This is a genomic window from Sporosarcina sp. GW1-11, from assembly GCF_033088395.1.
In the GTDB taxonomy this organism is placed as follows: domain Bacteria; phylum Bacillota; class Bacilli; order Bacillales_A; family Planococcaceae; genus Sporosarcina.
The window spans coordinates 3772-61442 of the sequence record NZ_JAPMIW010000014.1 but is presented as its reverse complement, the minus strand read 5'-3'; the positions used below and the strand labels follow the sequence as shown (position 1 = coordinate 61442).

62 protein-coding genes and 3 pseudogenes (1 of these 65 running past the window's edge) are annotated in these 57671 nt (G+C 41.4%); 55 read left to right on the top strand and 10 right to left on the bottom strand.

Annotated elements, in window-relative coordinates:
• Window positions 1–466, top strand: the 3' portion of a protein-coding gene (locus ORD22_RS10260; protein ID WP_317645867.1) for an ATP-dependent DNA helicase. 1436 nt of this gene lie to the left of the window's left edge; the window shows 466 of its 1902 coding nt (coding positions 1437–1902); its start codon lies off the left edge, out of view; the stop codon is at window positions 464–466.
• 46 nt (window positions 467–512) lie between these two features.
• Here ORD22_RS10260 and ORD22_RS10255 read toward each other — a convergent pair whose 3' ends face one another.
• On the bottom strand, window positions 513–971 hold the full coding sequence (locus ORD22_RS10255) for a chemotaxis protein CheX (RefSeq protein ID WP_317645866.1): 459 nt from the start codon (window positions 969–971) through the stop codon (window positions 513–515).
• 338 nt (window positions 972–1309) lie between these two features.
• Between ORD22_RS10255 and ORD22_RS10250 the strand changes: the two genes are divergently transcribed.
• The 3 genes from ORD22_RS10250 to ORD22_RS10240 are packed head-to-tail and all read left to right on the top strand — an operon-like array spanning window position 1310 to window position 6335.
• Window positions 1310–4903 (top strand): dynamin family protein, encoded by a 3594-nt coding sequence (locus tag ORD22_RS10250; RefSeq protein WP_317645865.1) that lies wholly within the window; start codon window positions 1310–1312, stop codon window positions 4901–4903.
• A complete protein-coding gene (locus ORD22_RS10245; protein ID WP_317645864.1) occupies window positions 4903–5718 on the top strand; it encodes a sulfurtransferase in 816 nt (271 codons plus the stop codon). The genes ORD22_RS10250 and ORD22_RS10245 overlap by 1 nt, the downstream gene beginning before the upstream one ends.
• Entirely contained in the window at window positions 5715–6335 is a 621-nt protein-coding gene (locus ORD22_RS10240; RefSeq protein ID WP_317645863.1) for a metallophosphoesterase family protein, read from the top strand. The genes ORD22_RS10245 and ORD22_RS10240 overlap by 4 nt, the downstream gene beginning before the upstream one ends.
• Here the strand turns inward: ORD22_RS10240 and ORD22_RS10235 are convergent.
• Entirely contained in the window at window positions 6332–6739 is a 408-nt protein-coding gene (locus ORD22_RS10235; RefSeq protein WP_317645881.1) for a ribonuclease HI family protein, read from the bottom strand. The genes ORD22_RS10240 and ORD22_RS10235 overlap by 4 nt on opposite strands.
• A 102-nt stretch (window positions 6740–6841) precedes the next feature.
• On the opposite strand from ORD22_RS10235, the gene ORD22_RS10230 reads away from it, so the two are divergent.
• The gene (locus ORD22_RS10230) at window positions 6842–7039 is read left to right on the top strand and encodes a zinc-finger domain-containing protein (protein WP_317645862.1); all 198 of its coding nucleotides are present in this window, start codon (window positions 6842–6844) and stop codon (window positions 7037–7039) included.
• Window positions 7040–7116: 77 nt separating this feature from the next.
• Here ORD22_RS10230 and ORD22_RS10225 read toward each other — a convergent pair whose 3' ends face one another.
• Window positions 7117–7329: a cold-shock protein gene (locus ORD22_RS10225; protein ID WP_317645861.1), complete on the bottom strand. Its 213-nt coding sequence runs from the start codon at window positions 7327–7329 to the stop codon at window positions 7117–7119.
• A gap of 250 nt (window positions 7330–7579) precedes the next feature.
• Here ORD22_RS10225 and ORD22_RS10220 point away from each other — a divergent pair, with 250 nt between their 5' ends.
• The gene (locus ORD22_RS10220) at window positions 7580–7954 is read left to right on the top strand and encodes a CidA/LrgA family holin-like protein (RefSeq protein ID WP_317645860.1); all 375 of its coding nucleotides are present in this window, start codon (window positions 7580–7582) and stop codon (window positions 7952–7954) included.
• A pseudogene (locus ORD22_RS10215) lies at window positions 7951–8643 on the top strand (LrgB family protein). Before ORD22_RS10220 ends, ORD22_RS10215 begins: the two are co-directional and overlap by 4 nt.
• 151 nt (window positions 8644–8794) lie before the next feature.
• Here ORD22_RS10215 and ORD22_RS10210 read toward each other — a convergent pair.
• Together ORD22_RS10210 and ORD22_RS10205 are read right to left on the bottom strand one after the other, a co-directional pair.
• On the bottom strand, window positions 8795–10231 hold the full coding sequence (locus tag ORD22_RS10210) for a YfcC family protein (RefSeq protein ID WP_317645859.1): 1437 nt from the start codon (window positions 10229–10231) through the stop codon (window positions 8795–8797).
• A complete protein-coding gene (locus ORD22_RS10205; protein ID WP_317645858.1) occupies window positions 10228–11607 on the bottom strand; it encodes a M20/M25/M40 family metallo-hydrolase in 1380 nt (459 codons plus the stop codon). The genes ORD22_RS10210 and ORD22_RS10205 overlap by 4 nt, the downstream gene beginning before the upstream one ends.
• Window positions 11608–11831: 224 nt before the next feature.
• On the opposite strand from ORD22_RS10205, the gene ORD22_RS10200 reads away from it, so the two are divergent.
• The 8 genes from ORD22_RS10200 to ORD22_RS10165 are packed head-to-tail and all read left to right on the top strand — an operon-like array spanning window position 11832 to window position 18555.
• The gene (locus tag ORD22_RS10200; protein ID WP_317645857.1) at window positions 11832–12116 is read left to right on the top strand and encodes a GntR family transcriptional regulator; all 285 of its coding nucleotides are present in this window, start codon (window positions 11832–11834) and stop codon (window positions 12114–12116) included.
• A gap of 53 nt (window positions 12117–12169) precedes the next feature.
• Window positions 12170–12466 (top strand): FCD domain-containing protein, encoded by a 297-nt coding sequence (locus tag ORD22_RS10195; protein WP_411567644.1) that lies wholly within the window; start codon window positions 12170–12172, stop codon window positions 12464–12466.
• A 23-nt stretch (window positions 12467–12489) separates the two neighbouring features.
• The gene (locus tag ORD22_RS10190; RefSeq protein ID WP_317645855.1) at window positions 12490–13422 is read left to right on the top strand and encodes an ACP S-malonyltransferase; all 933 of its coding nucleotides are present in this window, start codon (window positions 12490–12492) and stop codon (window positions 13420–13422) included.
• 17 nt (window positions 13423–13439) lie between these two features.
• Window positions 13440–15095, top strand: a complete 1656-nt coding sequence (gene mdcA / locus ORD22_RS10185) for a malonate decarboxylase subunit alpha (RefSeq protein WP_317645854.1) — start codon at window positions 13440–13442, stop codon at window positions 15093–15095.
• Complete coding sequence (locus ORD22_RS10180) at window positions 15055–15969, top strand: triphosphoribosyl-dephospho-CoA synthase (RefSeq protein ID WP_317645853.1); 915 nt, start codon at window positions 15055–15057, stop codon at window positions 15967–15969. The genes mdcA and ORD22_RS10180 overlap by 41 nt, the downstream gene beginning before the upstream one ends.
• A 12-nt stretch (window positions 15970–15981) precedes the next feature.
• The gene (locus tag ORD22_RS10175; protein WP_317645852.1) at window positions 15982–16278 is read left to right on the top strand and encodes a malonate decarboxylase subunit delta; all 297 of its coding nucleotides are present in this window, start codon (window positions 15982–15984) and stop codon (window positions 16276–16278) included.
• Complete coding sequence (gene mdcD / locus ORD22_RS10170) at window positions 16271–17956, top strand: biotin-independent malonate decarboxylase subunit beta (RefSeq protein ID WP_317645851.1); 1686 nt, start codon at window positions 16271–16273, stop codon at window positions 17954–17956. The genes ORD22_RS10175 and mdcD overlap by 8 nt, the downstream gene beginning before the upstream one ends.
• Window positions 17947–18555: a malonate decarboxylase holo-ACP synthase gene (locus tag ORD22_RS10165; protein ID WP_317645850.1), complete on the top strand. Its 609-nt coding sequence runs from the start codon at window positions 17947–17949 to the stop codon at window positions 18553–18555. Before mdcD ends, ORD22_RS10165 begins: the two co-directional genes overlap by 10 nt.
• A gap of 176 nt (window positions 18556–18731) precedes the next feature.
• Here the strand turns inward: ORD22_RS10165 and ORD22_RS10160 are convergent, their stop codons facing one another.
• Window positions 18732–19304: a TetR/AcrR family transcriptional regulator gene (locus ORD22_RS10160; protein WP_317645849.1), complete on the bottom strand. Its 573-nt coding sequence runs from the start codon at window positions 19302–19304 to the stop codon at window positions 18732–18734.
• A gap of 247 nt (window positions 19305–19551) precedes the next feature.
• Here ORD22_RS10160 and ORD22_RS10155 point away from each other — a divergent pair, with 247 nt between their 5' ends.
• The 9 genes and pseudogenes from ORD22_RS10155 (at window position 19552) to ORD22_RS10115 (ending at window position 25825) form a co-directional block, all read left to right on the top strand.
• Window positions 19552–20463 (top strand): DsbA family protein, encoded by a 912-nt coding sequence (locus tag ORD22_RS10155; RefSeq protein WP_317645879.1) that lies wholly within the window; start codon window positions 19552–19554, stop codon window positions 20461–20463.
• Between the two features lie 14 nt (window positions 20464–20477).
• On the top strand, window positions 20478–20783 hold the full coding sequence (locus tag ORD22_RS10150) for a monooxygenase (protein ID WP_317645848.1): 306 nt from the start codon (window positions 20478–20480) through the stop codon (window positions 20781–20783).
• A 102-nt stretch (window positions 20784–20885) separates the two neighbouring features.
• Complete coding sequence (locus ORD22_RS10145; protein WP_317645847.1) at window positions 20886–21623, top strand: pirin family protein; 738 nt, start codon at window positions 20886–20888, stop codon at window positions 21621–21623.
• A 274-nt stretch (window positions 21624–21897) separates the two neighbouring features.
• Window positions 21898–22881 (top strand): ring-cleaving dioxygenase, encoded by a 984-nt coding sequence (locus tag ORD22_RS10140; protein WP_317645846.1) that lies wholly within the window; start codon window positions 21898–21900, stop codon window positions 22879–22881.
• Between the two features lie 62 nt (window positions 22882–22943).
• Window positions 22944–23051 (top strand): annotated as a pseudogene (locus ORD22_RS10135) (flavin reductase family protein); the annotation flags it as partial.
• 14 nt (window positions 23052–23065) lie between these two features.
• Window positions 23066–23590, top strand: coding sequence for a YceI family protein (locus tag ORD22_RS10130; RefSeq protein ID WP_317645845.1), 525 nt, complete (start codon window positions 23066–23068; stop codon window positions 23588–23590).
• Window positions 23591–23705: 115 nt separating this feature from the next.
• Window positions 23706–24155: a MarR family winged helix-turn-helix transcriptional regulator gene (locus tag ORD22_RS10125; protein WP_317645844.1), complete on the top strand. Its 450-nt coding sequence runs from the start codon at window positions 23706–23708 to the stop codon at window positions 24153–24155.
• A gap of 81 nt (window positions 24156–24236) precedes the next feature.
• Complete coding sequence (locus ORD22_RS10120) at window positions 24237–25181, top strand: ring-cleaving dioxygenase (protein ID WP_317645842.1); 945 nt, start codon at window positions 24237–24239, stop codon at window positions 25179–25181.
• A gap of 38 nt (window positions 25182–25219) precedes the next feature.
• Window positions 25220–25825, top strand: coding sequence for an alpha/beta hydrolase (locus tag ORD22_RS10115; protein ID WP_317645841.1), 606 nt, complete (start codon window positions 25220–25222; stop codon window positions 25823–25825).
• 342 nt (window positions 25826–26167) lie between these two features.
• Here the strand turns inward: ORD22_RS10115 and ORD22_RS10110 are convergent, their stop codons facing one another.
• Window positions 26168–26707, bottom strand: a complete 540-nt coding sequence (locus tag ORD22_RS10110; RefSeq protein ID WP_317645840.1) for a transcription repressor NadR — start codon at window positions 26705–26707, stop codon at window positions 26168–26170.
• A gap of 11 nt (window positions 26708–26718) precedes the next feature.
• The gene (locus tag ORD22_RS10105; RefSeq protein WP_317645839.1) at window positions 26719–27870 is read right to left on the bottom strand and encodes an IscS subfamily cysteine desulfurase; all 1152 of its coding nucleotides are present in this window, start codon (window positions 27868–27870) and stop codon (window positions 26719–26721) included.
• Between the two features lie 109 nt (window positions 27871–27979).
• Between ORD22_RS10105 and nadC the strand changes: the two genes are divergently transcribed.
• From nadC to ORD22_RS10075, 6 genes are all read left to right on the top strand, one after another.
• Window positions 27980–28828, top strand: a complete 849-nt coding sequence (gene nadC / locus ORD22_RS10100; RefSeq protein WP_317645838.1) for a carboxylating nicotinate-nucleotide diphosphorylase — start codon at window positions 27980–27982, stop codon at window positions 28826–28828.
• Window positions 28829–28833: 5 nt separating this feature from the next.
• Window positions 28834–29937: a quinolinate synthase NadA gene (nadA, locus tag ORD22_RS10095; RefSeq protein ID WP_317645878.1), complete on the top strand. Its 1104-nt coding sequence runs from the start codon at window positions 28834–28836 to the stop codon at window positions 29935–29937.
• Between the two features lie 342 nt (window positions 29938–30279).
• The gene (gene proB, locus ORD22_RS10090) at window positions 30280–31374 is read left to right on the top strand and encodes a glutamate 5-kinase (protein ID WP_317645837.1); all 1095 of its coding nucleotides are present in this window, start codon (window positions 30280–30282) and stop codon (window positions 31372–31374) included.
• A gap of 17 nt (window positions 31375–31391) precedes the next feature.
• Complete coding sequence (locus ORD22_RS10085; protein ID WP_317645836.1) at window positions 31392–32636, top strand: glutamate-5-semialdehyde dehydrogenase; 1245 nt, start codon at window positions 31392–31394, stop codon at window positions 32634–32636.
• An 18-nt stretch (window positions 32637–32654) separates the two neighbouring features.
• Window positions 32655–33728, top strand: coding sequence for a branched-chain amino acid aminotransferase (locus ORD22_RS10080; protein WP_317645835.1), 1074 nt, complete (start codon window positions 32655–32657; stop codon window positions 33726–33728).
• Between the two features lie 87 nt (window positions 33729–33815).
• Window positions 33816–34607, top strand: a complete 792-nt coding sequence (locus ORD22_RS10075; RefSeq protein WP_317645834.1) for a DUF6612 family protein — start codon at window positions 33816–33818, stop codon at window positions 34605–34607.
• A gap of 25 nt (window positions 34608–34632) precedes the next feature.
• Here the strand turns inward: ORD22_RS10075 and ORD22_RS10070 are convergent, their stop codons facing one another.
• The gene (locus ORD22_RS10070; RefSeq protein ID WP_317645833.1) at window positions 34633–35928 is read right to left on the bottom strand and encodes a replication-associated recombination protein A; all 1296 of its coding nucleotides are present in this window, start codon (window positions 35926–35928) and stop codon (window positions 34633–34635) included.
• 127 nt (window positions 35929–36055) lie between these two features.
• On the opposite strand from ORD22_RS10070, the gene cymR reads away from it, so the two are divergent.
• The 15 genes from cymR to mtnN all read left to right on the top strand — a co-directional run bounded on the left by cymR (window position 36056) and on the right by mtnN (window position 50681).
• Window positions 36056–36475 (top strand): cysteine metabolism transcriptional regulator CymR, encoded by a 420-nt coding sequence (gene cymR, locus ORD22_RS10065; protein ID WP_317645832.1) that lies wholly within the window; start codon window positions 36056–36058, stop codon window positions 36473–36475.
• A 13-nt stretch (window positions 36476–36488) separates the two neighbouring features.
• Window positions 36489–37637 carry a cysteine desulfurase family protein gene (locus ORD22_RS10060; protein ID WP_317645831.1) on the top strand — a complete coding sequence of 383 codons (1149 nt, stop codon included), beginning with the start codon at window positions 36489–36491 and terminating at the stop codon, window positions 37635–37637.
• Window positions 37638–37659: 22 nt separating this feature from the next.
• The gene (gene mnmA / locus ORD22_RS10055) at window positions 37660–38778 is read left to right on the top strand and encodes a tRNA 2-thiouridine(34) synthase MnmA (protein ID WP_411567643.1); all 1119 of its coding nucleotides are present in this window, start codon (window positions 37660–37662) and stop codon (window positions 38776–38778) included.
• A gap of 12 nt (window positions 38779–38790) precedes the next feature.
• A complete protein-coding gene (locus tag ORD22_RS10050; RefSeq protein WP_317645830.1) occupies window positions 38791–39459 on the top strand; it encodes a tetratricopeptide repeat protein in 669 nt (222 codons plus the stop codon).
• A gap of 19 nt (window positions 39460–39478) precedes the next feature.
• Window positions 39479–41899: an SF1B family DNA helicase RecD2 gene (recD2, locus tag ORD22_RS10045; RefSeq protein WP_317645829.1), complete on the top strand. Its 2421-nt coding sequence runs from the start codon at window positions 39479–39481 to the stop codon at window positions 41897–41899.
• A 287-nt stretch (window positions 41900–42186) separates the two neighbouring features.
• Window positions 42187–44820 carry an alanine--tRNA ligase gene (gene alaS / locus ORD22_RS10040; RefSeq protein WP_317645828.1) on the top strand — a complete coding sequence of 878 codons (2634 nt, stop codon included), beginning with the start codon at window positions 42187–42189 and terminating at the stop codon, window positions 44818–44820.
• A gap of 49 nt (window positions 44821–44869) precedes the next feature.
• Entirely contained in the window at window positions 44870–45142 is a 273-nt protein-coding gene (locus tag ORD22_RS10035) for an IreB family regulatory phosphoprotein (RefSeq protein ID WP_317645827.1), read from the top strand.
• On the top strand, window positions 45139–45558 hold the full coding sequence (gene ruvX / locus ORD22_RS10030) for a Holliday junction resolvase RuvX (protein WP_317645826.1): 420 nt from the start codon (window positions 45139–45141) through the stop codon (window positions 45556–45558). Before ORD22_RS10035 ends, ruvX begins: the two co-directional genes overlap by 4 nt.
• A gap of 12 nt (window positions 45559–45570) precedes the next feature.
• Window positions 45571–45861 carry a DUF1292 domain-containing protein gene (locus ORD22_RS10025; protein WP_317645825.1) on the top strand — a complete coding sequence of 97 codons (291 nt, stop codon included), beginning with the start codon at window positions 45571–45573 and terminating at the stop codon, window positions 45859–45861.
• Between the two features lie 81 nt (window positions 45862–45942).
• Window positions 45943–47079 carry an endolytic transglycosylase MltG gene (gene mltG, locus ORD22_RS10020; RefSeq protein WP_317645823.1) on the top strand — a complete coding sequence of 379 codons (1137 nt, stop codon included), beginning with the start codon at window positions 45943–45945 and terminating at the stop codon, window positions 47077–47079.
• 27 nt (window positions 47080–47106) lie between these two features.
• Entirely contained in the window at window positions 47107–47742 is a 636-nt protein-coding gene (locus tag ORD22_RS10015) for an O-methyltransferase (RefSeq protein ID WP_317645822.1), read from the top strand.
• Window positions 47743–47761: 19 nt separating this feature from the next.
• Complete coding sequence (udk, locus tag ORD22_RS10010; protein ID WP_317645821.1) at window positions 47762–48397, top strand: uridine kinase; 636 nt, start codon at window positions 47762–47764, stop codon at window positions 48395–48397.
• Window positions 48398–48510: 113 nt separating this feature from the next.
• Entirely contained in the window at window positions 48511–48987 is a 477-nt protein-coding gene (gene greA / locus ORD22_RS10005) for a transcription elongation factor GreA (RefSeq protein ID WP_317645820.1), read from the top strand.
• 106 nt (window positions 48988–49093) lie between these two features.
• Window positions 49094–49876, top strand: coding sequence for a DUF1510 family protein (locus ORD22_RS10000; protein ID WP_317645819.1), 783 nt, complete (start codon window positions 49094–49096; stop codon window positions 49874–49876).
• Window positions 49877–49988: 112 nt separating this feature from the next.
• Window positions 49989–50681: a 5'-methylthioadenosine/S-adenosylhomocysteine nucleosidase gene (gene mtnN / locus ORD22_RS09995; RefSeq protein ID WP_317645818.1), complete on the top strand. Its 693-nt coding sequence runs from the start codon at window positions 49989–49991 to the stop codon at window positions 50679–50681.
• 311 nt (window positions 50682–50992) lie between these two features.
• Here mtnN and sigK read toward each other — a convergent pair whose 3' ends face one another.
• A complete protein-coding gene (gene sigK, locus ORD22_RS09990; RefSeq protein WP_317645817.1) occupies window positions 50993–51691 on the bottom strand; it encodes an RNA polymerase sporulation sigma factor SigK in 699 nt (232 codons plus the stop codon).
• Window positions 51692–51847: 156 nt separating this feature from the next.
• Between sigK and ORD22_RS09985 the strand changes: the two genes are divergently transcribed.
• The 10 genes and pseudogenes from ORD22_RS09985 to ORD22_RS09940 all read left to right on the top strand — a co-directional run.
• A complete protein-coding gene (locus ORD22_RS09985) occupies window positions 51848–52363 on the top strand; it encodes a YqeG family HAD IIIA-type phosphatase (RefSeq protein ID WP_317645816.1) in 516 nt (171 codons plus the stop codon).
• Window positions 52364–52365: 2 nt separating this feature from the next.
• Window positions 52366–53466 (top strand): ribosome biogenesis GTPase YqeH, encoded by a 1101-nt coding sequence (gene yqeH, locus ORD22_RS09980; protein ID WP_317645815.1) that lies wholly within the window; start codon window positions 52366–52368, stop codon window positions 53464–53466.
• 23 nt (window positions 53467–53489) lie between these two features.
• A complete protein-coding gene (gene aroE, locus ORD22_RS09975; RefSeq protein WP_317645814.1) occupies window positions 53490–54314 on the top strand; it encodes a shikimate dehydrogenase in 825 nt (274 codons plus the stop codon).
• A gap of 2 nt (window positions 54315–54316) precedes the next feature.
• Complete coding sequence (gene yhbY / locus ORD22_RS09970; protein WP_317645813.1) at window positions 54317–54607, top strand: ribosome assembly RNA-binding protein YhbY; 291 nt, start codon at window positions 54317–54319, stop codon at window positions 54605–54607.
• Between the two features lie 10 nt (window positions 54608–54617).
• Window positions 54618–55202: a nicotinate-nucleotide adenylyltransferase gene (locus ORD22_RS09965; protein WP_317645812.1), complete on the top strand. Its 585-nt coding sequence runs from the start codon at window positions 54618–54620 to the stop codon at window positions 55200–55202.
• Window positions 55177–55749 carry a bis(5'-nucleosyl)-tetraphosphatase (symmetrical) YqeK gene (gene yqeK, locus ORD22_RS09960; protein ID WP_317645811.1) on the top strand — a complete coding sequence of 191 codons (573 nt, stop codon included), beginning with the start codon at window positions 55177–55179 and terminating at the stop codon, window positions 55747–55749. The genes ORD22_RS09965 and yqeK overlap by 26 nt, the downstream gene beginning before the upstream one ends.
• 3 nt (window positions 55750–55752) lie before the next feature.
• Window positions 55753–56097 carry a ribosome silencing factor gene (gene rsfS, locus ORD22_RS09955; RefSeq protein ID WP_317645810.1) on the top strand — a complete coding sequence of 115 codons (345 nt, stop codon included), beginning with the start codon at window positions 55753–55755 and terminating at the stop codon, window positions 56095–56097.
• Complete coding sequence (locus ORD22_RS09950; RefSeq protein WP_317645809.1) at window positions 56094–56834, top strand: class I SAM-dependent DNA methyltransferase; 741 nt, start codon at window positions 56094–56096, stop codon at window positions 56832–56834. The genes rsfS and ORD22_RS09950 overlap by 4 nt, the downstream gene beginning before the upstream one ends.
• A 68-nt stretch (window positions 56835–56902) precedes the next feature.
• Window positions 56903–57553 (top strand): helix-hairpin-helix domain-containing protein, encoded by a 651-nt coding sequence (locus tag ORD22_RS09945; protein WP_317645808.1) that lies wholly within the window; start codon window positions 56903–56905, stop codon window positions 57551–57553.
• A 13-nt stretch (window positions 57554–57566) separates the two neighbouring features.
• A pseudogene (locus tag ORD22_RS09940) lies at window positions 57567–57671 on the top strand (ComE operon protein 2); the annotation flags it as partial.

Here is a 57671-nt window from a genome sequence, read left to right as displayed (position 1 = left end):
TTCAATTTTAGCAACTGAAGAGCAGACGCTTGTGTTGTTTAGTTCCAAGCAATCTATGATGGCTGCTTATGATAGTTTGCCACTAGAGCAACGTGTTCTAGTCACATATGAAGGCGAACGTTCCTTGTCTTCGCTAGTGAAAGATTTTCAACAACAGAAAGTTCCAGTCTTCTTCTCTTATCATTTATGGGAAGGACTTGATTTGCCAAATGAATCGTTAACACGTGTCATCATCTTTGACTTACCATTCCCTCCACATGATCCATTATTTGAAGCGAGAAGAGAGTTTGCAGAAGATGCATTTGATGAAGTGGATTTACCATTCATGTTGCTACGTTTACGCCAAGGAATTGGTCGTTTAATCCGTACGAGCGACGATTTCGGTTCGATTCACCTATTCGTTGAACCAGACCAAAATGAGTTACTACCGGTGATTGAAAGAATTTTACCGGTTCCATTTTCATAAGTAAAACGCACAAACGCTGATTGTTTCAGCATTTGTGCGTTTTTACTTATCCTTCTTCATCAATTGTCAGCAATAAATTTAGTAATTGGCCATCTTCAAATTTAACGGGAATTTTGAATGCTTGTTGAAAACCATAAAATTTTGTATTACCAGTTAAGACAGTAGGCGGTGAAATATCCAATGCAAGACCTTCTTTTTCTAAAATCGTACATAGGTTACCAGCAATCATATTACCTAGTTCGCCAGTAAACGATTCTGCCATTTCACCTTCAATAGTCATACCGAACATTGCCTGGCCTATTTCTCCTATGATGGTATGCGTCGGCTCTACGATCAAGCGACCTTTCATCTTACCAATTAAGCCAATCAACACACTGATTTCACGTTGTTCATATGGTTGTTTAATCATAGAAGGGGAGAGTACTTGGAATTTAATCGGTATTACGGTCGTTAGGGAAGAGATTGTCGCATTCAATACCTTTTGCACGTTAGTTGCTTTATCCATCTAAAGAAACACCCTTTCGAGATATGTTTGATAGTTCAATCATATCACTAACCTAAACTAAAATACTAATTAAATTTAGTAGTGTGCTTGAACGAGTTTAATTTTGTTTGTGAGAATGTTTGAAATACGTGATGTAGAGCTAGTGTTGTGAATGGGCTTTTCGATTCGGAGGGAACACGGGCATGTGGAACGGATTCACTCAGAGAGAAAAAAGCCATTCACTAGCCCCTTGTTAACCTAAGAAATCAAGCTTCAAAACGGTTTCTAAAAAGTAACTATCTATTTTTTCGCGCATTAATGGTATGATAGGGTGAGTTAAAATTGAAAGGACGACGATTATGTCTATAAATCATGATTTTTTACAGCAATCTGCCACGTATGGACAGATTTTTTTGACAAATGAAGACGATGAACGAAAAGGGAAAACTGCATTACTCGCCAATAAAATTATCGAGAAAGAGTTTACGATAGCATTCGCAGGTCACTTCTCTGCAGGGAAATCATCAACAATTAATGCGTTAACAGGTGACGATCTATTGCCATCAAGTCCAATCCCAACAAGTGCAAATATCGTAAAGGTGCACAAAGCGGATGAAGACTATGCCATTATTCACCGTGTGGATGACACGGCTGTGAAATTTAGTGGACATGGTTTTTCTGAAGGTGTCAAAGCGTTTAGTAAAGACGGCGCGGCAGTTTCACTCGTAGAGATCGGTCATACTGAATCCAATCTACCAGAAGGTATCACAGTCATGGATACGCCAGGAGTAGATTCAACGGATGATGCGCACAGACTATCAACGGAATCTTCGTTACACTTAGCGGATTTAGTGTTCTACACGATGGATTATAACCATGTCCAATCTGAAATGAACTTCCGTTTTACGAAAGAATTAATGCGTTATAACGGCAACGTATATTTGATCATTAATCAGATCGATAAGCACCGAGATAGCGAATTGTCATTTGATGCTTTCAAAAAGTCTGTAGAAGATTCGTTTAAACTATGGGGCGTTGAACCGAAAGGCATTTTTTATACATCATTAAAACAGTTGGATCATCCACATAATGACTTCGAAAAAGTGAAAGCGATTGTCGATGGGTCAATTGAACATCGTGAAGAAAACTTCGAGCACAATATTGAGCAATCTTTATTGAAGTTGAAAGATGAGCATATGAAATTCCTTCAGCAGCAAGTAGAAGATGTAAAAGAAAATCATAGCGATATTGTCAACGACAGTGAGTGGGATCAATTTGAAGAGTTAAATCAAGATTTAAAAGAAGCGAAAAAGCGTATGGAGTTAATCTCTGGCGACGAGTTCTATGTGAATTTCGAAAAAGAGCGTAATGAGCTATTATCTAATGCAGGTTTAGCGCCATTTGAAACGAGAGAACTGTTGAAAGATCATTTGGAGGCAAAATCCCCTAAGTTTAAAGTAGGGCTATTATTTGGTGCGAAGAAAACAGCAGAAGAGCGCGAAAGACGTCGCCAAAAGTTGGAAGAAAATATTTCTGGATTGGCCCATACGCAAATTGAAATCTACATGAAAGCCTTGATGAAACAATCATTGAAACAAGCAGGGATTCTAACGGATGAACGTTCTCTCGCGATTGATGCGATGGATTTGTCATTACCGTTTGATCTAGTCGATGAGCAGCTTCACGTCCAAGAAGTCATCACAGGCGAAACGATTCTTAATTATGCAGAGCAGATGAAACGTGCGATTCATTTAGTGTATAAGGCCAAGACAGATAAATGGAAGCAAGAAATGTCTGTTATCGCGAAATCTTCTGGAGGCGAGCAATCAGGACCGCTTGCTGAAACAATCGACGTATTGCAAGGAAAAGTAGACGCGATAAAAGAAATGAAGAAATGGCAAGATCGTATGGAATGGGTTGAAAAAGAAATCGCTAATCCATCCGCGCCTACACGTATTGGCAGAGATAAATTGCAAGCGTTGTGGGAGCAACCTAAAAAGATTGAGACAATCGATTATGTTGTGAAAGCAGAGGAACAGCAAACGGTTACCCAAGAAGAAGTACAAGAAGTGGAAGACGAAGTACAATTCGTCGATTCTGAAAAAGCGATTGCGCATGCCCAATATATTGCAGAATCTGTTGAAACTATTCCTGGCTTTGCGGAGACAGCAAGCTATCTGATGACGAAAGCTTCTCGTTTGAAAGGACAGGAATTCACAGTTGCTTTATTCGGTGCATTTAGTGCAGGAAAATCTTCATTCTCGAACGCATTGATTGGTGAAAGAGTATTACCAGTTTCTCCTAATCCAACGACAGCGGCGATTAACCGAATTCGTCCAGTAAGTGATGTCCATTTGCATAATACAGCAGATATTCATCTGAAGGATGAGGCAACGATGACAGAGGATGTTGGACTGTCGTTTGAAGCGTTAGGTATTCGAATTACATCATTGGAAGAAGCGTTTGCGAAGACAGATGAGGCGTTGAAGCAGCCGCTTGAAGATGAGAATCTGCATATTCACAAGTCGTTCATTCAAGCATTCCAAACAGGTTATCCGACGTACACGCCCGTATTAGGAACAACATTGACAGTAGAGCGTGAAGAGTTTACGAAATTCGTTGCACAGGAAGAACGTAGCTGTTTCGTTGATTCGATTGATTTCTTCTATGACTGTCCGTTGACGCGTCACGGAATTACACTCGTAGATACACCGGGAGCAGATTCGATTAACGCGCGACATACGGATGTAGCGTTCGAATATATTCGTAATGCAGATGCGATTTTATTTGTAACGTATTATAATCACGCATTCGCACGCGCGGATCGTGAGTTCTTGATCCAGCTTGGACGGGTGAAAGATGCGTTTGAGTTAGATAAGATGTTCTTTATCGTCAATGCGATTGACCTTGCATCAAACGATGAAGAAGCTGGAGAAGTAAAAGGGTTTGTTGCGGGTGAATTGCAGAAATTCGGTATTCGTAATCCACGAGTTCACGGTATTTCTAGTTTACTGGCGCTAGAAGGAAAAGTGAAACAACAACCAAATCCATTGATGGTGGACTTTGAAGAAAAGTTCTACTCATTCCTTGAGCATGATTTGCGTGCGCAAGTAGTACAGGCATTGGAAGAAGAAACGACGAAAACAATCGATCGTTTAGCTTCATTGATTGATCGTACGATTCAGAACCGTTCACGTAAGGCAGAAAGATTAGAAGAATTGGCTGCAGCTGAACAGGCTATTAAAGAGCGCTTTGAGAAGAGTGCGAGTGAAATTTTAGTAAAGTCGACACATGATGAATTAAGTGAACTCGTTTACTATATTTTACAGCGTGTATTCTTGCGTTTTGGTGATTTCTTTAAAGAAGGTTATAGCCCATCTACGTTCGCGAAGAACTCTTCTGATCGCGCATTGAAAATTGCGTTAGCTGAAACTGTGAATATGGTTGGTTTTGACTTGACGCAGGAATTAAAAGTTACAAATTTACGTATTCTGAACTATATGAAGAAGCAATTGCTTGAGCGTCAGCGTTTTGAAGTACGTTCATTGGCAGAGATGGACTCGTCGATTGTACCTTCTCCATATGAGCCGAATGATCAGGATATGCTGTCATTTGAATTGCCATATGAGAATCCGGAAGTGTATAGCGCTGTGAATAAGACGTTTAAAAACCAAAAGTCATTCTTCGAGCGTGGCGATCGTGATATTTTGAAAGCGAAACTAGAAGAAGTTTTAAAAGGAGATGCTTCGAACTACTTAGGCGATCAAAAAGAACGCATTGAGAAGTGGGCGGATCTTTGGATTGAAAATGAAGCGGAAGCATTGCGACTACATTTATTGCAAGAAAGTTTAGTGCAGATTGGTTCCGAGCGTACATTGCTTGACGGATCAGAGCAACTAGAACAATGGCAAAGTATTTATGAAAAAATTCGTTCGGAGGAGTTGGTTCAGTAATGCGGGTATTTGTATCGTCTAAAGACGTCCATACAGAACAGGCAAAATGGATCGATGCGCGATTTTCACTTCAGGATGAAAATCGCGGAATACAAGCTTATAACGAAGCGCATATTGAAGGTGCTGTTCATTGGGATTTGGCGAATGATCTATCGGATGCGTCTATAGAAGGCGGGCGACATATGCTCCCTTCTAAAAAGCGTTTAACTGACTTATTTCGCACGAGTGGTTTAGATGTAGAGGATACGATTCTGATCTATGATGATGGAGGGAGTCCATTCGCTACACGTGCTTGGTGGATTTTGCATTATGCAGGATTCAAAAACGTTCATGTCTTGCTTGAAGGCTTCGAGCAATTAAAAGCACTTGGATTTGTTACAACGCAAGAAGTAACGCGGCCTACTGCAACGACTGTTGAACCAACTTGGCGGGACGAACTTTATGTAAATAGAAGTGATGTGGCAGAGGTAGTGGCGGGAGATCGACAAGCTGTACTAGTCGATGCGCGTGCGGCGGTACGTTATCGCGGAGAGCAAGAACCGATTGATAAACGTGCAGGACATATTCCAACAGCCCGTAACTTTGATTGGGAACAGTTGAAAGTGGCTGGGCAGTATAATGTGCAACATGCGGCGGAATTACTGAAACAAGTCGTTCAGCCTGAAGACGATCTCATAGTGTATTGCGGAAGCGGTGTGACTGCGTCTCCAGTAGTTGCGGCATTGACTGAGCTTGGCTATCCAAATGTAAGGTTATATGTCGGTAGCTTCAGTGATTGGATTTCGCAGGACGATGCACCGATTGAAACTGTTTGACACAGGAGTTGACTAAATTGCAGTATGCATTGCTTGGTGATATTCACTCATCGACAGACGATTTAGAAGCAGTTCTAAAACATATTGTAAAAGAAGCCCCACATGCCACGCTCATTGGCACAGGAGATTTATACGAATGTACCGTTAGTAAAAAAAATCTTAACGGACAGATTTATCCAAAGGTTGCAGATGTTATAAAACAACCTGTAGGTTTTGACAAACATATCTCATTCCCATCAGTCTATGGTAATCAAGAGGAGCGAATTTTGCTGCTTACAGAGCAATCTGAACCGCTACGTGATTCATTGCTGCAACTACCTGAAATAATATGTATAGACGAAGCTAGCGTTATCCACGGACATCAGTGGCACCCAGACGAGCGGACAGCTTGGTTAGATGAACATTTTCCAGAGGCAACCATCATCTTTCACGGCCACACCCATCGTTCGAGCTATACACAAGATGGTAAAACTGTAGAACTCCCTAAAGACGGTATAGTAACGCTTTTAGGAAAACGTCACGTGATCAACGTAGGTGCAGTAGTCGAATCAAAAGAATGGGTATTGTTTGATACTGAAAAACAAACTGTACGATTTATGCAAGTAACAAAAGGCTAAGGGAGACCCTTAGCCTTTTTTTGCGCATGAATTGCTTGGCGTGCAAGTGCGTCCGCCGCTTTATTCGTATTATCTGGAATCCACTTAATAAAGAAAAAGTCAAACTGCTCTGCGAGTTGCAATGCAGTTTTTACATACGGCGCATACTGCTCATTTTTAATAAATTGTTTTTCCATCGATTGCACCACAACGTTTGAATCAGACCGAACCGATACCATTCCAGTCGTCAACTTAACTGCTTCTTCAAGCCCTCGTACAAGTGCTTGGAACTCTGCATGATGATTATTCGTTGGCTTAATCGGTTCACTAATCCGAACCTCATGTCCTTCACCTTTAATATATACGCCAATCCCACTTAACCCTGGATTACCCGCACTTGCTCCATCTATGTAGATCTCCAACAACATCATCACCGTCCCTTTTCTCTATGAAATAATCAGATACCACTTGCAACCCTTTGTCTCTCCGCCTAGAATAGAAGGAAGAAAGGTGGGAATTCTTTTCTAATGAATAAGGTACTAATCATGAAAGACATCAATCAATTGCTCGATATATATTGTGAAGGATGCTTCGTCAAAAAACAACTTATTAAAGAACGCGGGAAAACAGGGGCTCACCAATTTTGCATTGCCCAGTGCACGGTGGGCGAACAACTACAGTTTCTAGGGAGAGAAATAAACAAGATGGGTACTACATCCCGGTGAATACAGAAAAAGCATCCAGCAGATTTGCTCGGATGCTTTATTATTTTTCATTCAGCTTCTTGCCTGCCGAGATGAGCTTAAACTTCTTTCTCGAGTGTAGATACATTTGCCGCCTGTGGACCACGATTTCCTTCGATCACTTCAAAAGAAACGGTTTGGCCTTCAGCAAGTGTTTTAAATCCATCAGTTGCAATTCCTGTGAAATGAACAAAGACGTCTTCACCATCGTCTGCTTCGATAAAACCATATCCTTTATCACTGCTGAACCACTTTACTGTACCTTGGTGCATGTAAATTCCTCCTCGGCATTTCAGAAATTTATAGCAGCCATAATCGTGCAGGAAAGTAAAAACAATCCAAGCTGGTCGATTCGGCTTCTTACACTATACACGAACCGAGCATATGTGTCAATGGTAGGAGGAATATTCAGAAAATATAACGCTATTCCTTATATAATGCGAAATAATGCCTTGGTTTTTATATTTTTACTCTCTATAATGGGAGAGGATTCATTTTTTTATAATATTTTGGGGTGATCGAATGAACATAGTTAAAACGCTTATTCAAGTAATTGTGCTTTATGGGTTTTTCATGCTTGGCTCATTTTTGCGGGAAACATTCTCGATTCCGTTACCGGGGAGTATTATTGGTTTACTTTTATTATGGGCATTGTTATCGTTCCGGATCATTCCGCTACGTTTTGTCGAGAAAGGCGCGTATGTATTTTTATCGACATTGCCTCTGTATTTGATCCCAGCAACAGTGGGGGTCATGAATTACGGATATGTCTTTGTAGGTAAAGGCTGGTTGCTGATTGCCATTACGATTGGTAGTACATTCATTACGATGGCCGTCGCAAGCCTTGTCAGTCAATCGATTGCCAAACGTCAGATGAATAATGAGGTGCTTTCATGAACTTGATGTTAGTAGCGGTGTTGATGGTTCTTTTGACAGTTGTGGTGTATTTTGTCATGAATGCAATCTATGTCCGCCTACGTTCCACATTTTTAGTTCCGATTTTGACGACAACAGTAGCGCTAGTTCTTGTCCTTACGTTACTAGATGTTTCATATGATACATATATGGTTGGGGGGCAGTGGCTCGATGCGCTACTTGGTCCCGCGATTGTGTCTCTTTGTATTCCGTTATATAAACAAAGAGAATTGATTAGAAAAAATTTGCTGCCGATTGGTAGTGGAGTCGTTCTGGGTGGAGTCGTAGGTATGCTGACGGGTGGTCTTGCAGCAAGATTTGCAGGCTTTTCAACAGAGTTTCTTGCTAGTATTTTACCGAAATAGATCACGTCACCCATTGCGATGGAAATAGCAGAAGAGCTAGGCGGAATACCGTCTCTCGCTACGGTATTTGTCATTATTGCGGGATTAACTGGCATTCTCATCGGTCCGTTGCTCAACAAATGGTTGAAAATTGATACTGCGGTCGGCCAGGGGATCGGATTAGGAGTGGCGGCACATGCGATTGGCACAGCGAAAGCGCTGGAGTATGGCGAGCAGGAAGCTTCTATGAGCTCGGTTGCGATGACGTTGTCTGCGATTATCGGTGCACTTGTCGGTCCGTTATTTGGATTATGGTTGTTTCCTTGAAGAGCGAACTTCAAGAACATCTAATTATTGTAGAAGTATAATTTTTGCAAATTCTTCCTGACTAGAAGTTACATGCGCAATAGAGTAAACGTGAAGTGCCAGATTCCCAATGAGCATATTAGGAATCTGGCACTTTTTTTAGAAACCATTATTAATAATTAATTACACTAGCGAATACAACAAAAATAGCTCCGATTGAGATGAAAATAATCATTAGCGGCCAAATGAATTTAACCCATTTTTCATAAGAAATCCCTGTTGCAGCAAGATACGCCATTAAAGTGGAGCCGGTCGGGAATATTAAGTTGGTAAATCCATCTCCGAGATGGAAGGATAAAACAGTCGTCTGTCTTGTGATCCCGACTAGGTCGCCGAGTGGAACCATTATCGGCATCGTGACAGCCGCTTGACCAGAACCAGAATTGATGAAGAAGTTAATAACGTTCTGAGATAGATAGATGCTGATGACTTTAATGGAATCAGGCATAAACATAATGATGTTGGATAACCCGTAAACGAGGGAGTCAATAATTTTCCCTTCTTCCAAGACAAGTGGAATTGTTCTCGCAATTCCTACAATCAATGCACCTAATATGACAGCTTTTGCTCCTTCAATAAACTCTTCCGATATACGTGATGAACTGAACCGTGCACAAATTCCTGAGATAATACCCATAGCTAAGAATAAAGCAGCCATTTCTTCAATGTACCAGCCTTTTTCCTTGACGCCCCATATCAGTAGCCCAATTCCCAGAGCAAATGTGAGGATCACTAGAAAGTCTTTCACTTGAAATGTGGAGGATAATTGTAAATCTTGTTGACTAGCACGTGCTTCTTCTTCAAGATCGGCTACTAAACTTTTAGATGGGTCAGCCTTCACCTTTTTTGCGTAACGAATAATATAGATACTTGAAACGATTACGAGTACGACTAGCAAGACCATCCGTAGCCACATGCCTGAATAGATAGGCAGACCGGCAATCTCTTGAGCGACTCCAACGGTAAATGGATTCATGACACCTGCAATGAAACCACAAAAGGCACCTATGAGTACAATAGCCATACCAGTTAGTGCATCATACTTCAATGATCTAGCAAGCGCTACGACTAAAGGAACTAGCCCCAATGCCTCGATACTCATTCCGATAGTTGCCCCACCGATTGCAAAAATAAACATCAATAGTGGAATGATTAATACTTCCCTTTTCCCTAGTTTACTGGCAACTGATCTAATTACTGCATCAAATGCCCCAGTCGACGTAATGATTCGGAATGAACCGCCTACTACGAAGATGAATAGGATAATCCCGCTTGATGCATTTAATCCTGCAATAATCAAACCTGGAATTGCAATAGGACTTACGGGATTGTTAGTAATGGTATGAAACGAACCATCTTCCACTAACATTCTTCCGCTTTCTGGATCTTCCACCCGGTCAAATTCTCCGGCAGGCACTATGTATGTCATTGCTGCCGTAATGAGAATAATGAAGAAAATTAATGCAAAAACATGAGGTATTTTTAGATAGGAGCTTAATGTTTTCGCCTTTGTCTTCTTTTTCTTTTCTGCTATCGTTTCAATATTCATATTGAATCCTCCCTCGCAAGATGCTTGGCGTGTTCACCAAGTGCATGAATTACATGGCAAGTACAGTTTATTCCGTTGAAAAAGTAGTCGATTTCTAAGTTTTCATTTGGAGAATGATTACCTTGATCAAAGTTTGCATATGGCATAATGATAGAAGGTACGCCTAAGACTTTTGTCCAAACATAATCAGGCAGTGAACTTCCTAGACTAGGCTGGACGAGAGGTTCCTGTTTATAGGAATCTTGCACAGCGTTTATCACCACTTTCACAATATCGAGATCTGCGGGAGTTCGGGATGGTTCCATGGCAGAAATAAACTCCACCTCTATATTTGGATCGTGCTTTTGGACGTGTCGATTGATTTTTTCGTAAATATCCATCGGGTCTTGATCCACGACGAGACGTACATCCATCTTCACTGTCGCAGTGGCAGGAATAATGGTTTGAACTCCTTCGCCGGTGTATCCGCTATGTAAACCGTTAATATTAAAGGTCGGTTCCATAGTAAGTTTATGATAATACGTCTCGCCATCCATTTTTAAATGTGGATAACCTATTTTATTTCCAATATCTTCAGCATCAAACGGCAACTTTCGCAGTAATTCTTTTTCGCGTGGAGTTGGCAAAAGAATGTGATCATAAAAACCTTCTATCAGGACTCGACCGTCTTGATCACACATCGTTTGTAACAGATTGATCAGTTTCCAGGCAGGATTCGGTAGGATGTTGCCTGTGTTACCTGAATGGTTTTCACGGTCAGCACCGTTTGCTCTCAATTCTAGATCAAGGCAGCCGCGTGTTCCTAATAATAGGAGAGGTGCACCGCTGTTATGTGAAGAACCATCTGATGTATATACAAGATCCGCCTGTAAAAGATCTTTATGTTCTTTTACAAAAGGGGAAAGGTTGGGACTGCCTATCTCTTCCTCACCTTCAAATAAAAATTTAATATTGATGGGCAACTTTCCAAAAATTTTTAAATACGTTTTGAGACCAAGCAGTTGTGCCATTAACTGTCCTTTATTATCTCCGACTCCCCGGCAGTAGATGCGCCCGTCACGCATTGTAGGTTCGAAAGGTGGAGAGAGCCATTGTTCAACAGGTTCAGCTGGTTGTACATCATAATGTCCGTAAATTAGAAGAGTGAAGCTGTGATCTTTGTTCAGCATTTCGCCATAGACAACTGGATGACCGTTAGTTTGCATAATCTGTGTGTCAATCCCAATATCCTCCATCACCTGCTTTAGCAATTCTGCACATTCTGTTATTCCAGTGTTTTGTGAACTGATGCTTTTTTGTCGTAATAATGCAAATAATTGTTCGAGATATTCTTCTTTTTCGCTGGCAAGTTCTTCTGGAATCCTGTCTAGCTTCATGGAAACACCCTGCTTTCTGTTAGTGAACGATTAAATGTAACCGCTTACCAATGTGGTTTTAAGAAATAGAATACAGTCGACTATATTCTGTTTCACATGATAAAACATAATGGCTCAAAACGCAATGACAATTTTTAATTTTCTAAAATCATTGAAAAATAAAGTTATAGAATATATAATTAGAATCGACAGTCGACCGAATATTGGAATCGGGGGGATATAGAATGGAATCGATGAAATTTATGAATAATGCCTTATCTAATACAATTGCGAAATATATAACAGAGCAAATTATTACTGGGGAGCTTCAGCCTGGTGAAAAGCTAGTAGAGCATATTTATGCTAAAGAATATGGAACGAGCAGAGCACCTGTCAGGGAAGCAATCTATTTACTAGATATTGAGGGGCTAGTAGAAAGAATTCCACGGAAAGGTGCAATTGTAAAAGAATACACAGAAAATGAAATTTACGATTTGCTTGAAATCCGGAACATGCTTGTCGAATTGTAAAACATGGCACGGATCTTGCGCTGTTAGAAGAGATGGAAGAACTCCAAAATAAAATGAGAAATGGAACGGATGTCCGTGCCCATACACAATATAATCATTCGTTTCATATGTGCCTGATCAAGATGAGTAAGAGTGAAACAATCAAAGACATGTATTTGCGTCTTGGAACACCATTGCTTAGAGTGCAGAGTTTATCTTTTGGATGCGAAGGAAATATTAGCAAGTCCGTTAAAGAACATGAAATAATACTCAAACTCCTTAAAGAAGACAATTTGACTGAACTATCCGCTGTTTTGTCACAACATAATAAAGACGTGATTTCGAATATACAGAAGAAACTTCATTCGTGAAAAATTTGAAGGGGAGGAATGACATGAAAAGTGCTTTTCTATTTCCTGGTCAAGGATCCCAGTGGCCAGAGTTTCTTCATGAACTTCCTAATTGTACAGCAGTGAAGAAGACAATTGAAGAGGCAAGTGACCATCTGGGTGAAAGCGTATTCAATTTTCATTCGAAAGAAGCACTAGCTTCAACAAAAGCCGTCCAGATATCCCTTTTAACTGCGGGAGTGGCGGCATACAGGGCATTCGATTCAGAAAGAATTCAGCCAGATTTTGTCGGAGGACATTCGGTTGGAGCTTTTGGCGCAGCAGTGGCGGCAGGGGTTATGGATTTTAGAGATGCATTGAAGATTGTCGAAAAGCGTGGAGAATTAATGGAATCGGCATTTCCTGAGGGTTACGGTATGGGGGTTGTGCTTGGATTAGAAGCATATCAACTTGCGCAGCTTATTGCACAAACTGTAGATAAGCAGTACCCGGTTTTTATGTCCAACCAAAATGCTCCTGATCAATTGACGATTTCAGGTGCCTTGCCGGGTATCGAAAAAGTTCTCGTTGAAGTACAGCAGAACGGAGCGCGCTGTGCATCTTTGTTGAACGTGAGTACACCGTCGCACTGCCCACTATTGTCTGCCGTCTCGGATGCACTGCTCAAAGAACTTCATGCTGTGTCATTTAATTCGCCTACTGTACCGTATGTCGGAAATCGAAACGCAAGGCTGTTGTTTACGCCTGAAGAGATTTGCCTAGATCTCGCGGAAAGTGTTTCTTCAGCTGTTCAATGGCATGATGCCTCTTCCGTGTTATATGAAAATGGCGTACGGTTGTTTATTGAAATGCCTCCTGGAAATGTGCTGACACGGTTAGCAGATCGGGCATTTCCCGATGCTAAGGCATTATCAGTGACGGAAAACGGATTAGATGATTGTTTGTTTGTTGCAGAACGACAAAAACTAAAAGGGTAAAAGGGGACAAATTATTTATGGTAAAACATATGGATCGTACAAAGCGCTCATGGACAACTAGACAGGAAGCCAAGCAAAAGAGAAAGTCGGATGTTAAGAATCTTGTAGACGGGATGGTGATTCCGACTGATCGTATTATAGAGGCGATGGAAATACTCATCCAACCGGGTGACCGAGTAGTGCTTGAAGGTAACAATCAAAAGCAAGCTTCATTTTTATCTGAAGCGCTTGCCCAGGTAAATCCTAATAATTTATTTGATTTGCATATGATTCTTTCCAGTATTTCTAGGCCTGAACATTTGGATCTATTTGAACGCGGTATTGCGAGAAAAGTGGACTTCGCTTATGCCGGCCCGCAAAGTCTTCGAATGGCACAAATGGTGGAAGACGGTAAAGTGACGATGGGAGAAATCCATACATATATCGAATTATACGGGCGCCTCTTCATAGATCTAATACCTTCAGTGGCGTTGGTCGCAGCTGATAAGGCGGATCGTTTTGGGAATTTATATACTGGACCGAATACAGAGGAAACTCCTACGCTAATCGAGGCAGCTGCATTTCGGGATGGTATTGTCATTGTTCAAGTAAACGAACTGACAGATGAATTGCCGCGCGTCGATATTCCAGGTTCTTGGGTCGACTATATTGTCGTAGCGGATAAACCATATGAGTTGGAACCTTTATTCACAAGGGACCCAAGGCATATTACGGATATACAAATTTTGCAGGCTATGATGATTATTCGCGGGATTTACGAAAAACATGAAGTACAGTCACTCAATCATGGAATTGGTTACAATACAGCCGCCATTGAATTATTACTTCCCACATATGGTGAGTCTCTTGGTCTGAAAGGGAAGATATGCAAGCACTGGGCTTTGAATCCACACCCGACGATGATCCCAGCAATCGAAAGCGGTTGGGTTGATAGTATGCACTGTTTCGGCGGTGAAGTTGGTATGGAAAAATACGTGGAAGCAAGACGGGATGTATTCTTTAATGGATCCGACGGCAGTATGCGCTCGAACCGGACATTGTCCCAAATGGCAGGGCAATATGCTGTGGATTTATTTATAGGCTCAACGTTACAGATGGACGGAGAAGGAAACTCTTCTACGGTTACACGGGGAAGACTTGCAGGTTACGGAGGTGCTCCTAATATGGGACATGATCCAGGAGGCCGTCGTCACTCCACTCCTGCCTGGTTGAACATGATGACATCGGATGAGCCGCTCGCACGTGGTAAAAAGTTGGTTGTACAAGTAGTAGAAACTTTCCAAAGCGGTAATAAACCAGTCTTTGTTGAGTCACTGGATGCAATCGACGTGAAAAATGATACCGGGCTTGCGATTGCGCCTGTGATGATTTATGGAGATGATGTAACGCATGTCGTAACGGAAGAAGGCATTGCTTACTTATATAAGATTGACAGTATGGAAAAACGCCGAGAAGCGATTGCGGCAATTGCTGGTGTTACGGAAATCGGTAAAACGATAACAACAGACAAAATAAAAGAATTACGTCGTGATGGATTCGTAGCTTTCCCTGAAGACTTGGATATCCGCAGGTCGGACGCAAAACGTTCGCTGCTAGCTGCAAAGAGTGTGGAGGAATTAGTGGAGTGGTCAGATGGATTGTATGAGCCGCCTGCTAAATTCAGAAGCTGGTGAATGGAGAGGTATTATGATTCAAGAAAAGCAATCTTTTATTCACTTTATTTCAAATACTGCCTGTCGTTCATTAATAGAAGAAGTAGAGCTGACGCCGAAGCCGGGATTGGTGGACAGTGAAAATACAGGTGCGCATGAGGATCTTTCCATCGAATTAATGAAGGCTTCAGCAGAATCACTTGAAGAGACGTTCGCAGAAATTGCAGAAATTAGCTATGGAGAACGGCCATCACAATTCATACGGGAAAAAATTGCAGCAATCGGACGTGCTGGGGAAGAGAGAATGTTCGAAGTAACCAGTGGTGTAAATACACATAAGGGAGCTATTTGGGCCATCGGACTTTTAGTCTCCGCTACCGCGTTTGGCAAAGGAATGGATCCGCTAGAAAAAACCATTTCAAACGCAGGTAAAATCGCTCGATATCCCGATCGAAATTGTCCCGTCACATCGACAAATGGCGGAAAAGTTATTGCGAAGTATAATGTAAATGGTGCAAGGGGCGAAGCGCAGCTCGGTTTTCCTCATATTTCCCTTTATTCACTGCCGATGTTAAAGCAATGTAGGAGTCAAGGCATGACTGAGGACAATGCGCGGCTGGCAGCACTTTTATCTTTAATCGCACACCTGGATGATACGTGCATACTACATCGCGGAGGTCCAGAGGCTTTGTCATTTGCAAAAAAAGAAGCTGCCGCGCTATTGCATAATGGAAATCTGCATAGGATTAAGTCTTTAGATGATAAATTTATCAAGCGGAATATTTCCCCTGGGGGCAGTGCGGATCTACTTGCAGCCACCCTGTTTTTAGATAAAATCAAGTCATATAAAAGAGTTTGCGAAGTTGAAGAACAGCGAAAGTGTAGTTACAAATAGGAGGTGCTTCATTTGGAGAGTTTTTTGTTTACTTATCCTGCTAGAAAAAGTATTGACCGACCTGCTCATGTTGGAGTTGTAGGTTCAGGTGATTTGGAAATTATTCTGGAACCAAATGATCAGTCGACAACAGAAGTATCGATTCGGACGCATGTCACGGGACATAAAGCAACATGGGAAGCTGTTATTCAGCGCTTCTTTGAGCAACATGATATTGCAGCAAATGTAAAGATTAATGATTTTGGAGCAACGCCTGGAATGGTCGCAATGCGTCTAGCCCAAGCAGTGGAGGTGAGTAGCTATGATTAAATCATTGAAAGCCAGTTTCACGGAATGCAGTGGACGTGAACGAGCGGTTGAATTACTAGATTCAGAAGGTTACAGAGAGCTGCTTAGTCCGTTTGACGGGGTAGAATCACCTCACTTGGAGAAGCAAGGAATCGTTCCACAAAGCGATGACGGAGTGATTGTAGCAAAAGGAACAATAAATGGTCATTCGGCAGTCGTAATTTCAATAGAAGGAAAGTTTCAAGGCGGAGGAATTGGCGAAGTATCAGGTGCGAAAATTGCTGGTACATTGGAACAGGTATTGGCGGATTGTGAAGCCGGGAGAAAGACGTTCCCCGTGCTAATTTATGATACGGGTGGGGTAAGACTACAAGAAGCAAATTATGGATTGCTGTCAATCGCTGAAATTAGCGCAGCTATCGTTGCCCTTCGCCGTCATGTTCCTGTAATTGGCGTCATCCCCGGCAAAATAGGAGCGTTCGGTGGTATGTCGATAACTGCAGGACTGTGCAGTGCTGTAATTATGACGAAAGAAGGCCGTCTTGGATTAAACGGACCTGAAGTAATCGAACAGGAAGCAGGGATACGCGAATTTGATTCGGAAGATCGGCAGCTTATTTGGGGAACAATAGGCGGAGAACAGCGAACGGCTACTGGTTTTGCAGATTTACTGATTGAAGATGATACGGAGGCTGTAAAAGAAGCAGTTACTTCCGTGATCAATGGTGATAAAACATTTCCACAGAGAACAGAACAAGTTAAGCGATATAATGACTTTTTAAGACTTGTTGAACCGAGTCAACGTCTTTCATTTAAGGATGTACGGGAATTATGGAAGCAATCTGAAAATAATTCTACGGCAGCAAATCGAACTTCTGATGGAACACTATCAAACGGTAGAGGTCTGATATGGTTTAATATGCTGCGTGGTGTCGCTGAGGAAATAGGAGATTTACCTTCTGTCCGTGTTTCTGACAGCAGTATTGGAGAGAGTAAAGTACGTTATATCGCAGTTGTACCAGATGGTAATAACTATTTTCCTCGCGCGCGAAATGGCGAGCTGGGTCTACTGGAAGGCTGGTCGATTGCGAAACATATCCGTGAAGCGATTGAAGAGGATCGGGAGGGAGAAAAGCGAGCCATCATAGCAATTGTCGATGTTCCGAGTCAGGCTTATGGATATCATGAAGAGTTGCTCGGAATCCATCAAGCGTGCGCGGCTGCAGTAGATGCATATGCTTCAGCACGGCTTGCTGGTCACCCTGTCATTTCGTTCATACCAGGCAATGCGATTTCAGGAGCGTTTTTATCACATGGAATGCAATCAAACCGAATCATAGCGTTGAATGATCCAGGCGTAAATGTGCACGTCATGTCTAAACAATCGGCTGCCAGAATTACACAAAGAAGTTTGGAAGAGTTAGAAATAGCATCGAAAAAAGTTCCGGCTATGGCCTATGATGTGAATTCTTTTGAAAAACTGGGTGCCCTATATTCATTGGTTGATGAGATCGAGGCAGATGCACCTGGAAATAAAGATCGTGAGCTAATCTATCAAGAAATAAGTCGTGCAATTGAAGACGTGCGGGATAGAAGTGTAAATGATCTGAGCAACCGCTTAACTTCTGATCTTGCAACAGAAGGCGGAAGAGCTGCTTCAATTTTGGTTAGAGAGAAGCTTTTCGCACAATGGAAGTAAATCCGCATGATCTATTGGAAATAGCCTGCCAAAGTGATTTGATCAGCTTTTCGCCACAGCCTGACTGGGTAGGACTATCGCTCGATCGCGCACCATTCGTCGTAGTGCGACGAGCGCGTTCGGCGGAAGGTTTGATTTCTGTCGGGGTTCGTGGTGAAAAAAGAAATGAGCGATTTGCTGCGTTTCTTCCTAGCAATCGAATTGTGAAGAGGGTTACGCCGGAACAGCTTGCATTTGAGAAAAAGTGGAGAGAGCGTCCAGAGTCATTGTTTACGTACGTAGAAGAAGTGAGTTATTTGATGGAGAAATTTTCGCTCAACTGGGGTCCGACAGGCAGTGTTGGATTCGAGTTGGCTAGCGATAAAGAAACGGTTACCGAAGCAAGCGATGTAGATGTGATTATCCGCGCCGATAGTAGATTAACGAAAGAACTTTGTCAACAACTTATGGTTGAATTGAGAAAAGTCCCTGTGGCGCTAGATGTACAAGTTGAAATATCAGAAGGCGCGTTTTCACTGAGTGAATATGCATCGACGCGGGACGGGAAAATCATACTTCGGACGATGGATGGACCGATTCTAAAACAGATTGGCGAATAACCATGTACAGGTGATAATCTTAAAAGAAGCAGGGGCATATTTAAAGTGAGAAAGTACTGTAGAATGTAAAATGCCCCTAGACTTTCATTCCTGAAAAGGTATAGAAGAAGCTATCGTTAACAAAAAATGATATGGTTGGAATTGTAAAAACTGAATCCCCAAACACTGTATATATTCTATTCATTAGAAGCCACAAAATCTATCTCAGGAATTAAATGAGGAATCGCCAATGTAATAAATTCTTCTGGCGTGATTTTCTTACTATTTCTTTTCCATTCTACAGAAGCTCCGTAAATTCCCCAGCTTAATATGACCGCAGTAATTTTTAGCCCTTCATCTTCTTCGGAATTATGTTGTTTTAACAGCAGTTTATAAAATATGATTTCGAGCTGTTCTCTAATATTCCGAGCAATGGTCTCTTCGTATCCTCTATGACAACGGTTGGATAATGATTTTTGGAAGTTCGTGATCGCTACAAAAATACTAACTATTACTTCTTCATTTAGTTCGTTATTTTGGTAATTGCTACAATCCAAATTAACTAATAATACTTCCGATAATACCTTCTCCAATAAGTCATATATATCTTCAAAGTGATAATAGAACGTGGCGCGATTAATCATAGCTTCAGCTGCAATATCTTTTATGGTTATATCCTTAAATTCTTTTTTACTCGACAGTTCCATAAAAGAATCCATGATTAATTTACGGGTCCGTTGAATTCGGGGGTCCGTCTTTGGTTGATTCATGTTGAGTTCCCTCCAACTTTTCCAACAATTTCTTCAATGTGTTGTATATGCGACAATACAGACAATCTATTGGTGTTGCTAATTTTCATTATGTTATACAATTTAGTTGTAAGCAAATGATTGACGTTCGAAGAAAAGTTTGCGAAATACCTTTTATACCAACAGTTAAATGAATGCGTTGAAAAAGATTTTTACTATCGCTTATTTTATAGAAAAGAGGAATACTACATTGAAAAATAATAATCAAATGATTTGTGATGTAGAAACTGGCGTTTGTGGAGAAGCTGGAGACGAGGAAATGGAACTAATCGATTTTAACCAGCCGCAAAAAGAAGTTAATCTTTATTATGTGACAGATCCTATTTGTTCTCATTGTTGGGCAATCGAACCCGAGCTCCGTCGTTTTGTGGAGCAGTATGGTAATTACTTCAACTTCCATACGGTAATGGGCGGTTTGTTGGAAAAATGGCATGACGGGCCTATCGATCCTGCAAACGGAATTTATAAGCCAGCTGACGTTGCGGGTCACTGGCGAGAAGTCGGAGAACATTCAAGAATGCCGATAGATGGTACGTTAATGCTTGATAATCCAGTTCAATCCTCTTATCCACCTTCTCGTGTATTTAAAATCATTCAAAAAAATCATAACGAGGCGCTAGCATTTGACTATTTGCGTCGTACAAGAGAAGCACTCTTTGTCTTCAATCAAAACATTTCAGAAAAATCTGTTATGATTGACATTGTAAACAAACTGTCTCTTGACGGAAAAGCTATTGTAAATGAAGCGGAACAACTAGCTGCACAACAATTATTAAATGAAGACTTCGCGTTAGCTAGAAGTTTAGGTGCAACTGGTTTCCCAAGCATTATGATGATCAATGCAGAAAATAAAGGCGTGAAAATTGTTGGTAGTCGTCCATTTGAATCTTATGTGGACGGATTAAAAAAAGTTCTAAACGCTGAAGTTTTACAACCGAAACAACAACCATCTCTTTCTAACTTACTTAAAAAAGAAAAACTTTTATTTTCAAAAGAAATTGAAGTAATGTACGACGTTGAACAATCGGCTATTCACACTTTTGTGGAAAAAGAACTTTCTTCAGACAGTTATCAAGCGCAGGAAATTTTAGGGGAAACTTATTTTACAACTACTGAATAAAAAGGAGAATGATCATGACATACGTATTACAAGTAGATTTTAAAATGAATGGACCATTTGGAGATGAAATGGCTGAGGGGTTCGCTGATTTAGCGAAAAGTATCAATGAAGAGGAAGGGTTCATTTGGAAAATATGGACGGAAAACCCTGAAACCAATGAAGCGGGTGGAATTTACAGTTTCCAAACAAAAGAAACAGCTGAAAACTATTTAAATATGCATGCTAAAAGATTAGCTAGCTTTGGCATTACAAATATCAACTCAAAAATATTTGAAGTGAATGCTAAACTTACGGAGATTAATAAAGGACCAGTAAAATAAATAAGTAGAAGTATTTACACAAAAATACTTACTATAACATACAATCGACTTCCTAATGGAAAGTCGATTGTATTAAATGCTATGAAAAAGGAGGAGTTTGTATTGTTACAAAAGCTTGAAGCGGGAAATCATGCACAGCCGTTCAGAGGTCCATTCACAATTACACGCGTTCATCCGGGAAATATTCTTGAAAATGAAACGATGGATACTGCTTTTGGACCGTTAGCGATTATTGATCATGCAGTGATGAAAAAGGGCTTAACGATTAAAATGCATGAACACATCAATGACGAGATAGTAAGTTACATAAGCTCAGGGATCATGCATCATAGAGATTCTGCGGGTTTTGAAGCGCCGATTGCACGTGGAAAATTAATGATGATGAATGCAGGAGCAAGCTTTTGGCATGAAGAAAAAGTAACAGAAGGCGAAGTCGAAATGCTTCAAATCTTCATCCGACCGTATGACACCGATCTTTCCCCAGAAATTCAATTTCATGATAAACCGGTAGATAATCGCGATTGGTATGTCATGGTAGGGCCTGAAGGTAGTGGAGCACCACTTTACGTTAGGCAAAATGTCTACATATTAGACTCGCATCCTAAAGCGGGTGAAGAGTTAGAAATTCCAACATATACAGGTCTTACACCATTTCTATACGTAATGAATGGCGAAATTACGGTTCAAGATCTCACGATTGGTAAACGAGAAGCGATAACGGATGTAGTCAATCCACTTCCGCCCTTAATTGCGAATGAAGACACTATAATTGTATTGTTCTTTATCGATAGAAATGCACCAATGTCTTTGAATGGGACAATTAGTGGCTTGAAAAACTAGCAACAGTCAAAGCTCTAAAAATTAGTAATAAAAGAAATCCTATAACCGCGTCCTGAAATTCTACTTCACTACGAGTTTAGTTTCAATACAAACTAATTCATTTTCAAGTGTTGACAAAGGAAATGGATCTATGGTATATTTATCTCGAATTAGAGATATATTGATTTTATGTAACGCAACTAAAAAATTTTCAATCGATCAAATTTTTTTCATTAAAATTATCTCGAATTAGTAGTATATGAATTTGAAATGATAAATAATAGGAGGAACTATAATGAATCACTTAAAAGGAATTCACCACGTAACAGCTATAACGAGTAGTGCAGAAAAGAATTATGAATTTTTCACCTATGTATTGGGAATGCGTCTCGTAAAGAAAACAGTCAATCAGGATGATATTCAAACGTATCACTTATTTTTCGCGGACGATAAAGGTTCTGCAGGTACAGATATGACATTTTTCGATTTCCCAGGTATTCCAAAAGGTACACACGGAACGAATGAGATTTATAAAACTGCTTTCCGTGTGCCGACAGATGCAGCACTGGATTACTGGATGAAACGTTTTGATAAGTATGAAGTGGAAAATACCGGTATTAAAGAAGTTTTCGGTAAGAAAACTATATCCTTTGTTGATTTTGACGACCAACAATATATGTTAGTTTCTGATGAGTTTAATAAAGGTATTGAGTCAGGAACACCTTGGCAGAACGGTCCAGTACCTTTGGAATTTGCCATTACAGGTTTAGGACCCATTCATATTCGTATCGCGCAATTTGACTATTTTAAAGACGTTTTAGAAAAAGTCATGTTCATGCGTGAAATCGCTAATGAAGGTTCACTTCATTTATTTGAAGTAGGCGAAGGCGGCAATGGTGCACAAGTAATTGTGGAACATAATGAGACCTTACCATCTGGTCGACAAGGATTTGGTACAGTGCATCACGCAGCTTTCCGCGTAGAAGATACAAATGTATTACATGAATGGATCAACCATATGAAAGCGTCTGGATTCCAAACGTCTGGTTATGTGGATCGCTTCTTCTTTGAATCCTTATATGCACGGGTAGCACCAGGCATCCTTTTTGAATGGGCAACAGATGGCCCTGGCTTCATGGGAGACGAACCGTATGAAACAGTAGGGGAAATCTTGTCGTTACCACCATTCCTTGAAGGAAGACGGGAACAAATTGAAGCATCAGTAAGACCAATCGACACAGTACGTAGCACGCTTAAAATTGAAAAAGAGTATTTGTAAGGAGATAGAATTAAAAAAAGTGGGATTTTTAAAAACAGTGCGAACTAAAGGGGCTGAATCTATTGATTTCTATTGATCCAACAAAAAATAGTGAACGGGATAATTACAAACTTCTAATTGGCTCTATTATTCCAAGACCTATAGCCTTTGTCACAACACAATCTAATGAAGAGGAGAGTTTCACATGACAAAATGGAACGTAGATGTAGCTCACACAAATGTAGGTTTTTCAGTTAGACATATGATGGTTTCAAATGTAAAAGGTAGTTTCACTGGGATCGAAGGTTCTGTTACTGGAGATCTAGACAATTTAACAGAAGCGAAAATTGAATTTATAATTGATGTAAACACAATTAATACAAATAATGTAGACCGTGATAACCACTTGCGTTCAGATGACTTTTTCGCGGTAGAATCGTACCCGACTATTACATTTGATTCAACTGAAATTGTTAAAACAGGAGAAGACACGTATGATGTAACAGGAGATCTTACGGTTAAAGACGTTACGAAGAAAACTACATTTAAAGTAACCCGTACTGGATCCGGAAAAAATCCTTGGGGTGTAGAAGTCGTTGGTTTTGAAACGGAAACAAAGATTTCTAGAAAAGAATTTGGTCTAACTTGGAACCAAGCGTTAGAAACAGGTGGCGTATTAGTAGGTGACGATATTAAAATAACGGTAGAACTTCAAGTAAATCCAGCATAATGAATAGAGATTTCTTTATCGCATAGTAGATAATCACCTCTTTCTGATTTATAGTGATTACTTGAACCGTTATGTAGTTAGTAAAAATCCAACAATAATAAAAGGGATGGTAAATATGGAAACTAAAAATCAACAAGAAGAGGTATTATCTCTAAAATTATTTGTCGTATTAACACGAGCTTTAGAGTCAATAAGAAAACGAGTTGAAGAAGATATAAAATGTTTAGGGTTAAACCCAACAGAATTTGCTGTTCTCGAGTTAATTTACAGTAAAGGTGATCAACCGATACAAAAAATCGGTGAGAAAGTGTTGATTGCGAGTAGTAGCATTACGTATGTGGTAGATAAGTTAGAAAAGAAAAACTTGTTAAAGAGAAAACCTTGTCCGAAAGATCGACGTGTAATACATGCAACTATAACAACTGATGGAACAGAATTGATGGATGAAGTCTTTCCAAAACATAAAAAAGCTATAAAAGAAATCTTTAGTGGACTAGATATAAAAGAAAAAGAAGAACTAATTGAACAACTAAAAAAATTAGGCTTCCATGCGCAAAATATGTAATTTTTATTCTTATACCTCGAATTGATAATATACCAATTATTGTTAATCGCATTGATTGTATTTCATGAGGAGTGAAAATAAATGACGAAGAAAACAAGTGGAATTCATCATATCACAGCGATTGTTGGTCATCCGCAAGAAAATATAGATTTTTATGCTGGAGTTTTAGGTTTACGTTTAGTGAAAAAGACAGTGAATTTTGATGATCCGGGCACGTACCATTTATATTTTGGTAATGAAGGTGGAAAACCAGGTACAATTATCACATTTTTCCCGTGGGTTAATGCATATCAAGGGAAAATAGGAGATGGCCAAGTAGGTGTAACCTCTTACGTAGTTCCTATGGGAGCGTTAACGTTTTGGGAACAAAGGTTGAAAACGTTTAACGTGTCAGTAACTAAAGCAGAACGATTTGGTGAGCAATACGTACAATTTACTGACCCTCATGGACTTCGACTAGAAATTGTGGAGCGGGCGGAAGGTGAACATAACTCATGGACGTTTGGAGGAGTAACACCTGACGTAGCTATTAAAGGATTCGGTGGGGCAACTTTATTTTCTGCTCATCCGAATAAAACAGCTGAACTATTAGAAAAAGTTATGGGACTTGAACTAATCGAAAAAGAGGGAGACTATATCCGTTTCCATTCATCCGCTGACATTGGAAATATTATCGATCTCAAAACAACAACAACCGGAAAAGGTCAACTGGGTGTTGGAACAGTTCATCATATTGCATGGAGAGCGAGTGACGACAACGACCAATTGGAATGGCAAGAACATGTTTCAGAAAATGGTTATGGCGTCACTGCGGTTAAGGATAGAAACTACTTTAATGCGATCTACTTTAGAGAGCATGGTGAGATTTTATTTGAAATTGCAACAGACCCCCCTGGATTTACCCACGATGAGTCGGTGGACACGATGGGACAACAATTGAAATTACCAGCGCAATATGAACAGAATAGAGAACAACTTGAACGTAAATTGATTCCAATTACAGTAAGAGAATTGGAAGAAACCTAAGCTTCTGTGGAAGTGCAGATATTGAAGGGGGATATAACATGAAGCACGTATTTCAAAAAGGAAAAGATAGCACTAAACCAACGTTATTAATCCTTCACGGTACTGGTGGCAATGAATTAGATCTATTGCCTTTAGCAGGAAGAATAGATAAGGAGGCTTCCGTGTTAAGTGTTCGTGGGAATGTTTCAGAAAATGGCATGCCGCGATTTTTCAAAAGGTTAGCTGAAGGCGTGTTTGATGAAGAAGATCTTATATTCCGTACGAAAGAATTACATGAGTTTCTTGATAAAGCTGCCAAAACATATGAATTTGATCGTACGAATATTATTGCTATTGGGTATTCAAATGGAGCAAATATAGCTGCTAGTTTATTATTTCATTATCAAAATTCTTTAAAAGGTGCAATCCTTCATCATCCTATGGTGCCGAGAAGGGGAATCGAGCTTCCTGATTTGTCTGGAAAACCTGTGTTTATTGCTGCAGGTATTAATGATCCGATGTGTCCACCAGAAGAGGCTGAAGAATTACAATCGTTATTGGAACAAGCGAATGCAAATGTTGAAATTTATTGGGACAATAAAGGTCACCAATTAACAGCAGGAGAAGTAGAAGTAGCTAGTAAATGGTATTCGAATGTATTGTAAGTCGAGAACACGCGTAATTTTTCTTGGTTTGGAATGAATCCGTTTAAAGGAGTATCCGTTTTTATCATGCATGAAATGACGATCATCCTATGCAATTCAGCTCTTTTATTTCATCAAAAATAAAAAATACGTTAGCGAAATTTCATCCTCTTCTCTAGCTCAATTGAGAAGAGGATTTTCTTTCACTAATTTTAACGATTGACCGGCCGGATGTACTTAGAATGGGAACTAACAATTACAAATGTTGTACTTAGTATTATGTAATGTAGGAAAAGCGAAGAGTCTGAAATTCGATTCTTTTTTGACGGGTAATTTGATTTTTGTAACCAAGTACTGAACGGGTTATTCAACTAGAAACCCTGCTTTTTTTAATGCATCTTGCGCTTGCTGTAATTGTTCTTCGCGCGGAGCTGAAATGGTATGCAAATGAATCCCGCTATCATCTAAATTTAGTAAATAAGGTGCTTTTGCATGTTGAATCTGGGCAATGAAAGCTTTCACTTCTTGGCGATTTGATACCAAAATAGATGCGCGAACATCACCATAAACGGAATGCTCTACGCGCACATCTTTAACAGTTACGCCGTGGTCAACTAAAATATTTAATTCCTCTTCTGTCTGTTCAGGCGTATGACGGCAGACGATAATGCGTTCAAACCCTTCCGTCGCTTCAGGTAGCACCGTGTATAAATACCCTTGATTGGTCGCGATGATCGGTTCTTTTTTGGCTTTCAATAAATTGATATCGCTGACGATTACTTGTCTACTAACATCTGTTAATTCACCAAGTTCGCCCCCAGTTACAGGACGTCCTGCTTCTTGCAATGTGCGAAGAATAAGCTGTCGTCGCTCTTCTCCTGCTATTTTTCCTTTATGACGCAAAATTCTCACCTCTAACGTATAGCTATTTTTTCATTTTTATTATTTAGTGTCTTGGCGATATCCAGTAATGCATCTGCTAATTGTTGTGCGTTTTCTAAAGTCGACGACTGTCCGAAAGAAATCCGTACTAATCCTTTTGCCTGAGTAGCTGGGATCTTCATCGCAGTCATCGTAGTAGAAGATTGTTGCTGACCCACTTGACACGCACTTCCCGTGGACACCGCAAATCCTCGTCTATTTAATTCTAACATAATAAGTTGTCCTTCCGAGCGATTGACGCATAGTCCGATAATATGGGGCAATTGTGATTTTGCCGTGCCGTAAAATGTAAAAAGTTCTTGATACGGTAGTAATGTATTCATTACGAGTGTACGTAGCGCTTCAAACTTTTCAAAATCATTTGTCGTTTCCGCAAGCTCGGCAGCTCTCAAAAATGCTGTGATACCAGGTACATTGACGGTGCCCCCACGAAAACCTTTCTCCTGAACAGCGCCTGGGAATAACGGCACAGCCCGAATATGCGGATCGATATATACTGCACCCACCCCTTTAGGACCGTACAATTTATGGCTCGATAACGATAAGCTATCGACGTATGGGCTGATGTCCCGTACATCTATTTTTCCGAATGATTGGACGCAGTCACTATGTAATAGAATACCTTTAGGTTTCACTAAATCATAGACTGCACGGATCGGTTGAATGGTGCCGATCTCGGGATTACAATGCTGAACTGATACGACAATCGTCTCGTCTGTAATGGCTTGTTCAAGTTCTTGCAGATCAATAAGTCCTTCTGATGTAAATGAAACGAGGGAGATTTGAAATCCTTGCTCTGCTAAATATGCTGCTGCTGAGTGAAGAGAAGGGTGCTCCGCAGCGGTTATAATCATGTGATTACCTTTATTTCTAGCTGCATACGCGAGGGAAATCAAGGCTAATGAATTACTTTCCGTTCCGCCAGAAGTGAAATAAAGACCTGTCGGATGTACCCCTAGCATCTCGCCCAGTCGTTCGCGGCATTGCCTTAACATGTTTTGCGCGGTCCCGCCTTCATCATGCAAACTCGTCGTATTGCCAAATTGTTGTTGCGCGACAGCTACATATACTTCTGCCGCTTCCTTGTGCAAGGGAGTCGTTGCAGCGTAATCGAAATAGTGCAAAATGAATGACCTCCTAGAATAAATTATATATTCATCTTGTCATAGAAAGATAAATATGTAAAGATAGGTGTAAAGACAACTTAGTGAAGCAGTTCGTAGGAGGATATAAATGAATAGAATAAAATTAGTTTCCATGCTTGAACAATTTTTCATAGAAGATTTAGGAGATGGTGATTTATCTGCTGACGCGTTGTTTCCAGACGATGCTATCGGAGAATTGCAGTTAATTGCGAAAGAACCAGGCGTTTTTTGTGGGAAGGATATCATTACAGAAGGTTTCCGAGTAATGGACCCTGCGATTCAAGTGACCTATTTCGTTCAGGACGGAGAAACGATGGAGGACAAACAAGTGCTAGCTACCGCTGTCGGTTCAGTACGTAAACTATTATCGGCAGAACGCGTGATTTTGAATTGCATCCAGCGAATGAGTGCGATCGCGACAAAAACGGCACATTTAGTGAAGTTGCTTGAAACGACAGAGGCGCGGGTGTGTGATACACGGAAAACAGCGCCAGGTTTACGAATGTTAGATAAATACGCTGTTCGAGCAGGTGGCGGCTTTAATCACCGCAATGGCTTATATGATGCAGTAATGTTAAAGGATAATCATTTGGCGTATGCGGGTTCTATTACAGCAGCTGTTACACAACTGCGCGAGCGTCTAGGGCATACAGTAAAAATAGAAGTGGAAATTGAAACGCTAGAACAACTGCAAGAAGCGATTCAAGCAAAGCCTGATATTATTATGTTTGATAATCGTACACCCGAACAAATTAAGGAATGGTTGCCACTCGTCCCACCGAATATTATTACGGAAGCATCGGGTATGATTACGGAACAAACTATTGCCGCTTATGGTCAAACAGGAATTGATTACATTTCGGTTGGTGCATTGACGCATTCGGTCATTGCCGCAGATATTAGTGCCAATTTACAAATTAGAAAGCAGGAGGACTGAAGATGATGTCAATTATGGATTTAGTAAAAGCGGACGCTATGTTACCAGAGCGCTATAAAGCGTATTCTGATCAGGAAATGGAAGAAAAAATTCATGCGATAAAAAAAGAGTTAGGCACGAAATTATTCATTCCAGGGCATCATTATCAGAAGAATGAAGTCATTCAATTTGCCGATGCGACGGGTGATTCACTACAATTGGCACAAATTTGTGCAGCGAATGAACAAGCAGAACATATCGTATTTTGTGGCGTACACTTCATGGCAGAAACGGCAGACATTTTAACAACTGCAAGTCAGAAAGTGTATTTGCCTGATATGCGTGCCGGTTGTTCCATGGCGGATATGGCGGATATTTTCCAGACTGAACGTGCGTGGATGGATCTCCAGGAACGTTTCGGTGACACGATTATCCCGTTGACATACGTTAACTCGACTGCTGCTATTAAGGCTTTTGTCGGCCGTCATGGCGGTGCAACGGTAACATCCTCAAATGCGGCAGAGATTGTGAAATGGGCATTTACACAAAAGAAGCGTATTCTATTTTTACCTGATCAGCATTTAGGTCGTAATACAGCATACGGACTTGGTGTGCCGCTCGATCATATGGCAGTGTGGAATCCAATCACAGACGTGCTGGAATACGACGGAAAAGACGATGACTGCCAAGTGATTTTATGGAAAGGTCATTGTTCCGTACACGAAAATTTCACTGTCGCTAACATCCAAAATTTAAGAAAATCTGAGCCGGACCGCAAGATTATCGTTCATCCGGAATGTTCGCACGAAGTCGTAATGCTATCAGATGACGCTGGATCGACGAAATATATTATCGACCAAATCGAAGCGGCGGCACCAGGAACGAAGTGGGCGATCGGTACAGAGATGAACTTAGTCAACCGTTTAATAGAAAATCATCCTGAACAAGATATCATCTCGTTAAATCCGCTAATGTGTCCTTGCCTAACGATGAACCGTATCGACTTGCCACACTTGCTATGGTGTTTAGAAAGCATAGTTGAAGGTGCTGAACAAAATATTATTAAAGTAGATGACGCAACTTCAGCGGAAGCGATTGCAGCTCTCGATCGTATGCTTCAGCGCCCATAAAACATTATTTTGCTTGACAATTGCGTCTACTATTGTATGATTGTGAAAATAGATGTTGAACGTTGATGAAGGATTAGTAGACAAACGGCATGTGTTAGAGAGCGGATTCCAGCGGCTGAAAGTTTCCGTCACAATGCGATTGTTGAACCTGCCTTTGGAGTCCTATGAAAACATAGGCGCGTACCTCGGCGTTAAGGGGAGAGCGGGGTTCTGTAATGGAATCCAATACTGGTGGCACCGCGGAAGCTAAGTCCTTTCGTCCTGATTATGGGACGATTGGGCTTTTTTTTATTGAATCCAAATGTTTATGTAGTGAAATATAGAAATGGCAGGCGAATGAGGATGAAAAAACAGCGAATTGTTGTGAAAATAGGTAGTAGCTCATTGACGAACGATAATGGGGAAATCGATCAGCTGAAATTTAATGACCACGTCGATGCATTGGCGATGTTAAAAAATATCGGTCATGAAGTCATCGTTGTCTCTTCTGGAGCGGTGGCGGCAGGTTTTTCAAGGCTAGGGTACTCTTCGCGCCCGGTGACGATCAAAGGTAAACAAGCAGCTGCGGCTGTTGGACAAAGTTTGCTCATTCAATCGTATATTGAACGATTCAGCAAGCATGCGGTCGTGCCGGCACAAATACTTTTAACGCGCCTCGACTTTTCTGATCGTGAACGCTATAACAATGCGTTTGCGGCGATGTCAGAATTACTTGATCGTGGGATTATTCCAATCATTAACGAAAACGATACTGTCTCCGTCGAAGAATTGACGTTCGGTGATAATGATATGTTGTCCGCATTAGTAAGTGGTTTTTTACATGCCGATCAATTAATCATTCTGACGGACGTAAATGGAATCTACACAAGTAACCCTCGAATTGATCCTGATGCAGTGCGTTTAACGCATATCGATGAAATTACCGATGAATTGCTTGGCGGAACGGATGAACAGGGTTCGAAAGTGGGTACGGGGGGGATGCGTTCGAAATTGCTTGCGGCTAAAACTGCACACACATTGGCGGTGCCTGTATTTATCGGAACTGGTTATGGTCCGACGAAGTTGCTAGATATTTTAAAAGGTCATGGAGACGGGACTTATATTTCCAGCCCTCTCAGCCATGTCATTAATACGAAGCGTCAATGGATTGCTTTACATTCTGAATCGACTGGACGTCTGTACGTAGACAAAGGGGCGGAAACGGCGCTTTTACATAATGGTTGCAGTTTATTGCCGGCAGGTGTGTTTAAAGTACAAGGGAGTTTTGAAGTAGGCGAAGTTGTTGAAGTGTATGGTATTGAAGGGTTAATTGGTAAAGGGGAAGTCACGTATTCTTCGGAACAACTAAGAGAAACGATCGCTGAGAGAGGTAGACAGCAGGAAGAGTTCACACCGATGATTGAAGTTATCCATCGGGATCGCTGGGTACAAATATGAAAAGGGGAGATAGAACAATGAGTGAAATCAGAAAAAAAGGGAAAGCGGCAAAAGATGCAAGTATTGCACTAAATATTGCAACGACAGAGCAGAAAAATGAAGCATTGCAATTGATTGCAGAACAGTTGCTTTTAGAGCAGGAACAATTACTTGCTGAAAACAAAAAAGATATTGATGAAGGTCGTGACAACGGCATCGAATCTGCGGTATTAGATCGTATTTTATTAACGCCAGAACGTATTGAAGCGATGGCAGAAGGTGTTCGTTTAGTCGTTGACTTAAAAGATCCGATTGGTGAAACGTTAGAAGAAATCGAGAAAGAAAATGGCTTACATATTGTACGTAAGCGAGTACCGATCGGTGTGATTGCGATGATTTATGAAGCGCGTCCAAATGTTACAATTGATGCAGCATCACTAGCATTAAAGACAGGTAACGCAGTTGTATTACGTGGTAGTTCTTCTGCGAAATATTCGAATCTTGCACTGTGGCGTGTAATTCAGCGTGGACTGGAAAAAAGTTCGCTGCCTGTCGATTCAGTACAGTTAATCGAAGATACTAGTCGTGAAACTGCGAAAGAACTGTTTACGCTCACTGAATATTTAGACGTACTCATTCCACGTGGCGGCGCGAAACTAATCGAGACGGTCATTCGTGAATCGACAGTACCGGTGATTGAAACAGGCGCGGGAAATTGTCATTTATTTATCGATGAATCAGCAGACGAGAAAATGGCGATTGATATCGTAGTAAATGCGAAAACACATCGTCCGTCAGTTTGTAATGCGATTGAAACGGTTATTATCGATGAAAACTGGTTGAAGAAGCACGGTGCAGTACTAATCGAAGCGTTACGCGAAAAACATGTTCACTTGTTAGGAGATCAAGCGGTTCAACGTTTAGATGCATCTATAACGGGTGTGGAACAAGACGATTGGTCTAGCGAGTTCCTAGACTTAACTTTACGTATGAAAAGTGTTACAAATGTCGAAGAAGCGCTCGAGCATATTAAGCGCTACAGCACAAAGCACTCAGAGGGAATTATAACGCAAACCGATGAACACGCAGAGCAGTTCTTAAATAGCGTGGATGCAGCAGCGGTCTACGTCAACGCTTCGACACGCTTCACAGATGGCTTTGAATTCGGCTATGGTGCAGAAATCGGTATCAGCACACAGAAGTTGCATGCGAGAGGTCCAATGGGATTAGAGGCATTGACTTCATCGAAATTCGTTATTAGAGGGACAGGCCAAATTAGATAATACTTAGGAGGGGTTATTATGACAGCACAGATCGCAATTAACAAAACTACGCAACCAAAAGAGAAACCAGCAGCGGATAATCCGCTAGCATTCGGTACCATTTTTACGGATCACATGTTTGTAATGGACTATACACACGGAACAGGTTGGCATGACGCTCGTATTGAGCCATATGAGCCATTCTTGCTAGACCCAGCGGCAATCGTTTTACATTACGGACAAACGGTTTTCGAAGGGCTAAAAGCGTATCTTAATAAAGAGAAGGAAGTCGTGTTATTTCGTCCAGAGGAAAATATGAAACGCTTGAATCGTTCGAATGATAGATTATGCATGCCGAACTTTGATGAAGAGTTTGTGCTTGAAGGGTTGAAGCAATTAGTTTCATTGGATGCTGACTGGATACCAGACAGAGAAGGCACGGCACTATACGTTCGTCCGTTCATTTTCGCTACACAACCGTATTTAGGTGTAGCGCCGTCCAAAAACTATCGCCTAATGATTATTTTATCACCGGTAGGTCCTTACTATAAGGAAGGCATGAACCCGGTCAAAATCGCTGTAGAATCACAATATGTACGTGCGGCAGTCGGTGGCACGGGCAGTGCAAAAACAGCTGGTAACTACGCAGGTGCGATGAAAGCACAAGAAGTGGCAGAAGCGGGCGGTTATTCTCAAGTGCTGTGGCTCGACGCAAAAGAGCATCAATACATTGAAGAAGTTGGCGCGATGAATGTATTCTTCAAAATTAATGGAGAGGTTATTACACCAAGTCTTAACGGTAGTATTTTAGAAGGAATTACACGTAAATCGGTTATTGAATTACTACAATCTTGGGATATTCCTGTGACGGAGCGCAAAGTGTCCATTCAAGAGATTTTCGATGCGAATGAAGCGGGTACGCTTGAAGAAGCTTTTGGTACAGGAACAGCCGCTGTTATTTCTCCAATGGGCGAATTGTTCTGGGGTGGTAAAAAGTGTGAGATTAATAACAATGAAATTGGCGAATTGTCATTGAAAATCTATGATACGATTACCGGCATTCAGACGGGTAAAGTCGAAGATCCATTTGGTTGGGTCGTCAACGTAAAGTAAGGTTGATAGATTTTACGAATCGATCCGTGACAAGTCCGCTCCTGTGAAGTACACTGTAAATAGTTTTGATTGAAAGGGAGTTTCCTGATGAACAAGCGAATATTCGTTTTATTCCTAGCTGTCATCCTATTTACAATGGCAGGATGCGGCAAGACGTCTTCCGCGCCAAAGAGTGCGCAAGAAGTGCTCGATAAGGCAGAAGCGGCGATGAAAGATTTGAAATCGGTTCATTCAAGCATCGTCTATGATGAAAGTATCGTGACATCTGATCCGGTAAAACGCACAACTAAAAATGTGCAAATCCAATCGAATGTAGAATTAAACCCTTTGAAGGTTTCTGAAGAAGTTCTCTACAAAATTCCTAAACAAGGACGTCAACAACTTCACATCTTCCAACAGCAAGACCAGATGGTGATAAAGGTAGATGAAGAACCTTGGCGGAAACTAACAGAAGCTCAACGAAATGGCTCTTTCGGTGTGTTTGTACCCTATGCAGCGCCAGTCGTAGATTTCACTTTATTAAAGCCTTTCATTGAGACGGCAGAAATGGAAAAAGTCGATTACGGCTATGCGTTACATTTCTCCTTGTCGCCCGCAGAATACCGTCAGTTGGTGAAAAATGTTTCAATCAATAGTAACGATGCTGAACGATTGATCCATACACATACTGGATTCCCAGTGATTGATAGAATGGATATAGAACTACGAGTCAATGAAAAAACATTTTTCGTTACGGGCTTAAAACTATCTGCACAAGTAACGAGCTATTTTGAGCGCGATTATATTCGTTACAAACAAAAAATGGATGCGAAGTATAGTTACTTTAATGCAGTCGATCCGATTAAACTGCCTGCCGATGCGGCTGAATTAGTAAAATGATATGAAAAATCCACGAAGCCATTGGCTAACGTGGATTTTTTTTGTTTTTAAACGATAGTAAACGTTTATATATTGCCGCCATTCTCGTTTCATCACCTGCTTCAACAGGTGAGTAGAATTTGGTGTCTACTAGACTATCAGGTAAATATTGCTGATCTGTCCAACCGCCAAATGAGCCAACAGGGGTGTTGTGAGGATACACATAGCCGCCATGCCCAAGTGCCGCGGCACCGCCATAATGTGTATCGCGTAAATGCATCGGAATTTCTCCTGTAGGATGATCATGGAGAGCTTTCGTTGCTGCATCAATCGCTTTATAAGCCGAGTTCGATTTCGAAGCTAAGCACATCTCCACCACTATTACAGACAGTGGAATACGCGCTTCTGGCATTCCTAAGCGCAGTGCTGCCTCCGTCGCCGCCACAACATGACTACCAACGTCTGGTGCCGCAAGTCCAATATCTTCATAACTCATGACGAGTAATCTTCTCGTAACGGCGGTCAAATCACCGATTTCAAGTAACTGCGCCAAATAGTACAATGCCGCATCCACATCACTGCCGCGTACACTTTTTTGAAGAGCGGATAATAAATTATAATGATGGGAGCCTTTTTTATCCCCTAGTAAAGACACTCTCGATAATAGTTGTGAAAGGAGAGCATCTTCTACGATAATCTTGCCATCTTCTTCATCACTCGCAGCGAGCAATGATTCAAGAAACGTCAGCGCTTTGCGGGCATCTCCATTGACACCTTCTGCAATTTTTTCTAGTTGTTGAGTCGTGATTGCAATGTCTTCCTGACCTAATCCTTTTTTCGAATCCTTCAAAGTTCGCTCGAGCAAATCAAGTAAATCTTTCGGTTGCAATCGTTTCAACTGTACGATTTCACCGCAGCGCGAACGAATCGCTGGATTGACATCATGGAAAGGATTTTCTGTCGTGGCCCCAATAAGTACAATGGAGCCGCTTTCTACATGTGGCAATAGCGTATCTTGCTGTAATTTATTGAACCGATGAATTTCGTCCAAAAATAATAATACTTTACCAGTCATCCGTGCTTCTTTAACGACATCTTCAACATCTTTCTTGCCGGCAACCGTCGCATTAAGCGCGATGAATGGTAGTTTTGAAGTACCTGCAATGGCGTACGCGAGAGACGTTTTACCGATTCCAGGTTCACCATATAATAAAAGAGACGGGACATGCCCATTCGTAATCATTCGATATAAAGGAGTATTTTTGCCGATGACGTGTTCTTGTCCAATCACTTCATCGATCGTTTCAGGCCGCATGCGGAAGGCCAAAGGTTCGTTATGCATCTACATCATTCCTCCGTACATTTGTTCCTTTAGTATAACGTAAAATATGATTGAAGTCATTTCGAAGAATACGATCAAAAATTATGCTATACTAATTTCAGCAATTTCAGTAAAGGACGATGCCAAAATGAAAATTTCCACTAAAGGTCGATATGGACTAACAGTGATTGTAGAATTAGGACGAAAATACGGAGAAGGTCCAGTACCTTTGCGTAAAATCGCAGAAGAACAAAATTTATCCGAAGCCTATTTGGAACAATTAATACCACCGCTTCGAAATAGCGGATTAGTAAAAAGTGTCCGTGGAGCATATGGCGGCTATAAATTAGCAAAAAATCCTTCAGAAATTACAGCTGGAGATATTATCCGATTACTAGAAGGTCCGATCCAGATCGTAGAAGGACTCGATGACGAAGATATTCCACAACGCGAATTATGGAAGCGAATCGGTGATGCCATTCGTGGCGTTCTAGATCACACTACGATTGAAGATTTAATTGACTTTGATGATTCATCTGCTCCAGATGAATACATGTTCTATATTTAAAGGAGTTTGCATAATGAGACAAGCAATCTATTTAGACTATGCTGCTACGACACCTATGCACCCTGTTGTTCTAAAACGTTTTGCGGAAGCTTTGCATGACACGTACGGTAATCCGTCAAGCACACATCAAGCAGGCAGGGAAGCGAAGAAATTACTTGAACAAGCGCGCACTTCACTCGCGCGTTCAATCGGTGCTTCACCCAATGAAATCATCCTCACTTCTGGAGGAACAGAAGCGGATAATTTGGCTATTTTCGGTACCGCAAACGCTATGCATGAGCAGGGCCGACATATTATCACGACAGAAATTGAACATCACGCGGTATTAAATCCGTGTAAACAACTTGAGTCACAAGGCTATGAAGTAACCTATTTGAAACCAAACCAAACAGGTGCTATTTCAGCTGAACAAGTAGCAAACGCATTGACAGACGAAACGATTCTCGTATCGGTGATGTATGGCAATAATGAAGTGGGGACAATCCAGCCGATCGTCGAAATAGGAAAATTACTGCAATCCCACCAAGCGATTTTCCATACCGATGCCGTGCAAGCGTATGGTACGGCAATAATTAATGTAGACGAGCTACAAGTGGATTTGCTGTCTGTCTCCGCCCATAAATTGAACGGACCAAACGGCATCGGCTTTTTATATGAACGTAGCGGTACTAAGCTTCCCTCACAAATCATTGGCGGCGCACAAGAGAAAAAGCGTCGTGCAGGTACAGAAAATGTTCCCGCTACGATCGCGTTTGCAGAGGCAGTGGAAATTGCAGAGCAAACGAAAGAAGAAAACACAAGTCTTTATCAAACGTATCAAGAGCGAATGCAAGAAATTTTCCAACAACATCAAATTGCCTTTAAACCGACAGTCCCAGCAGACATTCCGGTATTGCCGCATATTTTCCATGTGTCCTTTCCTGGAGCAGATGTAGAAACACTATTGATGGGCTTAGATATCGAAGGCGTAGCGGTTTCTAGTGGGTCTGCTTGTACAGCAGGCTCTTTTGAACCTTCACATGTTGTGACTGCGATGTTTGGAACCGAATCAGATAATGCGAGAAATTCCATTCGCATAAGTTTTGGTTATGGACTTGATTTGTCAATGGTAGAAGAAGCGGCAAAACGAATCGCCACGGTAATTAAACGACTAGTGAAATGAATCAGTAAAGGATGAAGTAAACATGACAACGAAAAAAGCACCCGCGGATACACGTGTAGTCATTGGAATGTCTGGCGGAGTCGACTCTTCGGTTGCGGCATTACTATTAAAACAACAAGGCTATGAAGTTATCGGGATTTTCATGAAAAATTGGGATGACACAGATGAATCTGGTCATTGTACAGCGACGGAGGATTTTGAGGATGTTCGAAGTGTCTGCGATCAAATTGGTATTCCGTATTACTCTGTAAACTTTGAAAAGCAGTATTGGGATAAAGTATTCACGTATTTCTTAGAGGAATACAAAGCAGGACGCACGCCTAATCCCGACGTTATGTGCAATAAAGAAATTAAGTTCAAAGCGTTCCTTGAACACGCAAAAAGTTTAGGTGCCGACTATTTAGCGACTGGTCATTATGCGCAGGTCGTTGAACGTGAAGACGGTGTAGCTATGCTTCGTGGCGTCGATACTAATAAAGACCAAACCTATTTCTTAAATCAATTAACACAGGAACAATTACAGCAAGTGATGTTCCCTCTAGGGCACTTAGAAAAAAGTAGTGTTAGACAACTCGCTGAAGCGGCTGGACTTGCAACGGCTAAGAAAAAAGACTCCACAGGGATTTGCTTCATCGGGGAACGGAACTTTAAAGAATTCCTCGGTGAATATTTACCTGCACGTCCCGGTGAAATGCAGACGATGGACGGTAAAGTGATGGGTAAGCATGACGGGCTCATGTATCATACAATTGGACAACGTCACGGACTTGGAATCGGTGGAGCGGGTGAGCCGTGGTTTGCGGTAGGTAAAGATTTAAAACGTAACGTCTTGCTAGTAGAGCAAGGTTTTTATCATGACGCACTGTTTTCCACGAGCTTACATGCGACAGGGATGAATATATGTACAACGAAAAAATTACCAGAGTCGTTTTCGTGCACAGCGAAATTCCGTTATCGCCAGCCGGATACAAAAGTGACGGTGCAATTGATTTGCGACAAAGCGATCGTGACATTCGATGAGCCTGTTCGCGCAGTTACGCCAGGACAAGCGGTCGTCTTGTATGACGGTGAAGAATGTTTAGGTGGCGGAACGATTGACGAAGTATTTAAAGACGGCAATAAACTGACATATGTAGGATGAGGGGGCAACAACATGTCGATTCACAAAGACGCCATTTCAGAAATGCAACAAGGTAATTATGAAAAAGCGATCGAGTTATTTATGAAAGCGGTCGAAGAAAATCCAGATGATGCAACAGGCTTTATAAATATCGGTAATATTTTCGCATCACTTGGAGATGCTGAACAAGCAGAACCATTTTTCCAAAAGGCACTGACACTAGACAAAAATGCGGGTACAGCGTTTTACGGACTAGCAAATCTTTATTACAATCAGGAACGATTTGAAGAAGCTGCAAAACTCTATGAAAAAGCGATGCAGACTGGATTAGAATCTGCAGACGTCTACTTCATGCTCGGTAAAAGTATCGAACAAGCAGGTAATGATCGCCTAGCACTACCATATTTGCAGCGTGCAGTAGAGTTAAGTGAAAATGATCACGAAATTGCATTATCTTACGGTATTTTATTGGCGAAAATGGAATTGTTTGAACAAGCACAACCGGTCTTTGAAGCAATTTTACAGGCGCAACCTGAACATGCAGATGCTCACTATAATTTAGGGGTATTATTTGCGGTGTCTACGGAAGATCAAGTACGCGCATTATCTCATTTAAAACAAGCGTACACGATTGAACCCGAACATACGCAAGCGCGTTATTTATATGACATGATAACAATCGGCACCGAGCAAGGCGAATAATGGAAAGGAGGATTCCTAGATGAACGAATCAGAACAATATCTAATCGGTCGAGCGGTCGTGACGATTTTTCATAATGCGACGAATTTATTTTCTATCGTTAAATTAAAAGTCACGTCCACAAATACAGATTATAAAGAACGAGAGATTGTCATCAAAGGGTCCTTTCCACCATTGCAGGCGGAAGAAGAGTATAAATTTACTGGTCGCTTAGTGAATCATCCCGTTCATGGACAACAATTCGATGTGCAGACGTTTGCTAAAGAGTTACCGGCAACTGAAGCAGGACTCATCCATTACTTATCAGGGGACTTATTTCCGGGGATCGGACAGAAGACAGCTAGTGATATTGTCAAAACACTCGGTAATAATGTAATTCAGAAAATACTAGAGGACCGATCCGTACTTGATACAATCCCTCGCCTGTCAGAAGAACGAAAAGACACGTTAGTTTCCGTATTGCAAGAAAATTTAGGGCTTGAACGGACAATGGTTCAGCTCAATGAATGGGGATTTGGTCCGCAAATTGCGATGCGTATTTATCAAGCGTATCAAGACGATTCGATTACGATCTTAACGGATAATCCGTATCGATTAATTCAGGAAATCGAGGGAATTGGTTTTCAGAGAGCGGATGATTTAGCGAAACAATTAGGCCTCGTAGGCGATCATCCCGCGCGTATTAAAGCAGCTGTTTATTACAGCGTACATAATGAAGTGCAGTCTTCAGGTCATGTGTATTTGGAAGCGGAGGCTATTCTGCCACAAGCGAAGCAATTGCTAGAATCGAGCCAGCCGCATAGTGTTTCATATGATTCAATTTCACAAGCGGTAATTGAATTGGTAGAAGAAGGAGCGCTGTCTGCTGAGATGCAACGCATATACATTCCTTCTCTTTACTATTCAGAAATCGGTATTGCAACGAAAGTGAATAAGATTTTAGAACATGAAGTCGCTTCGCAATTTCCCGCATCTGAGATTCGAAAAGCTATTGGCGAAATTGAGGAACGTTTGGAAGTAGAGTATGCAGAAACACAAGTGGAAGCAATTGAGCGTGCACTTCATTCTTCGATGCTTGTGCTAACAGGTGGTCCGGGTACAGGGAAGACAACGGTTATTCGAGGACTAGTTGAAGTGTATGCAGAGCTTCATGGTGTATCGCTAGATCTTGAAGAATACGCACGTAAGAAAGAACCGTTTCCGATTATTTTAGCAGCACCGACTGGGCGTGCAGCGAAGCGAATGTCAGAAGCTACAGGCTTGCCTGCTATGACAATCCATCGTTTGCTCGGATTTACGGGTCAGGAAGAGGAAGAAACAGAGCGCGAGGTAGAAGGTAATTTAATTATTATCGATGAAACGTCGATGGTTGATACGTGGCTCATGCATCAGCTGTTAAAAGCAGTGCGTGATGATGCGCAAGTTTTATTTGTTGGCGACCAAGATCAGCTTCCTTCTGTCGGACCAGGCCAAGTGTTGCATGACTTCATGCAGTCGGGGAAAATCCCGGTCGTAGAACTGACCGATATTTTCCGTCAAAGTGAAGGCTCTACGATTATTGAAATGGCACATATGATAAAACAAAAGACGTGGTCGATGGATGTCACAAAAAAAACCTCCGATCGCTCATTTATCCGGGCATCTGGAGATCAAATTTTACCGGCAGTTAAACAAATTATTGAAAATGCTACGTCGAAAGGCCATTCTATTAAAGACATCCAAGTGCTAGCACCGATGTATAGGGGACCTGCTGGCATTGACGGATTAAATAAAATGATTCAAGAAATCACGAATCCTCCGGCACCAGGCAGAAAAGAAATGACGTTCGGCGAAGTTACCTATCGTATCGGTGACAAAGTGTTGCAACTAGTCAATCAACCGGAAAGCAACGTCTTTAACGGAGATATGGGCGAAGTTATCGCGATTATCTTAGCGAAAGAAACAGTTGATAAAAAAGCATTGCTTGTCGTGTCGTATGACGGCAATGAAGTGCAATACGAACGCGGTGATTTAAATCAAATTACGTTGGCGTATTGCTGTTCAATCCATAAGTCGCAAGGTAGTGAATTTCCTATTGTTGTTATGCCAATCGTTAGAAGCCAGCGGAAAATGCTTCGTCGTAATCTTCTATACACAGGGATCACGCGAGCGAAAAACTTCTTAATCCTATGTGGGGAAGCTGAAGAATTTAAAGCAGGCATCGAGCGTACAGATGAAACAGAACGTCAGACAACTTTAAAAGAGCGGATTGCCGGTTCGATGGAGCAGGTTGAAGCGCTAGTTGAGCCGAAAACAACTGTGCAGCCTAAGCAAACTCAAACAATAGAACCGACTGTAGAAACAGGCCCAGCGAAGTTAACGATGGACAATTTCGCCACAATCGATCCGATGGTCGGCATGGCGAATTTGACACCATTCGACTTTATAGGTGAGACTAATTGACAAAGCACTAGAACTTTCCTATAATTCGTTTAAGAAATAATGAAAACGTTGAAGGAAAAAGTACTCCTGTATTCAGTGTAAAGAAATGGGCTTCTAGGCTGAAAAAGCTCACGTGTGAAACAAGAGGAACGCTAATCCTAAGTGCAGCTAATCCCTGCCGTTTTTGCCGCGTTAAGGCAACTCGAGATACCGCGATTTTTGTGGTAATTAGGGTGGTACCGCGATCAATGAACCTTCGCCCCTTCATACAAGGGGTGGAGTTTTTTTAATTTTAGGAGGAACAGACGATGAAAAAACTAACGGCATCTGAAATTCGCCAACTATTTTTAGACTATTTTAAAGAGCATGGACATAGTGTAGAACCATCAGCAGCTTTAGTGCCTGTTGATGACGCGTCTTTACTATGGATTAACAGTGGTGTCGCAACACTAAAGAAATACTTTGACGGACGAGTGATTCCTGACAATCCACGGATTGCGAATGCACAAAAATCGATTCGTACAAACGACATCGAAAACGTCGGCTACACAGCGCGTCACCATACGTTTTTTGAAATGCTTGGAAACTTTTCCATTGGCGATTACTTCAAAGAAGAAGCGATCGTTCGCGCATGGGACTTTTTAACAAATGATAAATGGATAGGTTTTGATCCGGAATTATTATCGGTAACGATTCATCCTGAAGATGAGGAAGCATATGCAATTTGGAGAGGCCGTATCGGTATTCCAGCAGAGCGGATAATCCGTCTCGAAGGAAACTTCTGGGATATCGGTGAAGGTCCAAGTGGTCCGAACTCTGAAATCTTCTATGATCGAGGCCCGAGCTATGGTGATGATTTCTCAGATCCAGAATTATATCCGGGTGGAGAAAATGACCGGTACTTGGAAATTTGGAACTTAGTATTCTCTGAGTTCAACCATAATCCTGACCACACGTACACGCCACTTCCTAAGAAAAACATCGATACAGGAATGGGTCTAGAACGTATGGCATCTGTCATCCAAGACGTACCAACAAATTTCGATACGGATCTATTCATACCAATCATCGAAGCTGTGGAAAATGTTTCGGGTAGAAAATATGGGGAAACAACAGAAGCAGATACCGCATTCAAAGTTATCGTCGATCATATCCGTACAGTAGCGTTCGCAATCGGTGACGGTGCTCTACCGTCCAATGAAGGCCGCGGTTATGTACTGCGCCGTCTACTAAGAAGAGCGGTTCGTTTTGCGAAACAATTAGGCATCGACAAGCCATTCATGTACATGCTCGTACCGATTGTTGGAGATATTATGAAAGATTTCTATCCAGAAGTACATGAAAAGCAAGCATTCATTATGAAAGTAGTGAAAAACGAAGAAGATCGTTTCCACGAAACATTGCATGACGGCATGGCGATTCTTTCTACTATTCTTCAAAAAGCAAAAGCATCAGAGGTGCCAATTGTGTCAGGCAGTGATGCATTTAAACTATATGATACGTACGGATTCCCATTTGAATTAACAGAGGAATTTGCACTTGAAGAGAACGTAGCGGTAGATCGTATCGGATTCGATGAAGAAATGGCTACACAGCGTAACCGTGCACGCGCAGCGAGAGCCACTACCGACTCTATGCATATCCAGTCTGGCGTGTTAGGCGAAATTCATGAACCTAGTGAATTCATTGGCTATCAGCAGTTAGAGACAGACGCAACAGTAAGCGTGTTATTACAAGACGGTCAGCGAATCTCTCATGCTGCGGAAGGTCAAACAGTACAAGTTATTCTTGACCAAACACCTTTCTACGCAGAAAGTGGCGGTCAAATTGCAGATAAAGGAACATTGACAAATGAAGCATTCATTGCGGAAGTTCAAGATGTTAAAAAAGCTCCAAACGGCCAAAATTTGCATACCGTATTTATCAGTTCTGGTGAAATAAATGAAAATGCTGCTGTTAAAGCTAAAGTGGACGAGTATTCACGTAACTTAACGGTCAAAAACCATACAGCTACTCATTTATTGCATCGTGCACTAAAGGATGTATTAGGAGAACATGTAAACCAAGCAGGTTCGTACGTAGGGCCTGATCGCTTACGTTTTGACTTCTCACACTTTGGACAAGTGACAAAAGAGGAATTAGAGCGCATCGAATATCAAGTGAATGAACAAATTTGGGCAAGTACACCAGTTACTACAACACTAGCACCAATTGCAGAAGCGAAAGAAATGGGCGCAATGGCATTATTCGGTGAAAAGTATGGAGATATCGTTCGTGTAGTGAAGGTTGGCGACTATTCGATCGAACTTTGTGGTGGCTGTCACGTCAACAATACAGCAGACATCAATATCTTTAAAATAGTTTCTGAGTCTGGTATCGGAGCTGGAACGCGCCGTATTGAAGCTTTCACTGGTGGACAAGCATTCCGCTCATTCAAAGAAGATCAATTGGTTATAGAGCAAGTTGCAGCTACAGCGAAAGCAACACCGAAAACAGTGATCACAAAAGTTGAATCTATTTTGTCGGACTATAAAGAACTTCAGCGTGAAAATGAATCACTGCAAGCAAAAATGGGGAATAGCCAATTGGCAGACGTTATGGCTTCCGCACAACAAATAGCAGACGTCACAGTGATCTCGGCAAATGTCGAAGTAAAAGACAATAATGGTTTACGTCAACTAATCGATGAACTGAAGCAAAAAACAGCTAAAGGCGTTATTGTATTAGGTGCAGTTACAGACGGTAAAGTCATGCTGGCTGCTGGTGTAACGAGTGATTTGAAAGACAGCAACTACCACGCAGGCAAGATTGTCAGCCACGTTGCTTCACTTTGTGAAGGAAAAGGCGGCGGCCGTCCAGACATGGCGATGGCGGGTGCGAAAGACGCATCTAAACTTGATGATGCGCTACAATCCGTGTATGATTATGTCAAATCTGTTTAACTGAAATCGGTCAAACATATAACGGAAATCGGAAAGCGGGGTGTCGAGTATGAATTCATCCGACGAAACGATGAAATTCAACTTTCCTGAAGAGTCGATGGAAGAAGAAGTCAAATCGGTCATGCTCCACGTATATAAATCATTAGAAGAAAAAGGCTATAACCCGATCAACCAGATCGTTGGCTATTTATTATCCGGAGATCCGGCTTATATTCCACGTCATGAAGATGCTCGCAATCAAATACGCAAATTAGAACGTGACGAAATTCTAGAAGAATTAGTGAAGTTCTACATCCGTGAGAATAGAGGCAAAACAGAATGAGAATTATGGGATTGGACGTCGGTACGAAAACAGTCGGCGTCGCAATTAGCGATAGTTTCGGTTGGACTGCTCAAGGTATCGAAACGATCAAAATTGACGAAGCAGCAGGTCTTTTTGGTTTGGAGCGAATCGCAGAGTTAACAAAAGAGTATGAGGTGCAAGAATTCGTCGTCGGTTATCCTAAAAACATGAACAATACAATTGGTCCAAGAGGACAAGCTTCCGAACAATACGCTGACAAGTTGCGTAAACAGTTTGATTCTCCTGTGATTTTGTGGGACGAGCGTTTGACGACGATGGCTGCTGAACGTGTCTTGATCGAAGCGGATGTTAGTCGTAAAAAGCGTAAATCCGTTATCGATAAAATGGCAGCTAGCATGATTTTGCAAGGGTATTTGGATTCAAAAAAAAACTAGAGGTGATTTAGAATGGAACACGGACAAGAAACGATGACAATTGTAGACGAGAATGGCGAAGAGCATGTATGTGAAGTAATTTTAACGTTTGATTCAAAGGAATATGAAAGATCGTATGTACTATATCATGTTTTAGACGGCGAACAAGTGGACGATGATGAGGATGTTGAAATCCACGCGGCAGCTTTTATCCCGACAGAAGAAGGTCAAGATGGCGGTTCATTACTGGAAATTGAATCGGACGAAGAATGGGACATTATCGAAGAAGTACTAAATACGTTCCTTGAAGAAGAAGACGAGTAAAAGAATGTGACGGACGGAATGGTGCGCACCGTTCCGTCTTTTTCACTTACTTTAGTAGCCGTAGAAAAAGAGGTGAGGGTTATGGAAAAGGAACCCAAAAGAAAAAAGGAAGTCATGTTTGAACGCATGTTGGAACAAAAGAAAGAAGTGAGAACTGTTCGTAAAATCGTACTTTGGATCGTCTCTATAGTACTTGTTATAGGATTAATAGGTGGCTTCTCTATTTATACATACATAAAAGGTGCGCTTGAACCAATGGATCCCGATTCAAAGAAAACTATCGAAGTGGAAATTCCTATTGGCTCGGGTTTAGATAGTATTTCTGAAACCCTTGAAAAAAAAGGCCTTATTAAAGATGCTCGAATTTTCAAGTATTATGCAAAAGTAAATAATGAAGCAGATTTCCAAGCGGGAACCTATGGCTTATCGCAATCTATGACGCCAGATGAATTGATTAAGAGTTTAAAAACAGGTGTAGTATATAGAACACCTTCGTTTACACTAACTATTCCCGAGGGCTTGACACTAGATCAAATCGCGAAAAGAACAAGTGATAAAACAACGATTACAGAAAAAGAATTTATGGATTATGTAACAAATGAAGAGACTATTCAAGGCTATATGGCAAAATACCCTGAAGTAATCACGGATGAGATTTTAGCTGAAAATATCCGTTATGCACTTGAAGGCTATCTATTCCCGGCTACGTATCCTTTTTATGAAGAAGAGCCGACAGTAAAACAAGTCGTGGATACTATGGTTGATGCAACTGTGCAAAACATGATACCTTACCAGGGGTATTGGACTAAAAAAGAAAAGTCTGCTCACTGGTTGTTGACGTTTGCTTCCTTACTTGAAAAAGAAGCAACGAGTAAAGCAGATCGTGAGACAATTGCGAGTGTCTTCAATAACCGAATTGAACAAGGTATGCCTTTACAGACCGATCCAACCGTTTTGTATGCGCTTGGTAAACATAAAAATCGTGTTTTGAATGAAGATTTGAAAGTGGAAAATGCCTATAATACGTATCAAAATAAAGGTCTGCCACCAGGCCCTATCGCAAATACAGGATCTGCATCTATACAAGCGGTCGTTGAACCATCGACGACAAGTTATTTGTTTTTCTTAGCAGATAAAGACGGAATCAATCACTTTGCGAAGACGTATGACGAGCATTTGAAAAACAAAGCAAAGTATATTGACAGCCAGCATAAATAATACGAATTCCTTAAAGGAGAAGTCTAGATGACCGACTACAACGCCTATATTAGCGGCTTTTCGAAACCGAAAGAGCCGCTCATCTTGGAAATGGAGCTATATGCAGCAGAACACCGCGTGCCGATTATGGATGATACGGGCTTGCATACGTTAATAGGCTTGCTACAAATACAGCAGCCTCAACGTATCCTGGAAATCGGTAGCGCCATAGGCTATTCAGGCATTCGTTTAGCGCTAGCCTTTCCGCAAGCCATCATTTATACGATTGAACGTGATACAGACCGCTACGAGCAAGCTGTGCAGTATATTGAACGAAGTGGATTGAATGATCGTATCCATATTATTCATGCGGATGCGTTGGAATTTGACGAAACGACGTTACTTGAGCAATCATTCGATGCATTATTCATCGATGCGGCAAAAGGACAGTACTTGAAATTCTTTGAGAAATACAGCCCGCTAGTTAGGCAAACAGGTGTAATTTATTGTGATAATATGTTTATGCATGGTATGGTGCTGTTGTCTGATAATGAACTTCCAAAACGTAATCGAACAATGATCCGTAATTTGAAGAAATTCACAAGCTGGGCAATGGAACATGAGCAGTATGAAACATCACTCGTACCAATTGGTGATGGAATTTTGATTGCGGTTAAAAAGTAGGCAACAAAGGGGAATAGCTGTGAAGAATAAACCAGTTGTGATCGGTATTACAGGTGGCTCGGGCTCCGGTAAGACTAGTGTCACGAAAAAGATTCATGAAGTATTCCAAGGCCACTCCGTTGTCGTCATCGAACAAGATGATTACTACAAAGATCAGTCCGACAAGTCATTTGAGGAAAGATTGCAGACAAACTATGATCATCCATTAGCTTTCGATACGGATTTGTTGATTGAACACATTCATCAGCTACTTAACAGGCAGTCGATTCAAAAGCCGACATATGATTATACAATGCATACACGGTCTGAGGAAACAGAAGTCGTTGAGTCGCAGGACGTCATTATTTTGGAAGGAATTTTGGTCCTAGAAGATGAACGTTTACGTGGTTTAATGGATATTAAATTATTCGTTGATACGGATTCAGATATTCGAATCATTCGAAGAATCCTACGTGATATCAATGATCGAGGACGTACGGTAGATTCAGTCATCGAGCAATATTTATCAGTTGTACGCCCGATGCATAATCAATTTATCGAACCGACCAAAAAATATGCTGATATAATTATTCCTGAAGGCGGAGAGAATGCCGTTGCCATCGACTTGATGGTTACGAAAATAAAAACAATTCTTGCGTCTGCTGACGAAGTGTAATATGATGATGACATAATTTTAACTAAATTCAGCAAAAGTCCGTCTATGTCACATAGTTGTTGTTTGTGAGGCATAGTATTTTTTATGAACAGAAATTTGAGGAGTGTTGGTAAATGGTTTCAGAAAAGAAATTCCCAATGACAGTAGCTGGGAAGCAAAAGCTAGAAGAAGAATTAGAGCATTTGAAAACGGTTAAACGTAAAGAAGTAGTAGAGCGTATTAAAATCGCACGTAGCTATGGCGACCTTTCGGAAAACTCCGAGTATGATTCAGCAAAAGAAGATCAAGCATTCGTTGAAGGTAAAATTTCTTCATTGGAATCTATGATCCGCAATGCGGTGATCATTACGGAAGACGAACTTAATACTGATGAAGTGCAGTTGGGTAAGACTGTAACGTTTAAGGAATTACCGAATGGTGACGAAGAGACGTATACGATTGTCGGTTCCGCTGAAGCAAACCCGATAGAAGGTTTGATTTCAAATGATTCACCAATCGCTAAAGGGTTAATGGGACGTAAAACAGGCGATAAAGTTAAGATCCAAACTCCCGGTGGTGAAATGTCAGTTGAAGTGCTCGAGATAAAATGACAAACGTACCGTCTTCTCTAAGTAGAAGACGGTATTGCTTTATTTTGCTTTATAAAAACTTTCAATTGGACAAGCGTACTAGATTTATATTAAAGGAGATGTCAGTATGGCAGATCGAGATCCTAACCTTTCCAGGACTTCACGTAAAAAGGGAAACAAAGCCACAACTGTCAATAAAACATTAAATATGTTGATTGGCGTTGTCATTCTACTAATTCTTATTGTCGGCATTACATTCGTTCTAGGTGATGATAAAGAAGAAGCGAAAATAAATCAGCAAACAGAATCGCAACAAGCAGAACAAGCACCGATTGAACCAATCTTCGTTGAAGAAGATGAAGGCACGGAAGATCTTGCATCAGCTGAAGAAAAAAGTGATGCACAAACTAAAGAAGAACCAGTAGTGGAGCCAGTAACGCCTGAAGAAGAGCCAGTGATAGAAGAAAAACCGCAACCAGTGGTTAAGCCAGAACCAAAGCCAGAACCAAAGCCAGAACCAAAGCCAGAACCAAAGCCAGAACCAAAACCAGAACCAAAGCCAGAACCGAAACCAGAACCAAAGCCAGAACCAAAACCAGAAAAGAAAGAACAAGTGAAAAAATCAATAGTGGACCCAAACTGGAAGCCAATAGGTACGAAGCAAACAGGACAGCATACTTCGAAATACGATGGTACATCAGCGGACTGGAATGAAAAGAAAAAGGCTATCTCATATGCTACTGGGAAAGCTGAACAAGATTTAATTTATTTGCGTATACAAAACGGTGGAAGTCCACAAAAATCAGAAGGTATCGTCACAACTCGCGATTACTCTAAGAAATACAAAGTATACCTTGAGTGGGTTGACGGTCAAGGTTGGAAACCAGTTAAAATGGATGTAATGAAATAATTGGCAGTAAACGATAATAGATAAGTGTGAGTAAAATAGACAAAGTAATCCCCTCACACTTGACCTATACATCATTAGTCTCGAACAACGATCATCGAAGGAGAGGGAACAAATGAAAATCGCTATAGTAGGTGCAATGGAAGAAGAAGTTGAAATACTACGCAGAGAAATCGGCCTGGGAAAGATTACGACAATTGGTAATTGTGAATTTATCGAAGGGAAAGTAGGTAAGCATCAAGTCATCGTTACTAAAAGTGGCATCGGTAAAGTGAATGCTGCCATGGCTACAACGATTTTATTACAAAACTACAAACCGGACGTAGTATTAAACACAGGTTCTGCTGGCGGTACACATCCCGATTTAGAAGTAGGAACAGTCGTTATTTCGGATTATGTTCTCCATCACGACGTCGACGTTACGGCATTTGGTTACGAATTAGGTCAAGTACCACAGCTACCTGCTAGTTTCCCATCAGATCCACATTTAATCAGCTTAGCTAGAGAAGCAGTTGTGGAATTGGATACATATGAACATGCGGTAGGAAGCATTGCTTCAGCAGATACTTTTATGGCAGATCCGCAAAAGGTTATGGAAGTGAAAGAGAAGTTCCCACGCGTCATCGCAGTAGAAATGGAAGCTGCGGCAGTTGCACAAGTGTGTTACCAGTTCAACACAAAATGCGTCGTTATTCGTGCATTATCAGACATCGCTGGTAAAGAATCTACAGTTAGCTTTGACGAGTTTTTACCACTCGCTGCTAAACACTCGTCACAGATTGTTTTGCGCGTCATCTCGAAACTTTAATTGTTCTATGGTAAAATCAATAAGTAGACGATGTAACTGAACGTTTCAATGAAAGGAGGGGCAACCAATGGGATTCCTAATGGGTGGAGTTTTTCTAGTAGCGACTATATTGTCAGCAGTAATTTTACGTGAGGTCAAAGCGGACTAACAATCAAAACAAAGCGTTTCCGATGAGCGATGGGTTTGGGCCCGGGCTACTTAATCGGAAACGCTTTTTTCATTTGTAAGTGGTAGACGTCATGTTTAGCCTCAAAAGTAGTTAAGAGACTAGCAATAAAGGCGTACTTGGCTTTTACTGATAGCTAGTAGATTTACTGATACTCATGCTTAAAAGACTGATACAATTTTACAATTGCTCGTTTTTCAATGCGTGATACATAACTTCTTGAAATGTTTAATTGCTCAGCAATCTCTTTTTGCGTCATCGGCTGATCATCGAGTAACCCGTAACGTCTTTGGATGATTTCGAGTTCACGAGAATCGAGCTTGCTCAAATGCTTATAGAGGCGCTCTTTTTGTTCGTTCTGTTCTACGGTTGTTTGGGGAGGTATATCATCTGTTTGGAGTAGGTCTGCGATTTCTAACGATTGGCCGTCTTTGTCGAGGCCGATCGGTTCATAGAGGGAGACATCTTTTTGCACCTTTTTTTGTGTGCGTAAATACATCAGAATTTCATTTTCGATACAACGTGCAGCATACGTCGCAAGCTTCGTTTTGCGATCAGGTGTAAAGCTGTTGATGGCCTTCATCAGGCCGATGGCGCCAATTGAAATATAGTCATCCAACAGCTCGTGCTTTGGCTGGAACTTCTTGACGATGTGTGCGACTAGACGCATATTATGCTCAATCAGCTCGTCACGTGCACTTTCATCACCTTCTGCTAAGCGTCTCAAGCATTCCGCTTCTTCCGCTTTAGACAGTGGGCGAAGGAACGCTTGCCCCCTGATATAGCCGATTAACGCGGGGATCTCTAACCATAATTGCATGAGGGCCATGAAAAACCCGCCCATGTAACCACCTCCGTTTGTTAGTACATTACCCTATGCAAAAAGATAGGCATCTAGCACTTTGGAAGAAAAGCGATGAAATTAGTCATAGTAGTGCGTGCATAAACCTCAACTATGTTATAATCAGACAAGAATTTGTTGTAGGGCGGAGAGGATAATGTGTTAAAACAATTTTTGCCGAGTGCCTATGTAAAATCAGTTTTTGATATTAAGCCAGAAACACTTGTGGAAAATGGCATCAAAGGAATCATTACCGATTTGGATAATACACTCGTTGAATGGGATCGGGCCGATGCCACAGAAGATATCATGGCTTGGTTTGAAACGCTGCGCGCTGCGGACTTGCAAATTACGGTTGTTTCTAATAATAATATAGAACGCGTGCGTCACTTTTGTGATCCATTAGGTATTCCATATATTTGCGAAGCTAGAAAACCATTAAAAAGAGCATTTCATCAGGCAATAGCTACATTGGGTTTGCCTAAAGAAGAAATCGTGATGATTGGTGATCAGTTATTGACAGACGTCTTAGGAGCTAATCGAGTCGGTTTACAGGTAATATTAGTCGTTCCTGTAGCAAGTTCCGATGCACCGATTACGAAATTCAACCGTGCGATTGAACGCAGAATTATGGCGAGATTTAAAAGAAAAGGGTTAATTACGTGGGAGGACTAAATTTGGAATTAATCAAATGTATTGGATGCGGTATTGCAATCCAAACGACAGATAAAACAGCAGAAGGCTATGCGCCTCCTGCGTCTTTGGAAAAAGAGGATGTTATTTGTCAGCGTTGCTTTAAGTTACGTAACTATAATGAACTACAGCCAGTGTCCTTATCAGGAGACGATTTTTTAGCGATTCTAAATGGAATTGGTGAGAAGGATGGTTTGATCGTCAAAGTCGTCGATATTTTTGACTTTAACGGTAGCTGGATCAACGGGCTACATCGCTTTGTTGGAAAAAAAGATATTTTATTAATTGGTAATAAATCTGATATTCTTCCGAAAGCGATTAATCCGCAACGTGTCAGGAACTGGATGAAGACGGAAGCTGCGAAACTCGGATTGAAGCCAATCGACGTGCTTCTCGTCTCCGCAGTAAAAGGCACAGGCATGACAGAAGCACTCGATGCCATTGAGACGTACCGCAAAGGGAAAGACGTCTATGTGGTTGGCTGTACGAACGTAGGGAAGTCTACATTCATCAACCGCATTATCAAAAACGCGACGGGCATGGAAAATATTATTACGACTTCTTATTTCCCTGGTACTACGTTAGATGTAGTGGAGATTCCGTTAGATGATGGGAAATCGTTAATAGATACACCGGGAATCATCAACGATCACCAAATTGCACATGATCTGGATGCACAAGATTTGAAGTTGATCACACCAAAAAAAGAGCTTAAGCCGAAAGTTTATCAGCTGAATGCTGAGCAAACGATATTTATCTCAGGTCTCGCTCGTTTTGACTTCATCCAAGGTGATCGCTCGTCATTTAACTTCTATGTGGCGAACAGCTTAATGCTTCATCGCACGAAGTTGGAAAACGCGGATGATCTATATGAGAAACATCTAGGGGATATGCTGTCGCCACCAAGTCCGGCATCACTTGAAAAGCTACCAGCACTTGTTCGTCATGAGTTTTCTATCAAGCAAGCGAAGACGGATGTAGTTATTTCAGGCCTTGGCTGGATCACGATTCAGCACGCCAATGTAAAAGTGGCGGTACACGCTCCTAAAGGTGTCAATGTTGAAATTAGACCTTCACTTATTTAAGTGGTTGCAGGAGGAGAATTGCGATGAAAAAGTGGTATGCTGTGTTAGGCGATCCAATCGCACAATCGATGTCGCCTGTTATGCATGACCAATGGTTTCTTGAAAATGAATGGCACGCGAGCTATTTACCAATTCATGTGACACCAGAAAAGCTCGAACAAGCGATTGAAAGTTTACGTATGCTCGGCTGTAGTGGTTGGAATGTGACGGTGCCGCATAAGCAAGCGATTATCCCTTATTTAGATGAAGTAGATGAAGCGGCTATGCATATGAATGCGGTGAACACAGTCTATCAAACGACTGATGGTAAACTCATCGGAACGAATACGGATGGTACAGGCTTCGTCAAGTCATTGCAGGAGTTCGCGGGCAATCACGTACGTGGTCCGGTGTTGATGATTGGTGCAGGTGGAGCAGCAAGGGGAATTGCATTCGCATTGCAGTCGGCAGGCTACGGTCCGCTTTATTTTACGAATCGTACGACTTCCAAAGCAGCGGAACTTGCTTCTGAAATGCAAAATGCGCACGTGTTATCTGTTGAAGAAGCTGAACAAAGAATGGGCGAGTTCGATGTAGTTGTCCAGACGACTTCAGTCGGTATGAACTTCGCGCAAGCAGGCATGCCGCTTGATCCAAAGGGGATAAAAAAAGGCGCTGTTGTGGCGGATATTATTTATAACCCGTTGGAGACGGAATTTTTACAAGTGGCAAGACAAGCGGGTGCTCTGACGATGAACGGTGTAGGTATGTTCGTACATCAAGGAGCATTGGCATTTGAAAAATGGACAAGCATCTATCCAGACACAAAAAAGATGATTGAGATGATTACAATGAAAGTGGGAGGGTAAACATGTTAACAAGTAAACAAAAAAGTTTTTTACGCAGTGAAGCGCATCATCTAGACCCAATCTTTCAAATTGGAAAAAGTGGGTTGACTGACGCGATTTTAGCACAAATTGATGAAGCACTCGAAGCGCGTGAATTATTGAAAGTGAGTGTTCTTCAAAACTGTGAAGAAGATAAAAAAGAAATTGCTGAAAAAATTGGCGCACATAAACAAATTGAAGTAGTACAAGTAATCGGTAACGTGATTGTAGTCTACAGAGAATCAACAGAAAAGAAGCGTATCCAATTACCATAAGGAGAATCAGATGAAACGAATCGGCATATTAGGCGGGACATTTAATCCGCCACATACCGGACATTTACTGATTGCTAACGAAGTGCGCCATGAATGTGGGTTAGATGAAGTGTGGCTCATGCCGACTGCGATTCCACCACATAAGACTACATCTGGAGATGCGACGGCAGAGCAACGCCTAACGATGGTTAAATTGGCCGTTGATGACATTGAAGGATTGCGTGCCTCAGCTTTTGAAATTGAACGTGGCGGTGTATCATATACATTCGATACGATGTCTCAATTGGTTAAAGAAGAGCCGGAAGTCGAATTTTACTTTATTATCGGCGGTGATATGATTGATCTGTTACCATCATGGTATCGGATTGAAGACTTGCTGAAAATCATTACGTTTATCGGTGTTAGACGTCCGGGTGCCACGAATACTTCTGAACTACCAATCCAACTAGTAGAAACACCACAGCTTGATTTATCATCTACTTTGATTCGACAGCGCTTTTTGAATGGAGGTACAGTCCAACTGTTGCTTCCACCAGCTGTCGAGGCATACATTCGAGAGGAGAGATTATATGAATCTTCAAGACGTTCGAAATGATCTAGAGCAACGTTTACCGAAAGAGCGATATGAGCATGTTATTCGTATGACGGAAACTGCAAAGGAATTAGCTGAAAAAGTGGGTGTATCTGTTGAAAAGGCCGAGATTGCAGGTCTATTCCACGATTATGCCAAGTTTATGGATAAAAAAGAATTACTCGAATTATTACAGCGCGATGACGAGTATGAATTGTATTCGCAATATCATTCGGAGCTCTGGCATGCACCGGTTGGGGCATTACTAGCAAAAGAAAAATATGGCGTAGAAGATGAAGATATTTTGCAAGCGATTCGTTATCATACGACAGGCCGTGCAGGTATGAGTGATTTAGAAAAAATAATCTATATTGCAGATCTAATCGAGCCAGGTAGAAAATTCCCAGGTGTTGCAGATTTACGCCAGCGTATCGAGGGCGAATCACTCGAAGATCAAATGACGGAGTGTATCCAGCATACATTTAAATTTTTGGTACATCAGTATGCTGTGATTTTTCCGAATTCATTTGATTGCTATAACGAACACGTACGTAGAAGAAAGGAACAGTGAAATATGCCAACATTATTGGAATTAGCGTATCAGGCAGTTGATAGTAAGAAAGCAGAAGACATCGTTGTATTGAATATGGAGGGCATCTCACTGATTGCTGATCAATTTATCATTTGTCACGCAAACTCAGAACGTCAAGTACAAGCGATTGCTCGTGAAGTTGCAGACCAAGCAGCAAAAGAAGGGTTTACAGTGAAGCGCATGGAAGGTTTTGACGCAGGACGTTGGGTTCTAATCGATCTTCTTGATGTAGTCGTTCACGTCTTCCACAGAGATGAGCGTGGTTTCTATAACTTAGAGAAATTATGGGGAGACGCACCGTTATTAGACGTGGCGAATGAACAATGAGCTCTTCTTACAAAGAGTTCGCCCATATTTATGATGAATTAATGAATGATATCCCGTATGACGCCTATGTCGAGTTTCTCGAGTTGGCGTCTGCTGGCGTTATAGGGAAAAAAGTCTTGGATATTGGTTGCGGCACAGGCTTGCTTTCGGCAATGCTTGCAAAACGAGGCGCCCATGTCACAGGTGTCGATTTATCTGCTGATATGCTTGAAGTTGCGGCTGATCGGGCGAAGTCACTTGGACTTGCAATTGACTTCATAGAGCAACCGATGCAGCGATTAGAAGTGGAAGGAATGTATGATGCGGCAGTCATTTCAATTGATTCGCTGAATTACGTTATGAAACAATCGGAAGTGGGAGAAACTTTCCGTCGCGTGTACAAAGCGCTTGCCAAGGGTGGCGTACTGCTTTTTGACGTGCATTCCTTATTTAAAATGGATGAGATTTTCTTGGAAGGTCCGTTTGTCTTTGATAATCGTCGGATTACGTATGTATGGCAGACGGTACCTGGCGAAATGGATCATTCGATTTATTCGGAGTTAGCATTTTTTGTGCGTCAGGAAAATGGCTCGTACAGACGATTTGACGAAGTACATATACAACGTTCGTTTGCTGTTTCGGATTATATTGAAATGCTCAATGAAGCAGGTTTTCAAATTGAGAGAATCTTCGCGGATTGGGAAGACGAACCACCGGAAGAAGAAAGTGAGAGGATATTCTTTCAAGTGCGCAAATAGTCCTTTTCAAGAATGAAACAATCGGGTATAATTAGGGAGACTCCATACGGTGCTGAAAGAAAGGGTTGTTGACTATCCGTTCGTTCTTTACCGAAAAATGGCGTAAATTCATCATTCCTATTGCAGCAATCGCTGTACTTTCCATCGTTTTGTTCTTTCCCCGAGAACCATCGGATCCACTATCCGAAAAACATGGACAATCCCTATTTGAACCGATAGAAACACTACAAGATATACAAGAAGTCGAAGCGCCTGTGGAACTCGTCGCAGAAGCTGTATCGGTCGCTATTCTCGTAGATGTCAAAGGAGCTGTAAAACACCCTGGACTCTATTCGATGCGAGAAGGTGACCGACTATTAGATGCGGTTGATCAAGCAGGTGGCTATACAGAACAAGCGGATACGCGGCTTTTGAATCACGCACTGCGATTGACAGATGAATCTGTCATCTATGTACCGATTATGGGTGAAGAGCCACCGACGTTTGAGAAGCCAGTTGCTAGTGGATCTACTGATAGCGCGACGACAAAGGTCAATATAAATTCAGCCAGTGAAAGCGACTTTCAAACCTTGCCAGGTATTGGTCCGTCAAAAGCGATGGCCATTGTACAATATAGAGAAGAACATGGGGCTTTTTCACAACTAGACGATTTAAAAAGTGTCTCTGGAATTGGCGACAAAACATTTGAAAAACTAGCATCATTTATAACACTTAATTGATGGAGGCGACCGTATGGAGCGAATTACTTGGGATCAGTTCTTCATGGCGCAAAGCCATCTACTGGCGATGCGTAGCACGTGTACGCGTTTGTCTGTCGGTTCTATTTTAGTGCGCGAT

Excerpts from the sequence above, each read along its gene's own strand:
- ORD22_RS10255 (WP_317645866.1), bottom strand. The coding sequence starts at position 971 with ATGGATAAAGCAACTAACGTGCAAAAGGTATTGAATGCGACAATCTCT.
- ORD22_RS10250 (WP_317645865.1), top strand. The coding sequence starts at position 1,310 with ATGTCTATAAATCATGATTTTTTACAGCAATCTGCCACGTATGGACAG.
- ORD22_RS10245 (WP_317645864.1), top strand. The coding sequence starts at position 4,903 with ATGCGGGTATTTGTATCGTCTAAAGACGTCCATACAGAACAGGCAAAA.
- ORD22_RS10230 (WP_317645862.1), top strand. The coding sequence starts at position 6,842 with ATGAATAAGGTACTAATCATGAAAGACATCAATCAATTGCTCGATATA.
- ORD22_RS10225 (WP_317645861.1), bottom strand. The coding sequence starts at position 7,329 with ATGCACCAAGGTACAGTAAAGTGGTTCAGCAGTGATAAAGGATATGGT.
- ORD22_RS10220 (WP_317645860.1), top strand. The coding sequence starts at position 7,580 with ATGAACATAGTTAAAACGCTTATTCAAGTAATTGTGCTTTATGGGTTT.
- ORD22_RS10210 (WP_317645859.1), bottom strand. The coding sequence starts at position 10,231 with ATGAATATTGAAACGATAGCAGAAAAGAAAAAGAAGACAAAGGCGAAA.
- ORD22_RS10205 (WP_317645858.1), bottom strand. The coding sequence starts at position 11,607 with ATGAAGCTAGACAGGATTCCAGAAGAACTTGCCAGCGAAAAAGAAGAA.
- ORD22_RS10200 (WP_317645857.1), top strand. The coding sequence starts at position 11,832 with ATGGAATCGATGAAATTTATGAATAATGCCTTATCTAATACAATTGCG.
- ORD22_RS10195 (WP_411567644.1), top strand. The coding sequence starts at position 12,170 with ATGAGAAATGGAACGGATGTCCGTGCCCATACACAATATAATCATTCG.
- ORD22_RS10190 (WP_317645855.1), top strand. The coding sequence starts at position 12,490 with ATGAAAAGTGCTTTTCTATTTCCTGGTCAAGGATCCCAGTGGCCAGAG.
- mdcA (WP_317645854.1), top strand. The coding sequence starts at position 13,440 with ATGGTAAAACATATGGATCGTACAAAGCGCTCATGGACAACTAGACAG.
- ORD22_RS10180 (WP_317645853.1), top strand. The coding sequence starts at position 15,055 with ATGGATTGTATGAGCCGCCTGCTAAATTCAGAAGCTGGTGAATGGAGA.
- mdcD (WP_317645851.1), top strand. The coding sequence starts at position 16,271 with ATGATTAAATCATTGAAAGCCAGTTTCACGGAATGCAGTGGACGTGAA.
- ORD22_RS10165 (WP_317645850.1), top strand. The coding sequence starts at position 17,947 with ATGGAAGTAAATCCGCATGATCTATTGGAAATAGCCTGCCAAAGTGAT.
- ORD22_RS10160 (WP_317645849.1), bottom strand. The coding sequence starts at position 19,304 with ATGAATCAACCAAAGACGGACCCCCGAATTCAACGGACCCGTAAATTA.
- ORD22_RS10155 (WP_317645879.1), top strand. The coding sequence starts at position 19,552 with ATGATTTGTGATGTAGAAACTGGCGTTTGTGGAGAAGCTGGAGACGAG.
- ORD22_RS10150 (WP_317645848.1), top strand. The coding sequence starts at position 20,478 with ATGACATACGTATTACAAGTAGATTTTAAAATGAATGGACCATTTGGA.
- ORD22_RS10140 (WP_317645846.1), top strand. The coding sequence starts at position 21,898 with ATGAATCACTTAAAAGGAATTCACCACGTAACAGCTATAACGAGTAGT.
- ORD22_RS10130 (WP_317645845.1), top strand. The coding sequence starts at position 23,066 with ATGACAAAATGGAACGTAGATGTAGCTCACACAAATGTAGGTTTTTCA.
- ORD22_RS10125 (WP_317645844.1), top strand. The coding sequence starts at position 23,706 with ATGGAAACTAAAAATCAACAAGAAGAGGTATTATCTCTAAAATTATTT.
- ORD22_RS10120 (WP_317645842.1), top strand. The coding sequence starts at position 24,237 with ATGACGAAGAAAACAAGTGGAATTCATCATATCACAGCGATTGTTGGT.
- ORD22_RS10115 (WP_317645841.1), top strand. The coding sequence starts at position 25,220 with ATGAAGCACGTATTTCAAAAAGGAAAAGATAGCACTAAACCAACGTTA.
- nadC (WP_317645838.1), top strand. The coding sequence starts at position 27,980 with ATGAATAGAATAAAATTAGTTTCCATGCTTGAACAATTTTTCATAGAA.
- nadA (WP_317645878.1), top strand. The coding sequence starts at position 28,834 with ATGTCAATTATGGATTTAGTAAAAGCGGACGCTATGTTACCAGAGCGC.
- proB (WP_317645837.1), top strand. The coding sequence starts at position 30,280 with ATGAAAAAACAGCGAATTGTTGTGAAAATAGGTAGTAGCTCATTGACG.
- ORD22_RS10085 (WP_317645836.1), top strand. The coding sequence starts at position 31,392 with ATGAGTGAAATCAGAAAAAAAGGGAAAGCGGCAAAAGATGCAAGTATT.
- ORD22_RS10080 (WP_317645835.1), top strand. The coding sequence starts at position 32,655 with ATGACAGCACAGATCGCAATTAACAAAACTACGCAACCAAAAGAGAAA.
- ORD22_RS10075 (WP_317645834.1), top strand. The coding sequence starts at position 33,816 with ATGAACAAGCGAATATTCGTTTTATTCCTAGCTGTCATCCTATTTACA.
- ORD22_RS10070 (WP_317645833.1), bottom strand. The coding sequence starts at position 35,928 with ATGCATAACGAACCTTTGGCCTTCCGCATGCGGCCTGAAACGATCGAT.
- cymR (WP_317645832.1), top strand. The coding sequence starts at position 36,056 with ATGAAAATTTCCACTAAAGGTCGATATGGACTAACAGTGATTGTAGAA.
- ORD22_RS10060 (WP_317645831.1), top strand. The coding sequence starts at position 36,489 with ATGAGACAAGCAATCTATTTAGACTATGCTGCTACGACACCTATGCAC.
- mnmA (WP_411567643.1), top strand. The coding sequence starts at position 37,660 with ATGACAACGAAAAAAGCACCCGCGGATACACGTGTAGTCATTGGAATG.
- ORD22_RS10050 (WP_317645830.1), top strand. The coding sequence starts at position 38,791 with ATGTCGATTCACAAAGACGCCATTTCAGAAATGCAACAAGGTAATTAT.
- recD2 (WP_317645829.1), top strand. The coding sequence starts at position 39,479 with ATGAACGAATCAGAACAATATCTAATCGGTCGAGCGGTCGTGACGATT.
- alaS (WP_317645828.1), top strand. The coding sequence starts at position 42,187 with ATGAAAAAACTAACGGCATCTGAAATTCGCCAACTATTTTTAGACTAT.
- ORD22_RS10035 (WP_317645827.1), top strand. The coding sequence starts at position 44,870 with ATGAATTCATCCGACGAAACGATGAAATTCAACTTTCCTGAAGAGTCG.
- ruvX (WP_317645826.1), top strand. The coding sequence starts at position 45,139 with ATGAGAATTATGGGATTGGACGTCGGTACGAAAACAGTCGGCGTCGCA.
- ORD22_RS10025 (WP_317645825.1), top strand. The coding sequence starts at position 45,571 with ATGGAACACGGACAAGAAACGATGACAATTGTAGACGAGAATGGCGAA.
- mltG (WP_317645823.1), top strand. The coding sequence starts at position 45,943 with ATGGAAAAGGAACCCAAAAGAAAAAAGGAAGTCATGTTTGAACGCATG.
- ORD22_RS10015 (WP_317645822.1), top strand. The coding sequence starts at position 47,107 with ATGACCGACTACAACGCCTATATTAGCGGCTTTTCGAAACCGAAAGAG.
- greA (WP_317645820.1), top strand. The coding sequence starts at position 48,511 with ATGGTTTCAGAAAAGAAATTCCCAATGACAGTAGCTGGGAAGCAAAAG.
- ORD22_RS10000 (WP_317645819.1), top strand. The coding sequence starts at position 49,094 with ATGGCAGATCGAGATCCTAACCTTTCCAGGACTTCACGTAAAAAGGGA.
- mtnN (WP_317645818.1), top strand. The coding sequence starts at position 49,989 with ATGAAAATCGCTATAGTAGGTGCAATGGAAGAAGAAGTTGAAATACTA.
- sigK (WP_317645817.1), bottom strand. The coding sequence starts at position 51,691 with ATGGGCGGGTTTTTCATGGCCCTCATGCAATTATGGTTAGAGATCCCC.
- aroE (WP_317645814.1), top strand. The coding sequence starts at position 53,490 with ATGAAAAAGTGGTATGCTGTGTTAGGCGATCCAATCGCACAATCGATG.
- yhbY (WP_317645813.1), top strand. The coding sequence starts at position 54,317 with ATGTTAACAAGTAAACAAAAAAGTTTTTTACGCAGTGAAGCGCATCAT.
- ORD22_RS09965 (WP_317645812.1), top strand. The coding sequence starts at position 54,618 with ATGAAACGAATCGGCATATTAGGCGGGACATTTAATCCGCCACATACC.
- yqeK (WP_317645811.1), top strand. The coding sequence starts at position 55,177 with ATGAATCTTCAAGACGTTCGAAATGATCTAGAGCAACGTTTACCGAAA.
- rsfS (WP_317645810.1), top strand. The coding sequence starts at position 55,753 with ATGCCAACATTATTGGAATTAGCGTATCAGGCAGTTGATAGTAAGAAA.
- ORD22_RS09950 (WP_317645809.1), top strand. The coding sequence starts at position 56,094 with ATGAGCTCTTCTTACAAAGAGTTCGCCCATATTTATGATGAATTAATG.